The sequence below is a fragment of the Amycolatopsis sp. lyj-109 genome (assembly GCF_046548995.1).
Taxonomy (GTDB): domain Bacteria; phylum Actinomycetota; class Actinomycetes; order Mycobacteriales; family Pseudonocardiaceae; genus Amycolatopsis.
In genome coordinates this window covers 54,177-111,847 of record NZ_JAJPWR010000021.1, presented here as the reverse complement: position 1 = coordinate 111,847, position 57,671 = coordinate 54,177, and the positions used below count along the sequence as shown (strand labels likewise).

33 protein-coding genes and 1 tRNA gene (2 of these 34 cut by a window edge) are annotated in these 57,671 nt (G+C 69.2%); 12 read left to right on the top strand and 22 right to left on the bottom strand.

Annotation, left to right across the window (positions count from 1 at the left end; translation table 11 throughout):
* The 3 genes from ACLJQF_RS36675 to ACLJQF_RS36665 form a co-directional block, all read left to right on the top strand.
* Positions 1 to 1,672 carry the 3' portion of a hypothetical protein gene (locus tag ACLJQF_RS36675; RefSeq protein ID WP_410614864.1) on the top strand. The gene continues 2,435 nt to the left of window position 1, outside the view, so the window shows 1,672 of its 4,107 coding nt (coding positions 2,436-4,107); the start codon falls outside the window, past its left edge; its stop codon occupies positions 1,670 to 1,672.
* Complete coding sequence (locus ACLJQF_RS36670; protein WP_410614863.1) at positions 1,665 to 2,129, top strand: hypothetical protein; 465 nt, start codon at positions 1,665 to 1,667, stop codon at positions 2,127 to 2,129. The genes ACLJQF_RS36675 and ACLJQF_RS36670 overlap by 8 nt, the downstream gene beginning before the upstream one ends.
* 862 nt (positions 2,130 to 2,991) lie before the next feature.
* Positions 2,992 to 3,744 (top strand): hypothetical protein, encoded by a 753-nt coding sequence (locus tag ACLJQF_RS36665; protein WP_410614862.1) that lies wholly within the window; start codon positions 2,992 to 2,994, stop codon positions 3,742 to 3,744.
* A 241-nt stretch (positions 3,745 to 3,985) separates the two neighbouring features.
* Here ACLJQF_RS36665 and ACLJQF_RS36660 read toward each other — a convergent pair whose 3' ends face one another.
* The 3 genes from ACLJQF_RS36660 to ACLJQF_RS36650 all read right to left on the bottom strand — a co-directional run bounded on the left by ACLJQF_RS36660 (position 3,986) and on the right by ACLJQF_RS36650 (position 7,761).
* Positions 3,986 to 4,849, bottom strand: coding sequence for a WhiB family transcriptional regulator (locus tag ACLJQF_RS36660; protein WP_410614861.1), 864 nt, complete (start codon positions 4,847 to 4,849; stop codon positions 3,986 to 3,988).
* An 889-nt stretch (positions 4,850 to 5,738) separates the two neighbouring features.
* Positions 5,739 to 6,182 (bottom strand): hypothetical protein, encoded by a 444-nt coding sequence (locus tag ACLJQF_RS36655; RefSeq protein WP_410614860.1) that lies wholly within the window; start codon positions 6,180 to 6,182, stop codon positions 5,739 to 5,741.
* Between the two features lie 118 nt (positions 6,183 to 6,300).
* Positions 6,301 to 7,761 carry a multicopper oxidase family protein gene (locus ACLJQF_RS36650; RefSeq protein WP_410614859.1) on the bottom strand — a complete coding sequence of 487 codons (1,461 nt, stop codon included), beginning with the start codon at positions 7,759 to 7,761 and terminating at the stop codon, positions 6,301 to 6,303.
* A 535-nt stretch (positions 7,762 to 8,296) separates the two neighbouring features.
* Here ACLJQF_RS36650 and ACLJQF_RS36645 point away from each other — a divergent pair.
* On the top strand, positions 8,297 to 9,676 hold the full coding sequence (locus ACLJQF_RS36645; RefSeq protein WP_410614858.1) for a pentapeptide repeat-containing protein: 1,380 nt from the start codon (positions 8,297 to 8,299) through the stop codon (positions 9,674 to 9,676).
* Between the two features lie 313 nt (positions 9,677 to 9,989).
* Here the strand turns inward: ACLJQF_RS36645 and ACLJQF_RS36640 are convergent, their stop codons facing one another.
* From ACLJQF_RS36640 to ACLJQF_RS36630, 3 genes are all read right to left on the bottom strand, one after another.
* On the bottom strand, positions 9,990 to 11,756 hold the full coding sequence (locus ACLJQF_RS36640; RefSeq protein WP_410614857.1) for a DUF262 domain-containing protein: 1,767 nt from the start codon (positions 11,754 to 11,756) through the stop codon (positions 9,990 to 9,992).
* 192 nt (positions 11,757 to 11,948) lie between these two features.
* Positions 11,949 to 12,422, bottom strand: coding sequence for an NUDIX domain-containing protein (locus tag ACLJQF_RS36635; protein WP_410614856.1), 474 nt, complete (start codon positions 12,420 to 12,422; stop codon positions 11,949 to 11,951).
* Between the two features lie 5 nt (positions 12,423 to 12,427).
* On the bottom strand, positions 12,428 to 12,733 hold the full coding sequence (locus ACLJQF_RS36630) for a hypothetical protein (protein WP_410614855.1): 306 nt from the start codon (positions 12,731 to 12,733) through the stop codon (positions 12,428 to 12,430).
* Between the two features lie 42 nt (positions 12,734 to 12,775).
* Between ACLJQF_RS36630 and ACLJQF_RS36625 the strand changes: the two genes are divergently transcribed.
* Complete coding sequence (locus ACLJQF_RS36625; RefSeq protein WP_410614854.1) at positions 12,776 to 13,165, top strand: tyrosine-type recombinase/integrase; 390 nt, start codon at positions 12,776 to 12,778, stop codon at positions 13,163 to 13,165.
* A 387-nt stretch (positions 13,166 to 13,552) separates the two neighbouring features.
* Here ACLJQF_RS36625 and ACLJQF_RS36620 read toward each other — a convergent pair whose 3' ends face one another.
* The 6 genes from ACLJQF_RS36620 to ACLJQF_RS36595 form a co-directional block, all read right to left on the bottom strand.
* The gene (locus ACLJQF_RS36620; protein WP_410614853.1) at positions 13,553 to 15,106 is read right to left on the bottom strand and encodes a pentapeptide repeat-containing protein; all 1,554 of its coding nucleotides are present in this window, start codon (positions 15,104 to 15,106) and stop codon (positions 13,553 to 13,555) included.
* A 361-nt stretch (positions 15,107 to 15,467) separates the two neighbouring features.
* Positions 15,468 to 15,541: transfer RNA gene (locus ACLJQF_RS36615), tRNA-Pro, on the bottom strand.
* 118 nt (positions 15,542 to 15,659) lie between these two features.
* The gene (locus ACLJQF_RS36610; protein WP_410614852.1) at positions 15,660 to 16,823 is read right to left on the bottom strand and encodes an alginate lyase family protein; all 1,164 of its coding nucleotides are present in this window, start codon (positions 16,821 to 16,823) and stop codon (positions 15,660 to 15,662) included.
* A 143-nt stretch (positions 16,824 to 16,966) separates the two neighbouring features.
* Positions 16,967 to 19,180, bottom strand: coding sequence for a glycosyl hydrolase family 18 protein (locus ACLJQF_RS36605; protein ID WP_410614851.1), 2,214 nt, complete (start codon positions 19,178 to 19,180; stop codon positions 16,967 to 16,969).
* A gap of 160 nt (positions 19,181 to 19,340) precedes the next feature.
* The gene (locus ACLJQF_RS36600) at positions 19,341 to 20,120 is read right to left on the bottom strand and encodes an enoyl-CoA hydratase/isomerase family protein (RefSeq protein ID WP_410614850.1); all 780 of its coding nucleotides are present in this window, start codon (positions 20,118 to 20,120) and stop codon (positions 19,341 to 19,343) included.
* Between the two features lie 2 nt (positions 20,121 to 20,122).
* Entirely contained in the window at positions 20,123 to 21,034 is a 912-nt protein-coding gene (locus ACLJQF_RS36595) for a PaaX family transcriptional regulator C-terminal domain-containing protein (protein WP_410614919.1), read from the bottom strand.
* A gap of 178 nt (positions 21,035 to 21,212) precedes the next feature.
* Here ACLJQF_RS36595 and ACLJQF_RS36590 point away from each other — a divergent pair, with 178 nt between their 5' ends.
* On the top strand, positions 21,213 to 22,850 hold the full coding sequence (locus tag ACLJQF_RS36590) for an ABC-F family ATP-binding cassette domain-containing protein (protein ID WP_410614849.1): 1,638 nt from the start codon (positions 21,213 to 21,215) through the stop codon (positions 22,848 to 22,850).
* 769 nt (positions 22,851 to 23,619) lie between these two features.
* Here ACLJQF_RS36590 and ACLJQF_RS36585 read toward each other — a convergent pair.
* From ACLJQF_RS36585 to ACLJQF_RS36570, 4 genes are all read right to left on the bottom strand, one after another.
* Positions 23,620 to 24,453 carry a carbohydrate ABC transporter permease gene (locus ACLJQF_RS36585; protein WP_410614848.1) on the bottom strand — a complete coding sequence of 278 codons (834 nt, stop codon included), beginning with the start codon at positions 24,451 to 24,453 and terminating at the stop codon, positions 23,620 to 23,622.
* Entirely contained in the window at positions 24,450 to 25,409 is a 960-nt protein-coding gene (locus tag ACLJQF_RS36580; RefSeq protein WP_410614847.1) for a carbohydrate ABC transporter permease, read from the bottom strand. The genes ACLJQF_RS36585 and ACLJQF_RS36580 overlap by 4 nt, the downstream gene beginning before the upstream one ends.
* Positions 25,391 to 26,662 carry an extracellular solute-binding protein gene (locus ACLJQF_RS36575; RefSeq protein WP_410614846.1) on the bottom strand — a complete coding sequence of 424 codons (1,272 nt, stop codon included), beginning with the start codon at positions 26,660 to 26,662 and terminating at the stop codon, positions 25,391 to 25,393. The genes ACLJQF_RS36580 and ACLJQF_RS36575 overlap by 19 nt, the downstream gene beginning before the upstream one ends.
* Positions 26,663 to 26,773: 111 nt before the next feature.
* The gene (locus ACLJQF_RS36570; RefSeq protein ID WP_410614845.1) at positions 26,774 to 28,864 is read right to left on the bottom strand and encodes an alpha-galactosidase; all 2,091 of its coding nucleotides are present in this window, start codon (positions 28,862 to 28,864) and stop codon (positions 26,774 to 26,776) included.
* Positions 28,865 to 29,097: 233 nt separating this feature from the next.
* Between ACLJQF_RS36570 and ACLJQF_RS36565 the strand changes: the two genes are divergently transcribed.
* Complete coding sequence (locus ACLJQF_RS36565) at positions 29,098 to 30,051, top strand: hypothetical protein (protein ID WP_410614844.1); 954 nt, start codon at positions 29,098 to 29,100, stop codon at positions 30,049 to 30,051.
* Positions 30,052 to 30,055: 4 nt separating this feature from the next.
* Here ACLJQF_RS36565 and ACLJQF_RS36560 read toward each other — a convergent pair whose 3' ends face one another.
* On the bottom strand, positions 30,056 to 31,000 hold the full coding sequence (locus ACLJQF_RS36560) for a methionyl-tRNA formyltransferase (protein ID WP_410614843.1): 945 nt from the start codon (positions 30,998 to 31,000) through the stop codon (positions 30,056 to 30,058).
* A 114-nt stretch (positions 31,001 to 31,114) separates the two neighbouring features.
* Here ACLJQF_RS36560 and ACLJQF_RS36555 point away from each other — a divergent pair, with 114 nt between their 5' ends.
* Positions 31,115 to 32,416, top strand: a complete 1,302-nt coding sequence (locus ACLJQF_RS36555; protein ID WP_410614842.1) for a lysine N(6)-hydroxylase/L-ornithine N(5)-oxygenase family protein — start codon at positions 31,115 to 31,117, stop codon at positions 32,414 to 32,416.
* Here the strand turns inward: ACLJQF_RS36555 and ACLJQF_RS36550 are convergent.
* The 4 genes from ACLJQF_RS36550 to ACLJQF_RS36535 form a co-directional block, all read right to left on the bottom strand.
* Positions 32,403 to 32,888, bottom strand: coding sequence for a DinB family protein (locus tag ACLJQF_RS36550; protein ID WP_410614841.1), 486 nt, complete (start codon positions 32,886 to 32,888; stop codon positions 32,403 to 32,405). The genes ACLJQF_RS36555 and ACLJQF_RS36550 overlap by 14 nt on opposite strands.
* Positions 32,889 to 32,967: 79 nt before the next feature.
* Positions 32,968 to 33,771 carry an ABC transporter ATP-binding protein gene (locus ACLJQF_RS36545; RefSeq protein ID WP_410614840.1) on the bottom strand — a complete coding sequence of 268 codons (804 nt, stop codon included), beginning with the start codon at positions 33,769 to 33,771 and terminating at the stop codon, positions 32,968 to 32,970.
* Between the two features lie 4 nt (positions 33,772 to 33,775).
* Complete coding sequence (locus tag ACLJQF_RS36540) at positions 33,776 to 34,834, bottom strand: FecCD family ABC transporter permease (RefSeq protein WP_410614839.1); 1,059 nt, start codon at positions 34,832 to 34,834, stop codon at positions 33,776 to 33,778.
* A 1-nt stretch (position 34,835) separates the two neighbouring features.
* A complete protein-coding gene (locus ACLJQF_RS36535) occupies positions 34,836 to 35,873 on the bottom strand; it encodes a FecCD family ABC transporter permease (RefSeq protein WP_410614838.1) in 1,038 nt (345 codons plus the stop codon).
* A gap of 136 nt (positions 35,874 to 36,009) precedes the next feature.
* Here ACLJQF_RS36535 and ACLJQF_RS36530 point away from each other — a divergent pair, with 136 nt between their 5' ends.
* From ACLJQF_RS36530 to ACLJQF_RS36515, 4 genes are all read left to right on the top strand, one after another.
* Positions 36,010 to 54,165, top strand: a complete 18,156-nt coding sequence (locus tag ACLJQF_RS36530) for an amino acid adenylation domain-containing protein (protein WP_410614837.1) — start codon at positions 36,010 to 36,012, stop codon at positions 54,163 to 54,165.
* Positions 54,166 to 54,167: 2 nt separating this feature from the next.
* Positions 54,168 to 54,581: an aspartate 1-decarboxylase gene (panD, locus tag ACLJQF_RS36525; protein WP_410614836.1), complete on the top strand. Its 414-nt coding sequence runs from the start codon at positions 54,168 to 54,170 to the stop codon at positions 54,579 to 54,581.
* A gap of 140 nt (positions 54,582 to 54,721) precedes the next feature.
* A complete protein-coding gene (locus tag ACLJQF_RS36520; RefSeq protein WP_410614835.1) occupies positions 54,722 to 55,747 on the top strand; it encodes an ABC transporter substrate-binding protein in 1,026 nt (341 codons plus the stop codon).
* Between the two features lie 11 nt (positions 55,748 to 55,758).
* Positions 55,759 to 55,968 carry an MbtH family protein gene (locus ACLJQF_RS36515; RefSeq protein WP_410594715.1) on the top strand — a complete coding sequence of 70 codons (210 nt, stop codon included), beginning with the start codon at positions 55,759 to 55,761 and terminating at the stop codon, positions 55,966 to 55,968.
* 223 nt (positions 55,969 to 56,191) lie between these two features.
* Here ACLJQF_RS36515 and ACLJQF_RS36510 read toward each other — a convergent pair whose 3' ends face one another.
* Positions 56,192 to 57,671: the 3' portion of an ABC transporter ATP-binding protein gene (locus ACLJQF_RS36510; RefSeq protein ID WP_410614834.1), read on the bottom strand. Its footprint extends 272 nt past the window's final position; the window shows 1,480 of its 1,752 coding nt (coding positions 273-1,752); the start codon falls outside the window, past its right edge; its stop codon occupies positions 56,192 to 56,194.

Genomic DNA, 57,671 nt, shown 5'->3' with positions numbered 1-57,671 from the left:
CGCCATCCCGGACGCCGCGCTCGAAGGCGCGTTGCCGCACGAGGAGCCCGCCGCGCCGGTGGCCGACGAACGCACCACCGTGCCCGATGTGCCGGAGGAAGACCGGCCGACGATGCCGGGTGGCCCGGAGGAAGACCGGCCGACGATCCCCGGTGGCCCGGAGGAAGACCGGCCGACGATCCCCGGTGACGAGCACGCCGGCCTGCCGGTCGAGGACATGCCGGACGGCGTCGTCATGTACGACGAGCATCCGATGAGCGAAGCCGACGCGCGCGTGATGTACGAGAACGCCCGTCACGACGCACCGCACAACGAGGTCGCCGTCTACCGCAACAGCGAGACCGGCGAATGCATCGTCGTGCAGGGCAACAACGAGTTCGTCGATGCCTATGAAGGCCGCAACCCGGCGATGCGCGAGTTCCTGGAGAGCAGGCCCGGGGAGCCCGGCCGCTGGGACCTCGTGGAGCACTCGCATCCGGTCGACCCCGCAAGCGGCGTGACGCTGGAGCCGCATCGCTACCCGAGCGGCCGCGGCGGCGACTTCGATGTCGCGCGGCTGCAGGCCGAGGCCAGTGGGCGGCCGGTCGAGCAGACCATCGGGATCGTCACCGAGCGCGGCAACGAGACCGTCACCTACGGCTACGATCCGGCGAACCCGGAGCCGTACTCGCTGACGTATCCGGACGCCCAGGGAAACCCGGTGACCCAACGCTTCCGGTCCATGGAAGCCTACGGCGAGTGGTACGAGAACCAGCCGGGCACGGGTGGCGGCACGCCACACGTCGACGGCGAGACGACGCCCGCGGCCGCCGCACCAGGTGAACGCGACGGCGAGACACCGACGACCGCTCCGGAGGAGCCGACGATCGCTTCCGGGGAGCCGCCGGCGCGTGCGGCGGCCGATCCGGCCGAGATCGACGCGGGCATCCGCCGGGTCCGCGATCTCCTGGCCGAACCCGAGGTCACAGCCGGACGGCGGGGCAACCGTGCCTTCGAACGCGACGTGCAGAGTCAGCTGCGCAACCAGGAAGGGCACACGCTCGAGGAGCAGCTCCAAACCGCGCGGGCCGACGCGGAAGCCGCGCGCGAGCTGGGTGATCCGGCCATGCTGGCGGAATCCCGGCAGCGGCTCGACGCGCTGAGCGCCCAGGTCGAGTCGCTCGAAGGGCAGCTGCGGCGGATCACCGAAGGCGACCTGCCCGGCGAACAGATCGTCGAGGGCCCTGTCGCCGGGGAACCGCCCGAGCGAGCCGCCGAACGCGCCCGCGTCGAAGGATCTGCCGATACACGGGCGAACTTCCGCCGGCGGGTTGCGCCGGACGAGGTCGTCGGCGCCCCGGCCGCCGAGGGTGGCACCGGCCAGACCGGGCACGCGCGTTCGGGCCATGGCTGGTCGGAGCAGATGCAGGCGGACCTCCTCAACCGGCCGGACCGCGTGTTCACCGGCTTGAACAGCGACGGCAGGCCCGTCGACATCTACTATCGCGAGAACGGGGACGTGGCGATCACGGTCGCGGGCCGCAAGGAGGAGGTCATCACCGCTTACGGGCCTTCGGATCCGGACGGCACGGGCTCCTTCAACGACGTCTCGAAATGGGCGGACAAGCCCGGTTACGTGGAGATCAACCCGCGTAACGGCCGCACGATCCGTCCGGGGAGTACCGGTGAGTGACGACCTGATCTTCCGTACGCCGGTCCCGGCCCGGCGCTCGTCCGAGGACTGGACCGCGATCGTGGACCGGCTCATCGACACGTTGTCGGACGCGCTGGGGGTTCCGTTGCGGGTCGAGGACCGGGACGTCATCGACGACGTCGCACTGACCTGCCGGGTGGCGACGACGCGGCCGATCGCCGGTCCGCTGGGGATCGGGCTCACCGCGACGATCGGGTTCGAGGTGATCGAGCGGCGGCCGGTGATCAACGCATTCGTGTTCCTTTTCGCCGAAGAGACAAGGCTGGCGTTGCGCGGAGCCGGCGAAAGCTACGCGGAGCTGGTCTACGAACCGGGCCGCTGGCGACTCGCGCGCTGGGTCGAGGACGAATACGGCGAGTTCACCGGCCGCCCCGCACCCCGCCGCGACGGAGCGGCCCCTCAGACCGGATTGTCCACGGAGGACGGAGTGGTGTAGGCGATGTCCTGCCCCGCGTGACGAGTTGCCGGTCGAACGCCACGGCGACTCCGAGCAGCGCGGCCCGGCCGACCGCGCCGGGGCATCCCGGATCCGTGGGGCGTCTGAGCTCGGCAGCTACGCCTCGCGACCGGTCATCCACGGCGAGTTTACTTCAGTGCGCTCCGGGCGGTTCCGGGAGACTGAGCATCATGTGGAGGGGCAAGTCAGGCCGGACGTCGGTGGTCGCGGAGGCGATCGTCATCGTAGTTCACGAGTCGGTTCTGTTGATGAGGGCGATGTCGCATCGCCGGGAAAGCATGTGCGATGAGTTCTTCCCCGGTTGTGACTACCAGCAGCAGATCCGTGAGCCGGCGGACTTGTGTGACAACCTCGTCCCCGGATTGCGGCCGACCGGACCACGTCGCCCTCAAGACGCGTTGCAGTTCACCTGGTACGACCGAAGTCGGCACCAACAGGACTGGATCCGTCATTGCCTCGCCGCACGCGGCCTCCGTGTCGAAAATCTGCTCTCGACGGCACCTGGTCGGCGTCGGGTGATGCCCGGCTGAGGGAGCCGGTGCAGTCGCAACGGGCTGCACCGATTAACCGCATTGGCGTCCGCTCGTCGGCACGAGCGGACATCGGCGCCGCTGCTGGTGAACGTGTGCCCCGCGAACTGTGTTGCGGCGCCGCCGGAGCCGGAACAAGGCTACGTCCCGACGCCGCACACCGGCGGCCCGGACATCACCCAGCCCACCAGCCGGTAGCGAGCGGTGGCCGGCGACCAGTCTCCGATGGGGGCAACCTCGGCGATCGCCGTACGGAAGGCGAACGTACCGTCGCTTGGTACAGGATCGTGGCCACACTGCCACGCCAACGCATGCTCATGCCGCCGATCGCGCGGAATTTCGCGACCACTACGCAGCGGCGATCACCGTCGGGTGAGGCCGTGAGATGTAATGAACGGCCGCTCCGCAGCGACTTCGTGCTCGTGTCGTATGGCGCACTTCCCGGTGAGCCGGGCCCGGTCCTGGTCGACGCGACGCGGTGGGCTGCCGGACTCCCTCCGGGTACCTGGCCGACGGGCTTCGCCGTGAGTGGGAAGGTCTGCCGCAACGAGGTCTTCGCCCTCGCCGAGCGCTGGCGCGCGCGAGAGGTATCGAGCGTGCAGCTCGCGGCGGGCGTGCTGGCCTGGGGCCACGGGATCCGCGGGTACGGGCCGTTCCGCACCGGCCGCATCCTCGCCCGGGAACAGGCCGACGAGCGGCTGGAAGCCGCACTCGGCGGCCTACGTCCGCACGTCGTCACCCCGACCGTGCTCGAGGACTGTTACGGGCAGTTCACGGCCACGGCGAAGATCCCAGGTCTTGGAGCTGCCTTTTTCACGAAGCTGCTCTACTTCGCCGGCTATCGTCGTGGCGCCGGAGGGATCCAGCCGTTGATCCTGGACCGGGTCGTGGCGGGCCGGCTGCCCGCATCGGCGGGACCAGCGGGAAAGTACCGGACGGCGTGGTGGGCCGGCACCTGGCTGGCCTATTTGCGCTGGGCGGCGGATCAAGCCGTTCGTCCCGAGTTCGGCGGCGAACCGGACCGCGTAGAGATGGCGCTCTTCACCGGCTCCTGGACACCCTGACTTCTCCTCTGCTCCGTGGGCATTTCCCTGACCGGTCGTCCACCGCGAGACACTCACATGCCGACGACCGGGGGGAATCGGCGGGGCTGGTGACCGCCGCAACCCGCCCCATATCAGCAGCGGTCAAGTGCGCTGCACGCACTCAAACTCGACAGTGGTCCCCATATGGTCCCCAAGGAGGCATGGTCATGATTAACTGCAAGATCAAGAGCAGAGTAAAAAAGCCGCCTGACCTGGGCCTTCATCCAAGTCGGGCGGCTTTCTGTGTCCGTCGGGCTGACAGGATTTGAACCTGCGACCCCTTGACCCCCAGTATCTGGGGCTCGAACGGTGTGCTCACCGGTGTTTTTCCAGTTCGGGTTAAAGCATAGCATATCGGGTTTCGAAGTCCAGTCTGATGGCTGCGCTGATGCTGCTGGACCCCGTTTAGTAAAGCCGCCTTTGGCTGGTGGGCGCTACTTCTTCCTCCGGAGCCTCGACTGGCGTCGGCGGTTCCGCTCATAAGCAGAGTGGGCAATGCGACACGAGGTGCATCTGCAACGGTGCTTGCTATATCGAGGGTTTGTTCCGTGAGACGGCAGGATTCGGACAGCCTCAGGCCCGCTAACTTCTCGCGTTCGTCTGGGGACAGTCCGCCCCATAGTCCCCATGGATCGTGATTGGCCAGGGCTAAGGCCAGGCAAGGCTCTCGCACTTCGCAGCTGGTGCAGATCACGCGACACGATGCAAGTTGGTCTGGATCGGTGGAGTGCCAGTCGAGGTCGGGGCGGCTACGCAGGCCGCCTTGTGATGCCACTGAGCCTCGTTGTTGGCCATGGGGCGCGTCAGTTGTTGGTTCCCCTGCGGCGCGCGCGGGAGCTGAGCAGCGCCAAGCGTTGAAAGTGTGCTCTCTTTGCGCATCTGCGCGCTGCCTCCGGGTCACTTCATCCAGGACGCCGTCAGGGTCAACCAATCGTTCGAATCTGGCCGGCGCGGCTCGGCGTGCTGGCGCCGTTCGCTCTGTCCGGTCTTCGGTGCGTGACCAGGACGTGTGTGCGGCGATGCGTGCTCGAATAGATCGCTGGGCCGGGGTTAGCCCGTGATCTTTTGATGACTGATTTTCCATTACTCACTCCCTCTGTTGATTGAGCCCAGGGGGAGGGCGCTCGTCGAACCCTGAATGGAGTTGCCGTTGCTTATCTGCCGCTACGAGGGCGGCCTGGTTCGAAGGGGCTGACAGGTTTGGTATGTATGCGACTTTCGTGCGCGTAGTGGCTTGTGGTGCCAGCGTGGCCTGGAAGTAGTTGAATCTTTCGTATCTGGAAGGGGTATGGAGCTGACCTTTTTTGTCACCTACGCGACACTTGGATCCTTTGGTGGATTCTTGCGTGCCTGCACTTGGCCTCGTCGTGCGGCGATGCCATCGAAGTCGATCCTCCTGATGCTGGTTCTTGATAATCCCGAGCGTCAGAGCGACGTCTCGAGCCCGTCGGACGGGTCTTGGGGTCGAGGCGTGCGTGCTCCGACCATCGGCGTACGGAGATCGAGCCTTGGGTCGTGGCGATGGCGTGCGCAAGCGCATCGAGCGCGGCGCGCAGGGTGCTGACGCGCACCCCACCGATCGTGTCGGCTCGCACCCTGGCCCTTGACAAGCGTTGGTCGAGGGCTGTTTGCAGCTCAGCCTGAACCTGTCGAGCGAGGCGATATGGTGACTCTCGCCTGCCGTCGTCGTCGCAGCGAATCCCGAGCCGAAGCCGACGTGGCCTGCGTTCCTCTGCTTCCCGGAGCGCGGGCAACCAGCGATCACGGCGCCACGCATCACGTCCGATGTAAGCTGCCTGAGTTGGCGACGCTCTGTAGAAGTGGTCCCAAGCTTGCTGCTCAGTGAGATTGGATTCGGCTGCGGCGATCGTGGTGGCCAGAACCATCGTCGCCACGCCTTCTCGCCGATCTCGCGGGCTTTGGTGCCGGTGAGGTTGGCAAAGGCCCAAGCGTGCGCGGTGGTGTGGCCGGCGCTAGCAAGCGCGAGGGCGTGACCGTACTCGGCCGAGCTCCGGTTCCGGCACGTTGTTGGCCGAATCGGCGCGGATGGCGATCGGCTTACCGTCGGTGACCACCCGCCACGCGGCCGACTTGAAGAACAACTCCGGCCGCTTCGCGCGGTACACCCGCGCGTAGACGTCCTCATCGGCGCTCTCCTCGCGTCGCGCCTCCTCGGACCGCAGATAGGTCACCCCGGCGGCCCACACCTCCATCCGCCCGTCCAGCGGCGGTAGCAGCCGCGTTCCGGCCGTGGACACGGGCTCGCCGGCGGCCTCGGCCAGCTCGCGGATCTCGGCTACGGGGCGCCGCAGCAGGTCACTCATCGACGCCACCGCGAGCGGTCGCAGCTGCTCACCGGTGAGCAGGCCGACGCGGACGGCGCCGGTTCCGTCGGCGAACCGCACCAGATGGCTCATCCGGACCTCCTTCGTTCAGGGACGAACCTACGGAGTGCCGAGCGTGGCGGTCAACGAGTGCCGAACCGCCGGGAGCCGGGGCAGGCGGACGCGCCCGCCTGCCCCGCGTGCCCACCCGTCAGGGAACGATCTCCATCTGCGCCATCATGCCGAGGGTCGAGTGGTCGAGGAAGTGACAGTGGTACACGTACCGGCCGACGTAGTCGGTGAAGGTGGTCTGCAGCCGGACCCACTCACCCGGACCGAGGAAGACCGTGTCCTTACGGCCCACGTCGTCCGGTCCCGGCGGGCCGCCGTTGCGGTCGAGCACGCGGAATTGCTCGAGGTGCAGGTGGAACGAGTGGGGTGCACCGAAGACGGTGTCGGTGTTGCGGACGGTCCAGATCTCGGTCGCGCCGCGCTTGACCTTGATGTCCACCCGGTTGGGGTCGTAGACCTGCTCGTTGACCAGGCCGACAAAGGTCGCCTCGTCGAACCGCATGGTGATTTCCCGCTGGACGGTCGCCGTCCCCGGCGCGGGCAACGGCCGCAACGTGGCGGGCACGCGGCTGCTGTCGAGCGCGAGGCGCGTCACGTCGAACCGGAGCACCGGTCCCGAGATGTCCTTGAGCACCAGGTGCGAACCCAGGGGCACCTGCGAGAAGTCGACCACGATGTCGACCCGCTCCGCGGATCCGAGCAGGATTTCCGACCGCGGCACCGGCGCCGGCAGCAGCCCGCCGTCGGAGGCGATCTGCGTCATCTGGACGCCGCCCAGGGTGAGGCGGAACTGCCGCTCGTTGGAGGTGTTGAGCAGCCGGAACCGGTACTTGCGGGCCGCGACCTGGAAGTACGGGTTCACCACACCGTTGGCGAGGATGGTGGTGCGGTCCGGGGGGAAGTTCGGGTAGACCATGGCCCCGTTGGCGTCGAGCTGGATGTCGCGGAGCATGATCGGCACGTCGTACTGCCCCGAAGGCAGGTTCAGGCCGCGCTCCGCCTCGTCGTCGAGGATGTAGAAGCCGTGGAGTCCCCGGTAGACGTTCTCGGCCTCGAGGTGGTGGGCGTGGTCGTGGTACCAGAGGGTCGCGCCCTGCTGGCGGTTCGGGTAGTGGTAGGTCCGGCTCTGCCCCGGGTCGAGCAGGTCCATCGGGTAGCCGTCGTCGGCCTGGGCGTTGTGCCCGCCGTGCAGGTGCACGTTGGACGGGACGTCCAGCTGGTTGGTGAACGTCACCTCCACCGGCGTGCCGGTCCTGGCGCGGATCGTGGGCCCGACGAACTGGCCGCCGAACGAGCGCACCGGCGCCGGCTTGCCGGGCAGGAAGGCGTGCTGCGCCGCCTTGATCGGGATCTTGTACACGTCGACGCCGTCGCCGCGCCGCATCGGCGTCAGCTGCTGCGGTATCGGCAGCCGCTGGGAGAACCAAACCCCCAGCCCCGCCGCCGGACGGCCCCCGCCCGCCGCGGAGCCCGCGGCCGGGGCATGCCCGACGTGTTCTGCGGCGCTCGGTTCCCGGGTCAGGGCCGAGGGCAGTAGCGCCGCCCCACCGACCACGCCTCCGGCCGTCGCCCACCCCAGTAGTTTTCTTCGGTTCAACATCACCGCTCCTCGGAGCTCATTGTTTGTTTTCGGCACCGGATTCCGACGCTTCTCCCTGCAGCGATCCTCTGTCGTGAGGAGCGAGCAGGCATCTCCGTAAATGCGAAATCTTCACCGCAAGGGTGAGAGCCCAAAGAAGGAATAGATCGGCTCGCCGACCGGGCGTGATGTTTCGGTCACTGCGCCGAACGGCCGATCCACCTTTTGGTCGCGGGTAATTTTCCCACCGGCGCGACCCGCTTGCCAACTCGATCATTCAGTCAAAAGGGGACAACCACTGAATGTCGCGAAATGGGGAAGTGCTCGAGGAGGTGATTCGGGATCAAGAGGCGATGCGGAAAGTAGCCAGGGGATCGCCTTGTGCAAGCGGAACGGGACAAGGCAACACAAAGGGCCCGTGAGCGGCGGTGTGCCGCTCACGGGCCCTGCAAGTGTGTCCGTCGGGCTGACAGGATTTGAACCTGCGACCCCTTGACCCCCAGGCACCTCGCATCCTCAAAAAGCCTGGTCAGCGGCTTAGCTGGGTGACTCGCGAATGTCCGATGACGTCCGCGAACGTCCGCGTGTGTCCGGGACGGTTGTCGCTCAGTTCGTCACTCAGCTGCCCCTGCTGAAGCTCTACGTGCCGATCTGGATCTCGTGTGAGTTCGTCTGGACGCTACTTGGTAGCGCGCTGGTCCTTCTGGCCGACATAGCTAGGGTGACGTCTACGAGGTGGAAGCGCAGGCATGCTGTAGTTGGCTTGATCGCGGTCAGCGGCGCCTTGGTCGCGATCCAGTTGGTGCTCACCGCGGTTGAACAGCCATGGTGGCCAAGCTTGGGCGGCATCCTCGACTGGTTGGGCAACTGGTATCTGGTGCTGATCGCGGCGTGGCTCGCTTGTGGCGCATATATGCTTCACCGACGAGGGAAGCGGTCCGCGACCACGCCACCTGTACCGGTGCGATGGGTCGAGGGGCCTGACCAACTCAGCGTCGTCGCGCGCCCCGCCGCGACGCGGGCACCCAGTGAGCTCGCGCTGCAATCGCGATGGAACTGGACAGCAATCACGTCCGTAATCACAGCGTTCACCGCGATCGGTGCTCTGTTGTTCACGTCGCTCTCGCTAAAAGCGACCGAGCAGGGCCAGGTCACCGACCGCTACACCAAAGCCATCGACCAGATCGGCACTACGGGAAACGATCACCTGGAGACCCGACTCGGCGGCGTCTATGCCCTCGAACGGCTGGCCCACGACTCACCACGCGATCAACCGACGATCATCGAAGTCCTGTCGGCCTTCATTCGAAGCAACGCCCCTCACATCACGAGTCCGCCCCTCCGGGGAGGGACCTGTTCCTCGCCGGCAGCTATCACCCTGGACGTTCAGGCCGCTCTCACAGTCTTGGGTCGCCGCGACACCAGTCAGGACAGCGGGACCAGCATCGACCTCCACCAGGTCTGTATGGCTGGCGCGAACCTCACCGGAGCGAACCTTGTCGGCGCAGACCTTTCCGATGCGCGCCTAACCAAGGTGGGGCTCTTCCGCGCGAATCTCAGCGGCGCTGAGCTCTCTGGCACGTACCTCGACAACGCGTACCTCGCCGACGCGGAACTCACCAACGCACACCTCGCCGTCGCGGACCTCACGAGAGCGGACCTCTTCAAGGCGGACCTCACCAATGCGCAACTCGACAACGCTCTACTTACCGAAGCGCAACTCAGCAAGGCGAACCTCGCGGGAGCGGACCTCTTCAACGCGGACCTCACCTACGCACGCTTCGAAAATACAAACCTCACCGGTACAAATTTCCGCTCCGCGAAACTTGCTGGCGCGGACTTCGTCGGCGCGGACCTCACCAATGCGGAGCATGATGCCAGCACGATCACGAAAGATGCGTGGAAGAGCCCGGAGACCATCGGGGCATGGTGGTGAGTTGACGTCGTTCATTCGTATGGGGCAGGACGTCGGGAAACACCTGGTCGGAGCGCCATGGCTGCCTGACTGTAGTAGTTCACTGACGTCCGTCGGAGTCTGCGGTCATTGCCAGGCAGCTGGCCAGGCAGCGAGGCGTGCCCCGGCTCCGGTGCGAGCACGCTGCGGCGGCGCGAAAGTTGACCGTCGGCTTCGCGCTGGTCAAGGCAACCCCTTATCGAACCCTTAACGGAACGGGGCGTCCAGAGGGTAACTGCAGCTTCGCGAGAGGGGAGCTTGGGGGACACCGCCGAACTGTACGATGCGCGTTGATCTACTGAGGGGGTGGGGGTGATGAAACCCCGCCTGCGCGGCGATCCAACCTCAGCGGGTCGGTATTGCCGACATGTATTTGGTAGCGCGCAGCTACCGGTCTCTCGTCGGTTTGAGGGCGAGAATATTGTTCTCTGACCAGTTTATTGCTCGGCGGTTCGCCGGTGTCCATGAGGCAATTCGCGATGTAAGCCAAGACTCTCGCTCTATGTTGGATGAATGCGAAAAAGTCATTGTCGAGCAAATCGCTGATATCTATAGCGGATGAGTCGAGTACGTCGAGCAGGGCCGAAGTGTTCTCGGGCATCAACTTCAAGTAGGCGGAGGGGGGCCTGTCTCTGATCTTATTATTATCCACTCGGGATAAGAAACAGAAGTTTGCAAGTGAGTTAACGTACGAACTGTCGTCCGAATGCTCTCTTTCGACATAAGCGCGCGGGAAAATGTGGTGAAATTCCGCCTTGTTGTAATTCTGTAGAACTTCATCGACATTAATATAGGACCCTGAAATAAAGGTCCGTGGGCGGAGTTGCGCGAGCATACTTACAAATGTATTTGTCTTCGTCGCGCCAGTTCGAAAGTTGTTCTGCAGGAAGTAGGATGGCGGTACGCGTACGTATGGAAGCGATTGATCAATTGTGTTCGTGTTACCTGCTCTTCGGAGGCGCTTCATCAGTGCTATGTCTTCTTTGGCAGCCCTTACTGTCTGGCCGCTGTATCGCTCGGTGAAGCTCGCTTGCCAAAACCATTTCCGCAGAGTTCGAAGGGTGTCTTCTCGGTGGCTCAGCATCTTCCTGTCGGAAACTGCAAAATACACCGAAAGCGGCACAAATATCAGCTGGTTTGGAAGAGTCTTGAGGGTGCGAATATGAAGCTGATCACGTAGAAAATCTACGGCACCTTTGATTCCGTTTTTTACAACGTCGAACGCAGTTCGTATGTCTTCGCCCGTCAGGGTCAGTAGCGACTCTATTGCGGGCGAGTCGTTAAGAATTGCAGCCGCACATCGAAGAATTAGATCAGGTTGCTCTGCTAGGTCTCCAAAGTTGAAAGACGAGAGTTCTTCCTGAAGCTCCTCTAGTTGGCCGCCAAGGTCGAACTCTTCCGTCCATGTCCATGCGGCAAGAAGTTCCAGGGTGGTCAACTTAACGCCGAAGCGATTTATTCGCTCGAAGACGACGGCGACCGTGGCCCTGTCCTCTGTCTCCATGACTTGGAGGGGTATCTGCACCTCTTTGAATATGTTGTGAAGAGTGTCCGCTGCATGGATATGCCGTTCGCTGGAAAAGGTGAGGAGGGATTGCCTGAACCGGACGACGTCAAAAATACAAGACAGTGGAAAATGTCGCTCCGGATCGACCTCGTTCTCGTGTAAGGCTACAAATTGGGCCCGTTGAGGACTTTCGGATGCGACCATGTCAAAATATACGGGCATCCATTCTTCGTCTGAAGGCAGAGGAAAATCAGTTTGGAAGGTCACGAAGAGGGATGTCAGTCGCTGTTGACCGTCGAGCACGTATGAGATGGGGTGCCGTTTCTCCGGTTCGGGAAGCCGATAAGGCCCCAAGTTTCGCTCTTCCTTTAGTTTATCCTGAGTCTCCCATAATAAAATCGATCCGAATGGATAGCCTTTATATAGACTGTCCATGAAATGTGAAATACGTTGCGGGTCCCACACGAAGTTGCGCTGGAATGCGGGAATTCGAATTTGGCCGGAGTGCAACTTGTCTAACAGCTTGCGAATTGGCAACGATTTCAATTCGCTCATGGTGTCCTCCGGCTGTCGTATTGCTGAGCTCTCGATTGCGCGTGATCCATGCTTACCGGGAGAGGTCGTCTCATGCGAGCAGGGTGTTACACGCGGATGGTTGCGTCAGGCTGTGGTCTGAGGACGAACGAGCAGCCCCCTCGTGGCATGCTGGGTGCCTCGTCATGGCGGTGGGAGGGCGAAGCGGCTCAGCTACTCCTCCTTTAGAGCTGGCTCGCCGTGCTCAAGGTAGCGAGTCGTGCCAGTCACGTGGGCCTGGTATGCGTGATTGAGCCGGCGGGCGAGACGCGGAATCAGGTACTCGTCCAGCTTGTCGACCGGGACCCACTCCCAGTGGTCGAGTTCGACGCCGTCCAGGACGATGGCGTCCTCGTCACTGCCGAGATCCCCACATCCAAAGACGTAAAGGATCTTGTCGCCCTCCGAGTCGTTGGGCGCCCAGTCGTGCACCAGTAGCCGCCGCGCTGACCGAGTTAGACCGATCTCCTCTCGCAGCTCCCGCGCGCAGGCCGCCGCCGGCGACTCGCCCTGGTCGACGTAGCCGCCGGGGATGTCCCAGCGGTTCCCGTACGTCTTCCTGACCAGCAGAACGCGGCTTCCGTCTACGAACAACGCCCCGGCGGCAATCCGGGGCGTTGCGAACTTGTCCGTTGGTTCGTCCGTCACGTGGGTCAGCCTACGACGTGCATCCGCTTGGCGAGCTGATGGAGCTCGAAGCCCGGCTTACCGTGGGTGTTCCGCACCCATGTGATGACGAGCTGTCGGCTCAGGTAGTGGTGCCTGACCTGGTCGGGTGCCATCCGCTCAGCATTCAGCACCGTAGCGACCGCGGCATCGTGGCGTCCGGAGACGTGGAACGCGCGGGCGACGTCCAGCATGTGGCGCACTCGCCGCTCGACCGGCAGGGCCGCCGTGTCCAGTTCAGGGCCGATATCGAGCGCGACCTGCACGTCTCCCAGCTCCATGGCGGTGTTCACGCGGTGGATTGCCACGTTCGTCGGTCCGAATGCCGTCCAGAGGTGGTTGCCGTCGACACCAAGGCGCCGAGCCGCCTCGTCAGCCTCAGCCAGATAGCCGCGCGCGGTTGCCCTGTCCTCAGCGCGTGCGGCCGCCATCTCGGCACCGAGCTGGACGCGCACAACGTCCGGCGCGGCTTCCGGAAGGTGGTGAAGGCCGCCGGCCTGGTGCCGGAGGAGTGGACGCCGCGCGAGATGCGGCACAGCTTCGTGTCCCTGCTGTCGGACGCCCGGGTGCCGATCGAGGACATCGCCAGGCTGTGCGGGCACAGCGGCACGGTCGTCACGGAGCAGGTCTACCGGCATCAGATCAGGCCGGTGATCGTGGAGGGTGCGCTGGCGATGGAGAGCATCTTCCCGGCAAGGGGTGGTGAGGCGCAGTCACCCAGTTAGTCACTCGCGTCGCATTTCCGCCCTCGACGCGAGCCGGAGGAGGTGCGGGGGAGTAGATGCACAAAGGGCCCGTGAGCTGCGGTTTCGCGGCTCACGGGCACTGCAAATGTGTCCGTCGGGCTGACAGGATTCGAACCTGCGACACCTTGACCCCAGGACTGTGGTAAGGCACTGACCTGCAAGAACAGCAACCCGTGATTGCTCCCATGTCGCCCCTTTCCAGGGGTTTCGCTCCAAACGCTCGGGTCGCTGTCCCCGGGATGTCACCGGGTGTTTCTGCGGGGCTGCCGGTCGAGCCGGGGGCCTCACGGCCTGCTCGACCCCGCTGAGCAGTTGGGGAGATTTACCGAGTCGAAGGGGTCTTGCGTGACGACGGACTTGTCGCAGCTACGCTTGAATCAGCCTCCCCCATTTCTCGGTTTCTTGGTACGGTAAATCGTGTATTGGTACCACATGCCATCCAGGCCAAATTGCTGAATTTACTCTCTGATCGTTGCGCATTAGGCAAATCCTTGCAGAATGTAACTGAGGCTTCATTTCCGCAGGAAACGTGACGAGGTCGCTGAAGGTGGCGCCATTAAATACGGGAGCATTGTCGAATATGGCGACATCGAAAATAGCTTCCTTTGCAAAAATGGCTTTATCAAACCAGGCGGAACGGTAGAACGTTGCAGGGAACGTGACTGATTCATTGAATTTCGTAGATCCAAATCGTGTGTCACCATGGAAAGTGGCCCCCTTTAAGTTCAATGCTGAAAAGGTCGCGAAGTCAAACCAAGTGTCCTGATGAAACTGTGCCTCGTCGAACATTGATGCGCCATGGAAGTTGACCCCGTTGAATCGACTAAATTCGAAGAATTCCGCGCCATTGAACCACGTGACGTCCGAAAATGTGGCACCTTCGAACGATGCTCGTCCGTTGAACGTTGCTCCAGCGAACGATGTGTTCCTCGAAAATTTGGCTCCATCGAAGGTGGTCGAATCCTGGAAGCTTGCGCCCGCGAATACGGCTCCGGCTTCAAACTCTGCTTCCGCGAAATTCACACTTCTCGAAAACGTTGTTCCTTCGAATTGCGCTCGATTGACAAACCTGACTCGACCTAGGAGTACCTTTCCTGTGAGGTGGCATTCACTCCAGTCCAAGTCGATCAGTGTGGCGCCAGTCAAGTCGATTATCGCGTCTGACCAGTAAGAAGGCGATGGTCGGTTCCGGTCTGATCCTGGACGCAAATGGTCTGCGATCACGCGTTGAATTGCTAGGCGCACTTCGCGCTCTTCGCGGCGAAGTTGATATTGACTGTGGGTTTTCTCGTCTGCGTCGACTGGTGGGTGTTTATCGGGTTCAGTATATGGCATTCGCAGGTATGCGCAAAGAACATGGGCAATCGGTCGTTGTTGCTCGGGGGCGTGATCGGCCAGTCGTTCAAGTGCGTACAGGCCGCCGAATCTAACTGCGGCCTTTTCTGAACCCAACTTGTCAACTGCAGTGTCGAATAACTCGGTGATTCGCCTCGCGCGTGCATCTGCTTCCGTGGACTCCGCAACCATTTGTTGATGCGCTTGAGCTTCGGCGGCAACCTTCTCGGCGTGCCGCTGAACTTCTTCCGCGTGATCTTGCGCGCGTGCCTTCAGGCTGAGGTCTCGCCGTCGCTCGACTAGGTCCCGTTCAGCGGTTTGCTGTCTGCGGGCCGTTAAGAGCAAGGCGACCCCGCCGCCGGCTCCAAGAACAATGGTGCCAACGGTTCTGATGGCGTCTAAGCGAGTCTTGCTGGCATCGGTGCCGTCTCCAAGCTGAGCTAGCAAAAGCCAGGCGGCTCCGCCAGCTACCAGGAGGAGGACCACGGCACAAGTCAGTATCACTCGATTCGAAAGCACGCGGTACGCCGAGCTCGGCTCACCGTTGCCGTTGGTCGGCTCTACGGGGTCGTTGTCGTCGGCCATGCTGACTGTGTCGTCGAACGCCGTACGGATGTAACACTCTGTAGCGCGCGTGCAAGTAACGATTGCACTGGGGGCCTGAGCCTCGACTGTGCGGCACGGCTTCGTGTCCCTGCTGTCGGACGCCCGGGTGCCGATCGAGGACATCGCCAGGCTGTGCGGGCACAGCGGCACGGTCGTCACGGAGCAGGTCTGCCGGCATCAGATCAGGCCGGTGATCGTGGTGGTGAGGCGCAGTCACCCAGTTAGTCACTCGCGTCGCATTTCCGCCCTTGACGCGAGCCGGAGGAGATGCGGGGGAGTAGGTGCACAAAGGGCCCGTGAGCTGCGGTTATGCTGCTCACGGGCCCTGCAAGTGTGTCCGTCGGGCTGACAGGATTTGAACCTGCGACCCCTTGACCCCCAGTCAAGTGCGCTACCAAACTGCGCCACAGCCCGGACCCGCACTCGCTGAGTGCGTGAGAAGTACTCTAGCGTGCCCCTCAAGCGCCTCTGCAAGCAGGGTCCCCAGTCCTCCTGACCTGCGAAAACACGCCAGGAGGACCGAGGCTGAAGATCACGCCGGGTTGCCGGCGTGGGTCAGGGTCTGCCACGCCACGAAGAGGTTGTTCGAGCCCGCCGGGCGCTGGCGCTCGGTCAACGTCTGCGTGTTCGTCATCGCGATGCCCAATCGCGTGTTCAGCGCGTTGAAGCCCACCTCGGTCACCGGGCCGAGGCCGAGGTTCAGGTGGCCCGAGCACAACCACGACGGCACCGCCGCGCCCAGTTGGTACTTCGACTGGAAGCCCAGGGCCTGGCGCAGGCGTGTGCCGAGGTCCGTCGAGTACACGTCTTCGCCCTGGATGCGGAGCGTTTCCGCCACGTCCGCGATCGCTGCTATTCCGTAGCCCGTGTGGGTGAAGTCGCGGCAGGTTTCCTGGGTCAGGCCGTCCACGAAGGTCGACTGGCCCTGCCAGTAGTTCACGATCTGGTCCCGGGACGACAGGCCGCTGCCCGGGACCGTCCTGGGCAGGGAACCGTCCGTCGAAAGGTAGACGTAAGCCGCGACCCGGTTGCGGTAGCGGGCCACCGCCTTGTCGTAGCTTGCCTTGTCCTCCAGGAACACTGAGATGCCCACCGCGGCCTCCATCATGGACAGTTCCCAGTTTCCGTTGCTGTTGCTGCCGTTGATGACCTTGCTCAGGTACACAGTGCGCAGCATCGTGGCGAACCGTCCCGAGTTCGGCCAGCTCGAATACGTGTACTTGATGATCTCCGCCGCGCGCGGCCACGATGAGCCCGCCCAGCCCGTCTGCAGCGGGGCGTTGCTGTTCGTGTGGCTTGTGATCACCGCCGACCACGCGTCCATCAGCGCAATCGACTTCTGCGCGTAACGCGCGTCGCCCGTGATGTACCAGATCAGGGCGTCCGTGTACGCCGCTATCGCGTCTTCGCGCTCGTCCGTGCACCCGTAGTTGGGGTTCGAATACGAGCCGCATTCGACCACCGCGCGCGGTTTCGGCGTCCGTGAAAGGGAGGCGTAGGCACTGGCCCGTGCCTGGTCGTACGCCGCTTTCCACGGCTGGGTGCCGGCGTTCACCTTGGTCTTGACGAAGTCCAGCTGTGGACGGCTCACCAGCACGCCCGGGTGGGTGAACGCCGCCGGGGCTGCCGGGGCCGGGGTGGCCAGCACCCCCAGGAGCAGGGGGACCAGCGCGAGGACCTTGCGGAAGCGGGACATGGCTCTCCTCGAGACGACGGTGTCCGGGGGCGCGCGCCGGCTCAGTGTCGTGGTCCAGACCATCGCGGGTCAAGCTTTTCTTTGTGCGCCAAAGAAAGGGTTCAGCCCGCTGAACAGGAGCATTCAGCGGGCTGAACGGAACCTCAGCCGAGTCCGGCGCTCACCGCGTTCATCAACGCGCCGGTGTCGCCTGACATCTCCCATGCCATCACGCCGAGCAACCCGCGCGACTTGAGCCACGTCGTCTTCAGCCCGATCGACCAGGCATCGTCGAACGTCCACCACTGCCCGCCATTGCCCGTGTAACACGACGTCGCGACAGCGGCCGTGTCGTGGTGGACCGTGCAGCCCGGCACGCCCGCCACCAGGTTGGCGTACCCGCGGGTGCCCGCTTCCTCGGCGAACTGGCCCGGCGCCGCGCCGGTTGCCGACTGCCACTCGCCGATCTTCCCGCCGTCCGCGACGCCCTGCCAGCCGCGGCCGTAGAACGCCAGGCCGAGCGTCAGCCGACGCGGATCGACGCCCGCATTCGTGTACGCGTTGATCGCGCTTTCCGCACTGAAGTGGAAGTTGTACGGGTCGTCCGCGTCGGCGTACAGGTTGCCCTGGTGGCCGGTGCGGTTCGGCTCCCACGAGTTGTCGCTGCCCGAGCCGTGGAAGTCGTAACCCTGCACGTTCGCGACGTCCAGATAGGTGAAGATCTTCGAGACGTCCCAGCCCGAGGCGACCTTCGCCGGGTCCGCCGGGGTGAACGCGTGCAACTGGTACCGCTTGCCGGTGGTTGCGCCGTAGGTGTCCAGCTGCGTGCGGAACTCGGCCAGCAGCGCCGTCAGGTTGTTCTTGTCGTTCGGGCTCCAGTGGTTGCCGGGGTGGCCGTCGGCGCTGTCGGGCCACTCCCAGTCGAGGTCGATGCCGTCGAAGAGGCCGGCCGCGGTGCCCGGCCCGCCCGCGCCGCCGTAGGGCGCGATGTTGCCCTTGAGCCACGTGTCCACACAGGACGAGACGAACTTCTTGCGCGACGCGTCGGTGGCCGCGACGTCGGAGAAGTACTTCGAATACGTCCAGCCGCCGAGAGAAACCAGGACCTTCAGGCCGGGGTGCTTCGCCTTGAGCTTCTTGAGCTGGTTGAAGTTGCCGCGCAGCGACTCCCAGCCCGTGTCGGCCACGCCGTCGACGGACTGCGCTGCCGAGAACGGCCGCGAGTAGTCGGCCTCGGCGTCACCGGCGCCGTCGCCCTGGTTGGGGTCCTGGGGGTTGGCCGTCGTGCCCTTCGTGACCCCGGACAGACAGGTCAAGTTCACCGGGTCGATGTTCTCGAACGCGTACAGCAGGTGCGTCAGCTTCGCCGCCGCGCCCGAGGTCTCCAGGTTCTTCACGAAGTACTGGCGCCCGTAGATGCCCCACTGCACGAAGTATCCGACCTTCGCGTAACCCGACACGATGTCGCCGGTCCGGGCGGTCACCGCGGCGCTCGGCGCCGACACGTTGTCGTAGCCATCGCGAGCGCGGACCGTGAACGTGTACGAAGTGGACGGTGCCAGCCCGGTCACCACCGCCGACGTCGTGGTCACCGTCGTGGCCAACGCCGACCCGCGGTAGACGTCGTAGCTGACGACGCCGGTGTTGTCGGTCGACGCCGTCCAGGCCAGCGAGACGCTTCCCGAATCGGCGGCTGTCGAACGCAACCCGCTCGGCGCGGACGGCGGCTGTGTGTCGTCCGCGGGGTTGTTGGTGGTCACCGCAAGGGCCGCGCTTGCCGGGGACGTGTTCCCCTTGGCATCCCTGGCTTTCACCGTGAACGAGTAGGCCGTCCCCGGCGTGAGCCCGGAAATCGTGGCACTCGTCCCGGTCACCGACGCGGCCACTGACGTTCCTTGATAGACGTCGTACCCGGTCACCGGGAGGGACCCGGCTGCCGAGGCGTTCCACGTCAGCGCGACCGTCTTGGTCGTCCTCGCGACCAGCCGCAGGTTCGCCGGCGCGCCCGGTGGGGTGTCGGGGGAACCGTCGCAGTTGGCGTTGTCGACGCGGCACTGCGTCGGCGTCACCGCTGCACTGAGCCGGAAGGCCGGGCTGTACGGGTAGGTGGTGCGGCCCGGCGCCAGCGTTGCGATGTAGTACGCGGGCGTCAGCGTGACCTGGGTGCCGTTCTGGGTCACCGTGCCGTGTTCCCCGGTCGAAGCGGTGACCCCGGCGGGCAGCGTGAAGGTGATCGCCCAGTTGCTCACCGACGCTGTCCCGGTGTTGGCGACGGTGTACGTGCCGGTGGTGCCGCTCATCGCCAGGGTGGCGGTCAGCGAACCGGCTGCGGCGGCCGGGGGCGCGAGCGCCGCGGTGCCGCCGAATGCGATGAGCAAGGCGGCGAGTGCGGAGCGTAGTCGTGCGGGAGTGCGTCTCATGGCGGTTCTCCAAGCGGCACGAGGCAGGGACGATGTGGTCTAGACCACATCGAATGTAACCCGGTGCGAGGAGAACCGCGCACGCCCGAACGGCGGCAACCGGTGTCCGAACGGCCTGTTAACGCCCCGAGAAGGTCGCCTTCCCCGGTCCGTCGGCGAGGAATGACTTCACGGCGTTGCGGAGGTCCTCGGTCTCGAACAGCTCGGCCGCGATCGTCGTGATGTGTGCGTTCGCCTCGGGGACGCCGCCGGCGGAGAAGTGGTCGAGGACGCGCTTGGTCGCCAGGTGGGCGCGGGTCGGTCCCTCGGCGAGCCGGCGGGCGAAGGCGCGCGCGGCGTCGTCGAAGCCTTCGTCCGGCAGGACGCGGTTGACGACGTTCCAGCGTTCCAGCGTCGCTGCGTCGTAGGTGTCACCGGTCATCACGAACTCTTTGGCGCGCCCGACGCCGGCGCGTGCGGCGAGCCGCTGGGTGCCGCCCATGGTCGGCGTCAGGCCGACGACCTTTTCGACCAGCCCGAATTTCGCGCGGTCGGCGGCGAGGATGATGTCGCAGGCCACCGCGACCTCGAACGCCCAGGTCAGGCACAGGCCGTGCGCGGCGAACACCGTCGGGAACGGCAGTGCGGCGATCCGATCCGGCACCGCGAGCATCTCGTCGAAGAGGACCTTCGCCTCGGCGGGCGAACCCTGGGCGTCGAACAGCGAGACGTCGACGCCGCCGCTGACGATCTTGCCTTCGGCGCGGATCAGCAGGGCCCGCGCGGGTTCGGCCTCCAGCTCGCCGATCGCCGAGGAGAGCCGGGACTGCAGCGAAGCCGTGTAGAGGTTCAACGGCGGGGCGTCGACGGTCAGGACGGCGAGCCCGCCGTCACGATCGAGGCGGACCTGCTGAGTCATGTTCACCCTGCTTCTTCGGCTTCGACGATGTCGTTCCAATACTGCTGGGCCTCGGGGCGCCAGTCGACGTGTTTGTGATGGAACAGTTCCGCCGCCTTCGTCCCGCTCCACTTCGCCGGGAGCAGCTCGGCCGGCAGCTGCGGGTCGAGGAAGGGGAACCGCCGCCATTCGTGGACCAGCTCGGTCTGTGCGCGCAGCACCGCGCGGCCGCCGGTCGGGTGCAGGCCGGTGAACCGGTCGATGAAGTCCTCGTAGCGGTCTTTGAGCTCGGTCAGGTCCCAGGACCGGGCGACCATGGACTCCTGCTCGCCGACCTCGCCGTACGCGGCGGTGAAGGACATCGCCTGCGCGTCGAGGCCGAGCTCGCTGACGATCTGCTGGGCCTCCCGCTGCCGGGTGAGGTCCGGGCTGACCCACACGCCGGCGACCGGCGAGCCGAAGCCCGCCCAGGTCAGCCGCGTGCGCAGCCGGTGGCGCAGGTCGCGCTTGGCCTCCGGGACGGAGACGATCAGCATCAGCCATTGCCCGTTCCACGGGCGTTCCTCGCGGCCGAACGCGTAGATCCGGTCGGCGCCCTCGGTCAGCAGGCGGCGCCCCGGCGGGGTCAGCGACCAGCGCACGCGGCGCCCGACGCGCTCGGAGACCACCCAGCCTTCGGCGGCGGAGCGGGCCAGCGCCTGCCGCGCCGACTTCTCCTCGATGTCGAGGATGCCCAGCACCTCGACGAGCATCGACGTCCAGACCGGCTTGTCCCGCGGCAGCGCGTACTCGCCGAGGACGGTCATCAGCAGCGACCGCGCGCTGGCGTGACTGACCTCGCGGCGGCGGCTCACCGTGGGCCGTGGCGCGGACGGGCGGCTTTCCCTCGGCTTCGGCCTGCGGCCGAGGGTGACCGGGGGAGCGGGCTCGCCCATGCTGTTCACCGACCTCACTGTGTTGTGGCACTACTGTGTTGCGGCACTGACGAGCTGCGGGACTGACAACCGAACAGGGTACCCACAGTGAGTGATCAAAGCGCCACGGGACACACACGGCCGGTGGTTTTGACCTTGATCTGACAGTTCACGACGAGGTCGTAGACTCGGTTACCTCATGAGCGCAACTCTCGTCGCGAAGGACCTGGCCGCGGGCCACGGTGACCGCATCCTCTTCTCCGGCCTCGACCTCGTCGTCGCACCCGGGGACGTCGTCGGCCTGGTCGGGGTCAACGGCGCCGGCAAGTCCACGCTCCTGCGGACCCTCGCCGGGCTCGCGAAGCCGGACAGTGGGGAGGTCCGGCTGAACCCGCCGGCCGCGACGGTCGGGCACCTGCCCCAGGAGCCGGAACGGCGCGAAGGCGAGTCGGTGCGCGCCTTCCTGGCACGGCGCACCGGCGTCTCGGCGGCCCAGGCCGACCTCGACTCGGCGACCGAAGCACTCACCGCGGGCTCCGCGGGCGCGGACGACCGGTACGCCGCGGCCCTGGACCGCTGGCTCGCCCTCGGCGGCGCCGACCTCGACGACCGGGCCGCCGAAGTGGCCGCCGACCTCGGCCTCGCGGTGGACCTCGACCAGCTGATGACGTCCCTCTCGGGCGGCCAGGCGGCGCGGGCGGGGCTCGCGTCGCTGCTGCTGAGCCGCTACGACGTCTTCCTGCTCGACGAGCCGACGAACGACCTCGACCTGGACGGCCTGGCCCGCCTGGAGCGGTTCGTGTCCGGTCTCCGTGCGGCGACCGTCCTGGTCAGCCACGACCGAGAGTTCCTGGCCCGCACGGTCGACCGGGTGGTCGAGCTGGACCTGGCCCAGCAGCAGGTGAACGTCTACGGCGGCGGGTACGAGGCGTACCTCGAGGAGCGCGAAGTCTCCCGGCGGCACGCGCGCGAGGAGTACGAGGAATACGCGGACACGAAGTCTTCCCTGGAAGCGCGCGGGCGGATGCAGCGGGCGTGGATGGACAAGGGCGTGAAGAACGCCCGCCGGAAGCAGCCCGACAACGACAAGGCGGCTCGCAAGTTCCGCGCCGACGCGACGGAGAAGCAGGCCTCGAAGGCGCGGCAGACCGACCGGATGATCGAGCGGCTGGAGGTCGTCGAGGAGCCGCGCAAAGAATGGGAGCTGCGGATGGAGATCGCCGCGGCCCCGCGCGCGGGGGCGGTGGTCGCGACCCTGCGTGGTGCCGTGGTCCGGCGGGGCGGGTTCACGCTCGGGCCGGTCGACCTGCAGATCGACTGGGCCGACAAGGTCGCCATCACCGGGGCGAACGGGTCCGGCAAGTCGACTCTGCTGGCCGCGCTGCTGGGCCGGGTTGAGCTGTCCGAAGGGGGCGCGGCGCTCGGTCCGGGCGTCGTGGTCGGCGAGGTCGACCAGGCGCGGCGGTTGTTCCTGGGTGATGTGCCGCTGGCCGACGCGTTCGCGCGGGAGGTCCCGGAGCTCGCCGACGCCGAGGTGCGGACGTTGCTGGCGAAGTACGGGTTGAAGACGGCCCACGTGCTGCGGTCCGCGGCGACGCTTTCGCCGGGGGAGCGGACGCGGGCGGCGCTGGCTTTGCTGCAGGCGCGTGGGGTGAATCTGCTGGTGCTGGACGAGCCGACCAACCACCTCGACCTGCCGGCGATCGAGCAGCTCGAGGCGGCGCTGGACACGTACCCGGGGACGCTGCTGCTGGTGACGCATGACCGCCGGATGCTCGATGCCGTGCAGGTGACGCGCCGGTTGGCGGTCGACGGTGGGAAGGTCAGTGAGCAGTGATCCGTGGCGCGTCCGGCGGTGACGTTGGTGAGCGGTGCTCTCGTTTTGGAGCGTTCCCTCGTAGGTGGTTGTGAGCAGTGCTCTTGATGGTGATCGCCGCTCTGTGGTTGCGGTGAGCGGTGCTCTCGAATCGGAGCGCTGCATGTTGGGCGGAGCAGTGCTCTCAGATGGGAGCGGCTGTCGGCTGCGGGAGTGAGCACTGCTCTCCAATCTGAGCACTGCCCCTTCTCTGGGGGAGCAATGCTCTCGTTTTGGAGCGCCGTGTCGGGGGTTGTCGAGAGCAGTGCTCTCGACGCTGGGCTCGGGGTGGCTGTGGCGTGTGAGCAGTGCTCTCGACGGTGAGCGGGGCGGGGTGGGGCGGCGTGGGAGGTGCTCTCGACGCTGGGCCGGGCGGGCTGTGGCGCGTGAGCGGTGCTCTCGACGATGAGTGGGGCGGGTGCGGCGGGTGAGCGGTGCTCTCGACGGTGAGCGGGGCGGGTGCGGCGTGTGGGCGGTGCTCTCGATGTCGGGCGGGCATCTGCAGTGGGCGAGCGGTGCCCCCGATGGCGGCGCTGCCTGCGGCGGGGCCGTGAGCAGTGCTCACGAACGTGAGCATTGCTCGCCGGGTGACCGTGAGCAGTGCTCTTGGTTGTGATCACTGCTCACGCATCGGGGTGAGCAGTGATCACGAACTTGAGTACCTCCGGCGGCTGCAGGGAGAGCGGTGCTCTCGGATGTGAGCATCAGTCATGCTCGACGAGTGAGCAGTGCTCTCGTGGGAGAGCGCTGCTCAGCCCTTCGTCGCCCCGCCCGTCAGGCCCTTCACGAACTGCTTCTGCAGCGCCAGGTAGAAGATCAGCACCGGCAGCGTTGCCAGGAACATCAGCGCGAACACACTCCCGAGATCCGCCTGGTATTGGCCGATCGACCGGTAAATGCCCGTCGTGATCGTCGTTCCCTGGCTGGGGCCGAGGATGATCAGCGGGTCGATGAAGTCGTTCCAGATCCAGACACCCAGGAAGATCAGCACCGATGCCGTCGCCGGGCGCAGCAAGGGGAACACCACTCGCCAGAACGCCTGCATGCGGCTCGCGCCGTCCAGCAGGGCCGCTTCCTCCAGTTCCACCGGCACCCCGCGGATGAACCCCGTGAACACGAACACCCCGAACGGCACGTAATACCCGACGTTGAACAGGATCAGCCCCTGAAGTGTCGCCATCAGTTGCGTCACCCGGAGGACGTCGGTGATCGGGATGAGGATCACCTGCGGCGGGATCATCAGCCCGGCCAGCAACACCAGCGTCAGCACCTTCGTCCACCGCTTGCCCGAGCGGGCCAGGTAGTGGCCGAGCATCGCCGAGAGCACCGTCAGCACCAGGATCGACAGCACCGTCACCACGATGCTGTTCGTCAGGCTGACCCAGAACAGCCCGTCCGGGCGGGTCAGGACCGCGTGGATGTTCGCCAAGGTCGGGGGGAGCGGCAGCGAAGCCGGCTCCATGGCGATCAGCTCACCCCGCTTGAACACGTTGGCCAGGACCAAGTACAACGGCACGAAGAACACCGCGCTCACGAGCAGGGCAACCGCAGGCCGAGCCAGGGAGCGGGGGGAAGGGTGGGTCACAGGTCCACCTCGCGGCGGCGGAGGAAGTTCAGCACCACCGTCGTCACCAGCGCGACGATCACCAGCATCAGCACCGCCATCGCGGACGCGTAACCGACGTGGTTCGAATCGAAGCCCGTCTGCAGGACGTCGAACGCGATCGTTGCCGTCGCTCCCGAACCCGGGCCGCCGTTGGTGATCACCTTGACGTAGTCGTACGTCTTGAACGCCGAGATCAGCAGCACCACCGTGTTGATCGTCAGCGACGGCGCCAGCAGGGGCCACGTCACCGCGCGGAACCGGCGCAGCGGGCCCGCGCCGTCGATCTCCGCCGCCTCCAGCAGCTCCTGCGGCACCCCCTGCAGGCCGGCCAGGTAGACGACCACGCAGAACCCGAGCATCTGCCAGCACACGATGGACGCGACCGAATACAGCGCGACGTCCGGGTCGGACAGCCAGCCCGGCGGGTGTGCGACGCCGAGAGCCCGGAGGAGGTCGTTGAGCGGCCCGCGGTCGTCGAGCAGCCGGGACCAGACGATGGACACCACCACCGAGCTGAGGATCACCGGTGTGAAGAACACACTCCGCAAAGCGTTGTACAGCCAGCCCTTCCGGTCCAGCAGCAGCGCCACGCCGAGGCCCAGGACGTTGGGGACGATCACCACGATCACCGTCAGGATCGTGGTCACCTGCAGCGCGGTGAGAAACTGCGCGTCGGTGAACAGCAGGCGGTAGTTGTCGAAGCCGACGAACTTCACCGGGGGCTTGAACGGGTTGTAGTTCGTCAGGCTGTACCCGAAGCTGATCAGGATCGGCGCCATCACGAAACACAGGTAGACGAGCACGCCCGGGGCGCCGAACGACGCGAAGTGCGCCAGTCGCGGCAGGACCGGCCTGCGGCGGCGCGGGGCACGAGTGCGGGGCGGGGCAGGGGGAGACATGACGGCGGTCAAGGACGTCAGCCCGCCTTCGCCCACTCGGTGTCCAGGAACGCGCACGCGTCGGCCACGGACTTGCGGCCGGTGATGACGTCCTGGGCGGCCTGGTCGACCTTGTCCTTCATGCCGGGCAGCAGCCCGTCGTCGGCGGTCTCCCACCGGAACGCGTGCACCACGGCGTTCTGCTGCACAGCCTGCGAATACAGGTCGTAGCCGGCCTTGAACGTCGCCCCGGTGTCGGCCGGCGGCGTGTAGCCCTTGATCGCCGGGAACAGCCCGTCGGCCTTCACCGAGGCGTCCAGCTGGTCCTTGTCGAGCTGGAAGCCGAGAGCGAATTTCCGTGCGGCGTCGAGGTTTGCGGCCTTGGCGTTCACGATCATGCCGCCGCCGGTGTAGGCGGGGACGACCAGCTTGCCGTCCTCGGTCGGGAAGTTGAAGACGCCCACCTCGAAGTCGTGCTTCTTCGAGTCGGCGTTGGCGGAGAACCAGTTGCCCATCGGGTACATCGCGCCCTGGCCGTCGAGGAAGGCCTGCTCGGTCGCCGCGTAGTCGCGGGACACGCTGGTCTTGTCCACGTACCCCTTCGCCGCGAGGTCGGCGAGCTTGGCGAACGCGTGCTGGAACGCGGGGTCGGCGAACTTCACCTTGTCCTGGCGGCGCTGGGTCAGCCAGTCCGGCATCGTGTTGTAGACCTCGGTGCTGACCAGCCCGGACAGGATCATCGACGACGGGAAGCCGTCCTTGCCGCCGCCGATGGTGAACGGTGCGTAGCCCTTGTCCTTGAGCCGGCCGGCGTCGGTGACGAGCTCGTCCCACGTCTTCGGCGGCGCCGCGATGCCCGCGTCGGCGAACATCTTCTTGTTGTAGTAGATCGGCGGGATGGTCTGGGTGTTGGCCGGGAGCTGGTAGTACTTGCCGTTGACCGGGTTGGCCTGCGGGAACTGGAAGTCCTTCAGCTCCTCGGGCGTCCACGCGTAGAGGTTGCCCGCCTCGGCGAAGCCGGCCGAGTCCACCGCGATCATCACGTCCGGGAACTGGCCGGACTGCAGCAGCTGCTTCGCGTACGACGTCCGCCCGTCGGCGGTCGGGGCGACGAGCTTCTTGACCTTGATGCCCGGGTTCTTGTCGGTGACGCGCTTGATGGCGGCGTCCCAGTAGGCCGGGGTGAGGTTCGGGGTTTCGAACGTCAGGAAGGTGATCTCCGCGTCGCCGCCGCCGCCGGTGTTCGAGCCGACCGAGCACGCGCTCGCCGCCAGGAGCGCCGCTGCCCCCAGCGCCAGGAACCTTCTCATGACCGCCGCCTTCCGTCACCCACCATATGTGATGTATGAGGCATTTGATCGGACCTATTCGACGATGTCAAGCGGCAGGCGGCCAGAAGACCGCATGAATGTCCGGATAGATCAGATCTTTATCCGATCGAGTCGGACGACAGTGCTGGCGAAGTCCCCGGCGGGCAATTCGAGCGGCAGCCCGTGCGCGAGCAGCACGGCCCCGCTGTGTGTGCGCCCCGAAGCGGGGTCGAGGTAACGCGCCGCCGGGTCGAGGCCGTCGAGCCGCAGCGGCCGCGCCGGCGCGTTGAAGTGCGCGGACTGCCGGTAGGCGAAGACGGCCACCCGGTCGGCGCGGACGTACTGGAAGGCGGTGACGTCGTCGTCGACGGGCGGCCGCAGCCGGTGGAGCGCGCCGTGCTGCACCACCGGCCGGATGTCCTTGTACAGCGCGACCATGTCCCGGGCGAGGTCGAGGTCGTCCTCGGGCCAGCGCACGATGTCGCCGCCAACGCCGAGCACGCCGGCCATAGCGACGTGGAACCGGAACCGCAGCGGGATCGCCCGCGCCGTCACGAAGTTCGGGTTGTCCGTGACCCACGCCGACATCGCGCGGGCCGGGTAGAGCTGGCCGTAGCCGTGCTGGATCCGCAGCCGGTCGAGGGCGTCGGTGTTGTCGGAGGTCCAGACCTGGTCGGTGCGGGTGAGGACGCCGAGGTCGATCCGCCCGCCACCGCCGGCGCACGACTCGATTCGCAGGCCGGGGTGGTCCGCGCGCAGCCGGTCGAGCAGTGCGTACACCGCGCGAGTGTGGTCGACCCACAGGCGGTCCTGGTCTTCTTCGCCGGGCCAGCCCGCTTCGCTGAACGGCCGGTTCATGTCCCACTTGAGGAAGTCGACGCCGTGGTCGCCGACGAGCCGGTCGAGCCAGTCGTGCGCCCACGCGGCGACGTCGGGACGCGCGAAGTTGAGCACCAGCTGCCGCCGCAGCTCCGAGCGGCGCCGGTGCGGGTGGTGCAGGACCCAGTCCGGGTGGGCGCGGTAGAGGTCGCTGTCGGGGTTGACCATCTCGGGTTCGACCCAGATGCCGAACTGCATGCCGAGCCCGTGCACCGCGTCGACCAGGGGCTTGAGCCCGTCGGGGAAGCGCTCGCGGTTGACGTGCCAGTCACCGAGCCCGGCGTGGTCGCCGGTGCGGGCGCCGAACCAGCCGTCGTCCATGACGAACAGCTCGACGCCGAGCGCGGCCGCCCGCTCGGCGAGCGCGCGCTGCCCGGCCTCGGTGACGTCGAACCCGATGGCTTCCCACGAGTTGTAGAGCACCGGACGCAGTTCGCCCGGGTGTGGCAGGAGGTGTGCGAGGACGTAGGCGTGCCACGCGCGGCTCGCCGCGCCGAACCCGCCGTCGGTGTAGAGCCCGGCGGAAACCGGGGTGGTCAATGGACGTCCGGGCCCGACGCGGTGGACGACGCCGTCCTGCCCGAAGCCGCCACTCACCGTCAGGCGACCGGTCGAGGCGCGCGTGGTGGTCAGCCGCCACGATCCGCTCCAGGCCAGCGCGACGCCGTAGACCTCGCCGTGCCGCTCGGTCGCCGTGCCGTCGTCCACCATCACCCACGGGTTGGCGTGGTGGCTGGTGATCCCGCGACGGCTGGCGAAAACGGTCTCGCCGTGCGGCGCCGGTGTCCGGTGCAGCTGGGTTTCCGCCGCCCACCGGCCGGTCACGTGGCTGAGCCGGTAGTCCTCGAAAACCGGGATGGCCCAGCTGGCCGAGTCGGCCCGGACGACCTCGACGTCGGTGTCGGCGGCCAGCTCGGTCCAGCGTTCGAGGACGTCACCACGCAGCCGGTAGTGCAGCGTGATGCGCAGCGGGTAGTGCCGGTCCGTGAAGCGGAGGACCAGGTGCCCGGCGGTGATTTCGTGGTCTTCGAACCGCCATTCGAGTGCTCGTGTCCCGTCGGCGAACCGCACCTGCAGCGCGGGGGTCCAGTACCGGGTGCCGCCGTCGGCGGCGAGCTCGTCGACGCCCTGGCCGGGGTCGTTGAAGCCGTCCCACCAGGGCAGCGGTTTCCCGGTCAGCTCGACGACGTCGGCGGCGGCGAGCGTGGGCCCCCAGTAGACATGGGTCGGGACGTCGTCCTCGTCGAGCCGCAGGGCGTACGTGGTCGACTCCCCGGTGAGCACCCAGGTGCGGTCTTCGTCGAGGAAGCTGATCCCGGCCATGCGGCACATCCTGCTCACCCGCGCGGCCGCCGCCAAGGGATGTCCCGCTCACCGGGCACCGTGCAAATGTGACGCTTTCACCGGGTGATATTGGTGCTATCGGGTGGTCGTAGTAACAATGAGTGAGATCGAAAAGATTCGGGGGTGTGGCGACGTGGCGGCGGCGCCGTCGTCAACGAGGGGAGCTCGCCGTGGTGGTCGACAGCAAGTTGAGGAATGTCCCAGCGGAACCGGTGGTCGAGGTCGACTGCCCGTGCCTGTCCGATCTCATCGAGGCCAAGCAACAGGGGCGGCCGGAGTTCGCGGCGATGCGAGCGGCGTACGAGGACAGCCAGGGAAAGATCTTGGAGGAGTACTACGCGCTCAATTTCCCGGCGGCGATCCTGCTCGTCCTCGCGAAAGAGCAGACCGAGGCCGACGGCGGCGCGGAGCGGAACGTCCTCAAGATGAGGCTGTATTACGACGCGCTGCAGAGCACGACGGACGTCGACGATGTCTTCCGGTCGGCTCGCCGGGTCGAGCGGAAGTACTCGGTCCTGCTGGAGGGGAAGGCGCAGGAGATCCTGGCGCGGGGCATCTCCACCACGGCCGTCGTCCTCCTGGGTGTGCTCGACGCGATGGTGGGTTCGCCGGACAAGCCCAAGCGGGTGCAGGCCGCGGCCGTGTCGGCGCAGAAGGAGATTCGCCAGATCGAGCAGAACGCGCGTGATGCCGCCCTGGACCGCGCGCTCATCCGGTATCTCGGCGGTCTCGCCGCGGGTGCCTTGCTGGCTGTCGCCGTCGTGGTCGCCCTGGCTTTCTTGCCCATGAAGGCGGAAATCGGCACCACGCTGATCACCTGCCTGGTTTCGGGTGCCGTCGGCGCGATTCTGAGCGTCATGATCCGCACGGCCAACCGGCAAAAACTACAGGTCAGCCTGGCCCAGGGACGGTTCGTGGTCTTTCTGTCCGGGGGCTTCCGGCTGATCATCGGCGCCGTGTTCGGCGCGGCGATGTTCGTGCTCGTCAGTGCCGGATTGGTCCCGATCGCGGTTCCCGATTCGGCGGAAAAGCTCACATTCTTCTTCGCCGGGCTCGCGTTCCTCGCCGGGTTCAGCGAACGCTGGGCGCAGGACACGATCGTCCGCACCCTGCCCGGCGCCGCGGACCAGAACACGGTCGTGCCGGCGCGAGGCAAGGACGGCTGATCGCTCACGGGCGGTCGGTGAGGTACCCGCCCATCGTCTTGAAGTACTCGTGCGCGCCCACGTCGGTCCCGTCGGCGGTGCGGACACGTTCGACCAGCACGCCGGGGGACCGGCCGCGGTGCGCGTCCGGCCCGGCGACGATCACCACGCCGTCGCCTTCCCGGATGAAGATCCGGCCCGGCGTGCCGCCGTAGTGGCCCTGCGACACCGACGCCTTGAGGATCCGCAGCTCCTCGCCGCGGTGGTAGGCGAACGCGTTCGGGTACGGATCCGGCAGCGCGCGCACGAACCGCTCGATCTCGGCCGGCGGCAGCGTCCAGTCGATCACGCTGTCCCGCTTGGCTCGCTTGTGGAAGAAGCTGGCCTTCGTCCGGTCCTGCGGCACCGGCGTGTAACCGGTCTCGATCATCGAGATGGCTTCGGCGGTGATCGGCGCGATGAGGTCGACCGTGCGGTGGAAGAGGTCCGTTGTGGTGTCGGCCGGCCCGACCGGGATCGCGCGCTGCAGCACGATGTCGCCGGCGTCGAGTTCGCCGTCCATCATGTGGGCGGTGACGCCGACCTCGGGTTCGCCGTTGATCATGGCCCAGATGAGCGGCGAGAAGCCCGCGTATGCGGGCAGCAGCGAGTCGTGGATGTTCAGCGTGCCGTGGCGCGGCAGCTCGAAGATCTCCGGCGGCAGCCAGGTGCGCCAGTTGTTCGCGACGATCAGGTCGAGGTCGGCGGCCTTGAGCTCCGCCAGCAGCTCGGCGTCGTCCGGGCGGTTGCGCAGCAGCACCCGGATACCGTTCTCCTCCGCGAGGTCGGCGACCGAGTCGGCCCAGATCCGCTCGTAGGCGTGATCGCTCTTCGGGTGGGTGACCACGAGAGCCACCTCGTGGCCGGCGTCGATGAGCGCCTGGAGGGTCCGGTGCCCCCAGGTCTGGTAGCCGAACATCGCCACGCGCATTCGAAAGTGCCTTTCATGATCGGGGGACGAACATCACCACGAACGTACTAGGCGAGGCTCGCCTAAGTTAGGTTAGGGTTCCCTGAACCGTACCGGAGCGCGCGAGGGAGCAACATGACTGCAGAGGTCCCGATCTACGACATCGTCGGCGTGGGCTTCGGGCCGTCGAACCTCGCACTGGCGATCGCCCTCGCCGAGCACAACAACGCGGGCCCCGCAGAGCCGGTGACGGCGCACTTCCTCGAGCGGCAGCCGCGGTTCGGCTGGCACCGCGGGATGCTGATCGACACGGCGACCATGCAGGTGTCGTTCCTCAAGGACCTGGTCACCCTGCGGAACCCGACCAGCGAGTTCAGCTTCCTCAACTACCTGCACGCCGCCGGCCGGCTGGTCGACTTCATCAACCACAAGAACCTCTTCCCGCTGCGGGTGGAGTTCCACGACTACTTCGAGTGGGCGGCCGCGAAGGTCGACGACGTCGTCTCGTACGGCACCGAGGTCGTCGCGATCAAGCCGGTCCACGACGGCTCGGAAGTCGCCTACTTCGACGTCGAAGCCTCGGATGGCACGGCGCTGCGGGCCCGGAACCTGGTGATGGGCACCGGACTGCGGGCCCAGCTCCCCGAGGGGGTCACCACCGGGCCGCGGATCTGGCACAACAGTGAACTGCTGTTCCGGGTGGACGCCCTGCGCGACGCCGACCCGAAGCGGTTCGTCGTGGTCGGGGCCGGCCAGAGTGCGGCCGAGGTCGCCGCGCTGCTGCACGACGAGTTCCCCCGCGCCGAGGTGTGCGCGGTGTTCGCCCGCTACGGCTACAGCCCGGCCGACGACAGTTCGTTCGCGAACCGCATCTTCGACCCGGACGCCGTCGACCAGTTCTACCGCGCGGGTGAGCCGGTCAAGGACCGCCTGATGCGCTACCACGGCGCCACGAACTACTCGGCCGTCGACATCGACCTGATCGACGAGCTCTACCGGCGCGTCTACCGCGAGAAGGTGCTGGGCGTGGAACGGCTGCGGCTGTTCAACGTCTCGCGGCCGGTCGAGGTGACCGACACCGGAACGGTGACGGTCGAGTCCCTGACGACCGGGGAGCGCACGGTCCTGGACGCCGACGCGGTCGTCTACGCCACGGGCTACCGGCCCGCGGACCCGACGCCGCTGCTCGGCGAACTCGGCTCGCGCTGCCTGCGCGACGGCGAAGGCCGGCTCCGCGTCGAGCGCGACTACCGCCTTACTACGGACTCGCCCCTGCGCGGCGGGATCTACCTGCAGGGCGGCACCGAGCACACGCACGGCATCACGTCGTCGCTGCTGTCGAACACCGCGGTGCGGGTGGGGGAGATCCTGCAGTCCGTCGTGGACCGCCGGGTGGTCGCGGAGCCGGCCGGCGAGCTGGCGGTCAGCGCGCGCTGATCTGTTCCCGGAGGATGTCGCCGTGGCCGGTGTGCCGGGCGAGTTCTTCGATCAGGAACAGGTAGACGAAGCGGAGGGTGACCTCGCCGACGACCGGGTGCGTCCACCGGTCGTCGAGCGAGCAGTTCGCCGCGATCTCGCGCGAGCGTGCGCTGGTCCGCTCGTACTCGGCGATCACGTCGTCGACCGTTTCGTCCTCGGTGACCGCGAAACTGGCGTCCCCGGGCGTCGACGGGCCGTCGATTTCGGACTCGTCGAGCCCGGCGATCAGCCACTGGAACCACCGGCGCTCGGCGACGGCGGCGTGCTTGACCAGGGCGATCGGCGTGGTCAGGGAGGGGACCAGCCGGCGCCGGGCGTCCGCCTCCGACAGGCCGCGTGCGTTTTCGACGAGCGCGAGGCGGCCGCGGTCGAGCATCGCCTCCAGCAGTTCGCGCTCGGGGCCGGTGGTCTTTTCGGGCAGCACGTACACGGCAGTCAGCTTCCTCGGTGGGGGATTCGGCCGGATCGGTCCTCGGAGACGGTGAGGACGGCCGGGCCCCAGGATAGCGCTAGCGCACCGGCGCCGGGTGGTGGCGGCTGATCGGGATGACCATCGGCGTCCCGCTGACCGGGTCCGAGCTCACCTGGCAGCGGACGTCGAAGACCTCCTCGACGAGTTCCTCCGTGATCACCGACGCCGGCTCGCCGGAGGCGACCACGCGGCCCGCCTTCATCGCGATCACGTGGTCGGCGTAGCGGCACGCCTGCGGCAGGTCGTGCAGCACCATCACCACCGTGCGGCCGTCCGCCCGGTTGAGGTCGACGACCAGGTCGAGCACGTCGATCTGGTGGGCCAGGTCCAGGTACGTGGTCGGCTCGTCGAGCAGCAGCACCGGCGTGCCCTGGGCGACCGCCATCGCGATCCACGCGCGCTGGCGCTGGCCGCCGGACAGCTCGTCCACCGGGCGGTCGGCCAGGTCGGTCATCGACGTCGCCGCCAGCGCGGCGTGCACCGCGCTTTCGTCCGATGTGGACCATTGGCGCCACCAGCTCTGGTGCGGGGCCCGGCCGCGGCCGACGAGGTCGGCCACCGTCATGCCCTCGGGCGCCACCGGGGACTGCGGCAGGATGCCGAGCCGCTGGGCGACCTGGCGGGTCGGGAGGTCCTGGATCGAGCGGCCGTCGAGGTACACCGTGCCCGACTTCGGCGTCAGCAGCCGGGCCAGCGTGCGCAGCAGCGTCGACTTCCCGCACGCGTTCGGCCCGACGATCGCGGTGATCTTCCCGGGCGGGATGTCGAGGTCGAGGCCGTCGATGACGAGCCGGTCGTCGTAGGCGACGCGCAGGTCCCGCACGCGCAGGGACGGTGTCATCTTCTCAGCCTCCGGAGCCGGATCGGTTGGCCCTGGCCAGCAGCCAGAGCAGCAGCGGGGCGCCGAGCGCGCCGGTCACGATGCCGACCGGCAGCGGGGACGCGGTGACGGTGCGGGCCAGGATGTCGCTGCCCAGCACCACGACCGCGCCGGTGAGCGCGGACGCGGTCAGCGGCGGGGATGCCTGGCGCGCCAGGCGTTGCGCGATCTGCGGTGCGGTCAGCGCGACGAACGAGACCGGGCCCGCGGACGCCGTCGCGAAGGCCACCAGCCCGGCGCCGGCCAGCAGCAGCCCCAGCCGGACCGGTTGTACCGGCGTGCCGAGCCCGGCCGCGACGTCGTCGCCGAGCTGCAGCGTGCGCATCCACCGGGACAGGGCCAGCACGAGCGGCAGCAGCACCGCCAGCGCGCCGGCCAGCGGGACGACGTGTTCCCAGCCGCGGTTGGCGAGGTTGCCGACCAGCCAGCCGATCGACGCCTGGGCCTCGGTGATCTGCGCGCGGCTGAGCAGGTAGTCGGTCAGGCTGGTGCACATCGCGAAGATGCCGATGCCGACCAGGATGATCCGGTAGCCGGTGGTGCCGCGCCGCCACGCGAGGACGTACACGAGCAGCCCGGTCAGGAGGCCGCCCAGCAGGCCGAGCGTGGTGGTGCCGAGGCCGCCGCCGAACCCGAACGAGATCCCGGCGACGACGGCGGTGGCCGCGCCCGCGTTGATGCCGATCATGTCCGGGCTGGCCAGTGGGTTGCGGGTGATGGTCTGGAACACCGCGCCGGACGCGCCGAACGCGAGTCCGGCCAGCAGGCCGGTCAGCGCCCGCGGCAGCCGCAGCTCCTGCACGATGTAGCCGGTGCCGCTGTCGCCCCCGCCGAACACCGCGGACAGGACGTCGGACACGCTCAGCGGGACGTCGCCGATCGTCATGCCCACGCAGAACAACGCGAACGCCAGCATCGCGAGGACGAGCGAGACGACGACCAGCCGCAGCCGGATCTGCCCCGACACCGCGGGCTTCGCGAGGCGGAAGGTGACGCGGGCGCGCCGCACCTGCAGCAGGCTCATGTCAGGACTCCACCAGCTTGCGGCGGCGGACCAGGTAGATGAAGAACGGCGCGCCGAGGAAGGCGACGATCACCCCGGCGCGGACTTCGCCGGGCCGCGCCATGACCCGGCCGAGGATGTCCGCGGCCAGCAGCAGGCACGGGGCGAGGATCGCGGTGTAGGGCAGCAGCCACCGGTGGTCGGGCCCGACGACGAACCGCACGGCGTGCGGGACGATCAGGCCGAGGAACACGATCGGGCCGGCGACCGCGACCGAAGCGCCGGTCAGGAGCGTGATGGCCAGGGCACCGCGCAGCCGCAGCGGGCCCAGCCGCCTGCCGAGTGCGACCGCGACGTCGTCGCCGAGCGCGAGGCTGTTCAGGGCCGGGCCACTGGCGATCGCCAGCACCACGCCGACCACGAGGAACGGCAGGACCTGCACGAGCGAACCGCTGTCCACGCCGGCGAGCGACCCGGCCGACCAGAACCGGAACCGGTTGAGCGCGACCGGGTCCGACAGCACCATCGCGCTGGTGAACGAGCCGAGCAACGCGGTGACGGCGGCCCCGGCGAGGGCGAGCTTGACCGGGCTCGAGCCGCTGCGGCCGCGGGTGCCGAGGACGTAGACGACCGTGGTGGCGGCGAGCGCGCCGGCGAAGGCGAACCAGATGTAGCCGTAGAGGGAGCTCACGCCGAGCACGGTGATGGAGAAGACGATGGCGAACGCGGCGCCGGCGCTGATGCCGAGCAGTCCCGGGTCCGCCAGGGGGTTGCGGGTCAGCGCCTGCATGAGGGTGCCGGCCAGGCCCAGCGCGGCGCCGACCAGCACCGCGAGGAGGGTTCGCGGCATCCGGACACTGTGGATGATCACGGCGTCGGCCGAGCCGTCGTCATGCCACAGGACCTGCCAGACGGCGCCGAACGAAATCTCTTTCGACCCCAGCCAGACACTCAGCAGGCACAGGAAAACCAGGACACCGAGAGCGGCCAGCAGACCGAGCGCGCGGCTCGTGTGTGGCGGGCGTCGCTTGAGAGCGATCCCTCCGGGGTCTGTTCGCACCGCACCTCCGACTGGTACTCATTTTAGGTAAGGCTAACCGATGGTACAGGAGTGCATCCTCACCATCTGTTTGTTAGGGTCACCTAAGTTTGCGCCTCGATCGGGGCGCTGTGAGCAGCGGGAGGCTGGTCTACCGGTGAGCAACGGTGACGCTGTGCAGCAGCAGGTGTCGAGGCTCGGGTTCTGGCGCGACCGCCTCGCTTCGGTGCCGAAGGAGCTGCCGCTGCCGGTCGACCGGCCGTACCCGGCGGAGCCCGCCGCCCCGGTGGTGCTCGGCCGGCCGGTGCCCGAGGCCGACGAGCTGACCCTGCTGGCGGCGTTCACGGTGCTGTTGTCCCGCTATGCGGGAACCGTCGACGTCCAACTGGGGATCGGCTCGCTGGTGCCGCTGCGGGTGCACCTGGGCGGCTCGCCCGGGTTCGCCGACGTCGTGGCCAGGGTGCGCGAGGCGCGCGAGGAAGCACTGGCGCACGAGGTGCCGTTCGGCGACCTGGTCGCCGACCTGGACCCCGAGCCCGGTCGCGGGGGAGCACTGCTCGTCAACGTCGGCTTCGGTGCCGAAACCGACCTTCCGCTGGACCTGAACCTGACCGCCGACGGGCTGCACTACCGCGCCGACGTGCTCGACGAGTCCACTGTGGATCGGATGCTCGACCACCTCGGAAGCCTCCTCGCCGAGGCGGCCGAGCGTCCACAGTGGCCGGTCGACCGGCTCGCCCTGATGACCCCGCCGGAGCTGCACGAGATCCTGGACGGCTGGAACGACACGGAGCTCGCCACCCCGCCGGCCACGTTCCCGGAGCTGTTCGCGGCCCGCGTCCGCGAGAACCCGGACGCCGTCGCGCTCGTCTTCGAAGACGAGGAGCTGACCTACGCCGAGCTGGACGCGCGCGCCAACCGGCTCGCCCACGTGCTGATCGGCCGCGGTGCCGGGCCGGAACGCGTGGTCGCGCTCGCCGTGCCCCGCTCGATCGAGATGATCGTCGCCGAGCTGGCCGTCCTGAAGGCCGGTGCCGCATACCTGCCGCTGGACCAGGACTACCCGGCCGAGCGCATCGCATTCATGGTCGCCGACGCGCGCCCGGTCTGCGTGGTGACCACGAGCGAGCTGGCCGACCGCTTCGACGGCGACGTTCTGCTGCTGGACGAAATCTCGTGGGACCCGGCGCCGGACCCGGGCGTGGAGATCGTCCCGGCCAACGCCGCCTACGTCATCTACACCTCCGGGTCCACCGGGCGGCCCAAAGGGGTCGTGGTTTCGCACGCGGGTGTCGCGAAGCTCGTCGCGACGCAGTCCGAGCGGTTCGGCGTCGGCCCGCACAGCCGGGTGCTGCAGTTCGCGTCGCCGAGTTTCGACGTCGCGTTCTGGGACCTGTGCCTGGGCCTGCTCTCGGGCGGCCGTCTGGTGATCGTCCCGGCCGAGCGCCGGGTGCCCGGCCCCGAACTGGCCGAGTACGCGCACGCCCACGGCGTCGACTTCATGATCCTGCCGCCCGCCCTGCTCGCCGAGTTCCCCGAGGACTGCGACCTGCCCCGGGACAGCGTGCTGCTCGCGGGGACCGAGCGGGTGTCGCCGGAACTGGTGCGCCGCTGGGCGTCCGGCCGGCGGATGTTCAACGCCTACGGCCCCACCGAGGCCACGACCAACTCGACACTCGGGCTTTGCGACCCGGAGATCGCACCGGGCTCGGCCGTGCCGATCGGCGTGCCGGACCCCGGAACCCGCGCGTACGTGCTGGACGCCGGGCTGCGGCCGGTCCCGCCCGGGGTGGTGGGGGAGCTGTACCTCGCGGGCTCCGGCCTGGCGCGCGGCTATCTCGGGCGGCCGGGGCTGACGGCGGAGCGGTTCGTGGCGGACCCGTTCGGTTCCGGCGGCCGGCTGTACCGGACCGGTGACCTGGTGAAGTGGCTGCCGGACGGGCGGCTGGTGTTCCTGGGAAGGGCCGACGACCAGGTCAAGATCCGCGGTTACCGGATCGAGCTGGGCGAGATCGAGTCCGTGCTGGCCGAACACCCGCGCGTCGGGCAGTCGGTCGTCGTCGCCCACGACGGGCAGCTGATCGCCTACGCCGTGCCGGTACCCGACCGCGACCAGGCGGCCGAACAGGGCCACGTCGACGAATGGCACGACGTCCACGAGGAGATGCTCGCCGGTTCCCACGGCATCGAGGAGAACTTCGCGGGCTGGAACTCCAGCTACGACGGCTCGGAGATCCCGCTCGACGAGATGCGCGAGTGGCACACGGCCACAATCGACCGCCTCCGTTCCCTGAGGGAACCGTCGCTTTCACGTGAAAGCGGCGGTCTGGGGCGGGTGCTGGAGATTGGGGTGGGTAGTGGGCTGATTCTGTCGCGGGTCGCGCCGGACGCGGAGGAGTACTGGGGCGTCGACCTTTCCGAGAGCGCCATCGAGAACGTCCGGCGCGAGGTCGCGGCGACGCCGTTCGCGAGCAAGGTCCACCTGGCCGCGCGGCCCGCCCACGACCTGGGCGAACTGCCGGAGTTCGACACGGTGATCATCAACTCGGTCGCCCAGTACTTCCCGAGCGCGGACTACCTCGCCGAGGTCGTCAAGACCGCCGCGGACCTGCTGAAACCGGGCGGGACGATCTTCCTCGGCGACATCCGCAACCTCCGTTCCCTGCGGGCGTTCCGGACCGCCGTCGAACTGCACCGCGGCCGCACCGACGTCGCCGCGGTGGACCAGGCGATCGCTCGCGAGGGCGAGCTGGTCCTCGACCCGGACTTCTTCCCGGCGCTGGCCCGTGGCCTCGACGGCTTCGGCGACGTCGACCTGTGGATCAAGCGCGGCACCACGCACAACGAGCTGACCCGGCACCGCTACGACGTCGTGCTGCGGAAGGCGCCGCGGCCGGCGTCGGCCGAAGAGCAGGTCGTCGCGTTCGGCGACCTCGGTGCGGTGGAACGGTTCCTGTCCGCCGAGACGCCGGAACGGCTGCGCGTCACTGCGATCCCGGACGCGCGGCTGGCCGGCGAGCTGGCCGCGGTCCGCGCGCTGGACACCGGCGACGCCTCGGCCGCACTGACCGCCCTCCGCCGTCGCGACGGCGTCGACCCGGAGGCCCTGTACGCGCTCGGTGAGCGCGCCGGCTACCGCGTGGCGGTCACCTTGGCGGCCGACGGCGGCGAGCTGGAGGCGGTCTTCATGCGCCCCAATGTGGCCTTGGTTGCGTCTGACGCACCGAAGGCCGCCTTGGGTGCGTCAGACGCACCGAAGGCCACATTGGGGCGCTTGGGTCCTGCCTATCGGCCGGTGCGGCAGACCGGGGCGCCGGGGTCCTACGCCAACAACCCCGCGGCCCGGCGGGAAACCGGGGCTCTCCTGGCGTCGCTGCGCGCGCACGTGCGGGACCGGCTGCCGCTGTACATGGTGCCTTCGGCGTTCGTCGTGCTCGACAAGCTGCCGGTGCTCGCCTCCGGCAAGCTCGACCGCAAGGCTCTGCCGAGCCCGGAGCGGTTCACCGCGGGACCCGGCCGTGCGCCGCGCAACCCGGTCGAGCAGCTGCTGTGCGAGATGTTCGCCGACGTCCTCGGCGTGCCGCAGGCCGGGCCGGACGACGACTTCTTCGCGCTCGGCGGCCACTCGCTGCTCGCCACCCGGCTGGTCCAGCGGCTCCGCGCGGCCGTCGGCGCCGAAGTGCCGGTGCGGGCGGTCTTCGACACCCCGACGCCGGCCGCGCTCGCGCAGCTCCTCGCCGGTGCCGTCGCCGAGACCGAGCGGCGCCCGCTCGTGCGCGTCACCGACCGGCCGGAGCGGCTGCCGCTGTCGTTCGCGCAGCAGCGGCTGTGGTTCCTGTACGGGCTGGAAGGCGGCTCGGCGACCTACAACGTCCCGCTCGTCATGCGCCTGGCCGGCGAGCTGGACGTCGACGCGCTGCGCTCGGCGCTCAACGACGTCGTGGCCCGGCACGAGGCGCTGCGGACGGTCTTCCCGGTCGCCGACGGCGTCCCGTACCAGCAGATCCGGCCCGACGGGACGGTGGCGCTCGCCGTCCGCGAAGTGTCCGATGTGGACGCCGAGGTGGACACGCTCGTGCGGGGTGTGTTCGACCTCGGGGCCGGGGTGCCGGTGCGCGCGGAACTGCTCACCGCCGGCCCGCGGCGCCACGTGCTGGTCCTGGTCCTGCACCACATCGCCGCCGACGGCTGGTCGCTGTCGCCGTTGTGGCAGGACATCGCCACGGCCTACCGCGCCCGCCTGCGCGGCGAGGATCCACTGTGGACACCGCTGCCGGTGCAGTACGCGGACTACACGCTGTGGCAACGCGATCTCCTGGCCACCGAAGAGGCGGCCCAGCTCGGCTACTGGCGGGAAGCCCTGGCCGGCCTGCCCGATCGCATCGCGCTCCCGCTCGACCGGCCGCACCCGCCGGTCTCGGCCTACCGCGGCGGGTTCTTCACCTTCACCTGGGACGCCGGGCTCCAGGACGCGCTCGCCGGCCTCGCCCGCGCCTGCGGGGCCAGCCCGTTCATGGTCATGCACGCGGGCCTGACCGCGCTGCTGTCCCGCCTCGGCGCGGGCGCCGACATCCCGATCGGCACCCCGATCGCCGGCCGCACCGACCCGGCCCTCGACGACCTCGTCGGGTTCTTCGTCAACACCCTGGTGCTGCGCGTGGACACCGGTGGTGACCCGTCGTTCCGCGACCTCGTGGCCCGGGTGCGCGAGCGCAGCCTCGACGCCTACGCCCACCAGGACGTGCCGTTCGAGCGCCTGGTCGAGGCGCTCAACCCGGCCCGGTCGCCGGCGCACCACCCGCTGTTCCAGACCATGCTGGCCTGGCAGAACACCCCCGGCACCGGCGTCGGGCTGCCCGGCCTGACGGTCACCGAGCAGCCGGTCGGCACCGGCACGGCCAAGTTCGACCTCTGGTTCTCCTTCACCGAGCGCGCCGACGGCCTGCACGGCCAGGCCGAGTTCAACGCCGAGGTGTTCGACCGGGCCACCGTGACCGGTCTCCTCGACCGCCTGGAAACCCTGCTCCGGCAGGTCGCCGCCGCCCCGGACCGCCGCCTCGGCTCCCTGGACGTGCTCACCCCGGCCGAGCGCGAAGGCCTCGGACAGGCCTGGTCGGGTGCCGTCGAGGACGTCCCCGCGGTCACCGTGCCCGAGTTGTTCGCCGCCCAGGTCGCGCGGACCCCCGGCCACCCCGCGCTCGTCTTCGAGGACGAAGAACTCACTTACGCCGAGCTCGACGCCGTCTCGAACCGTCTTGCCCGCGTGCTCGCCGCGCGCGGCGCCGGGCCCGAGCGCGTCGTCGCATTGGCGCTGCCCCGCTCGACGCACCTGGTCACGGCGATCCTCGCCGTGCTCAAGACGGGCGCGGCCTACCTGCCGCTCGACCCCGGCTACCCGGCCGGCCGCATCGCGTTCATGCTCGACGACGCCGCTCCGGCGCTGGTGCTGGCCGTCGCGGAGACCGCCGTCCCGGGCGCGTTGCTCCTGGACGACCCGGACACCCTGGCCGGAGTTCCGGACGAGCCCCTGGACGTGGTGCTCCGGCCGGAGAATCCGGCGTACGTCATCTACACGTCCGGGTCGACGGGCCGTCCCAAGGGTGTCGTCGTCCCGCACGCCGGGATCGTCAACCGGCTGCTCTGGATGCAGGACGAGTACGGCCTCACCGCCGATGACCGCGTGCTGCAGAAGACGCCGTCGAGCTTCGACGTATCGGTGTGGGAGTTCCTCTGGCCGCTGCTCACCGGCGCCACCGAGGTGCTCGCCCGGCCGGACGGCCACAAGGACCCGGCCTACCTGGCCCGGCTGATCCGCGACCGCGGCGTCACGACCGTCCACTTCGTCCCGTCGATGCTCCAGGTCTTCCTCCAGGAGCCGGCGGCGGGGGAGTGCGTGAGCCTGCGCCGGGTGCTGTGCAGTGGCGAGGCCCTGCCGAAGGACGCCGTCGCGCAGTTCGGCCAGGTGCTGGACGCCGAGCTGCACAACCTCTACGGCCCGACCGAAGCCTCGGTCGACGTCACCTCCTGGCGCACGTCCACTCAGGACACTTCTGTCCCGATCGGACGTCCGGTGTGGAACACCCGCACCTACGTCCTCGACGCCGCCCTGCGCCCGGTGCCGCCGGGCACGCCCGGGGAGCTGTACCTGGCCGGCGTCCAGCTCGCCCGCGGCTACCTCGGCCGGGCCGGGCTCACCGCGGAGCGGTTCGTCGCCGACCCGTTCGGCGCCCCCGGCGCCCGGATGTACCGCACCGGCGACCTCGCCCGCTTCCGCCCCGACGGCGTCCTCGAGTTCCTCGGCCGCGGCGACGAGCAGGTCAAGATCCGCGGGTTCCGCGTCGAGCCCGGCGAGATCGCCGCGACCCTGTCCGCGCACGACGACGTCGCCCACGCCGTCGTCGTCGCCCGCGAAGACCGGCCCGGCGACGTCCGCCTGGTCGGCTACGTCGTCCCGGCCGACACCTCCGGTTCCGCCGAGGAGGAGACCGAGCAGGTCGGCGAGTGGCGGGAACTGTACGACTCCATGTACTCGGGCGACCGCGACGAGTTCGCGGGCTGGAACTCCAGCTACACCGGCGAGCCGCTCCCGCGCGAGGAAATGCGCGAGTGGCGCGACGCCATCGTCACCCGGATCCGCGACCTGGCACCGCGACGCGTGCTGGAGATCGGCGTCGGCAGCGGCCTGCTGCTGACCGAGCTGGCCCCGCACTGCGAGGCGTACTGGGGCACGGACTTCTCCGCCGAGGTGATCGCTTCGCTGGGCGAGCGGGTCGCGGCCGATCCCGCGCTCGCCGGGCGCGTCGAACTGCGCACCGGCGACGCCGCCGACCTCACCGGCCTGCCGGTCGGGTTCTTCGACACCATCGTGCTCAACTCCGTCGTCCAGTACTTCCCGAGCGGGACCTACCTCCTCGACGTCGTGCGGAAGGCCCTGGCGCTGCTGGCGCCGGGCGGGTCGCTCTTCGTCGGGGACGTCCGGGACCTGCGCCAGGTCCGGGCGTTCCACACCGCCGTGGCCCAGGCGCGGGGCGGCGACGTCGAACAGCGCCTGCTGCGGGAGAAGGAACTGCTCGTCGCGCCGGAGTTCTTCGCGGGACTCGACGGCGTTGCCGCGGACATCCGGGTGAAGCGCGGCCGGGCGGTCAACGAACTCACCCAGTACCGCTACGACGTCGTCCTGCGCCCGGGTACCGCCGAGCCGGTCCCGGCCGAAACGCTGACTTGGGGCACCGATGTGTCCTCTGTGGACGAGGTGGTCGCGCGGCTCCGCGACGGCCTGCGCGTCGAGGGCGTCCCGAACGGGCGGATCACCGAAGGCGTCGACCCCGAGGACTGGTACGCACTGGGTGCGGTCGTCACCTGGTCCGCGGCCGCCGACGGCTCGGTCGACGTCCTGTTCACCAGTGCCGACCCGGCCGGCGCGTTCCGGCCCGGCCCGGAGGAGATCCTGGCCTACACCGGCAATCCGCGGCGCTCACGGCGGAGCACCGCCTTGCCCGCGGACCTGCGCACCTTCGCCGCCGAACGGCTGCCGGAGCACATGGTGCCGTCGGCGATCGTCGTGCTCGACGCGCTCCCGGTGACGGCGAACGGCAAGCTCGACCGCCGCGCGCTCCCGGCCCCGGATCCGGTCTCGCCGGTCTCGGACCGCGAGCCGCGCACGCCGGTCGAACGGCAGCTGTGCGAGCTGTTCGCCGACGTCCTCGGCCTGCAGCGGGTCGGCCCGGACGACAGCTTCTTCGCCCTCGGCGGCCACTCGCTGCTGGCCACCCGGCTGATCGCCCGCGTCCGCACCGCCCTGCACGCCGAGCTCGAGGTGCGGGCGGTCTTCGAGACGCCGACCCCGGCGGGCCTGGCCGGGGCGCTCGCCACCGCCCGCGGCACCGCGCGGCCGCCGTTGGTCGCCACGCGCCGGCCGGACCTCGTCCCGCTGTCCGGCGCCCAGCAGCGGCTGTGGTTCCTGCACCACCTCGAAGGGCCCTCGGCGACCTACAACGTCCCGCTGATCATGCGGCTCGAAGGCGACCTCGACGTCGACGCGCTGCGCGGGGCGCTGAACGACGTGGTCGCCCGGCACGAGGCCCTGCGCACCCGGTTCCCGCAGCACGACGGCGTGCCCTACCAGGACGTTCTCCCGCCCGGAGAAGCCGAGCTTCCCGTGCGCGAGGTCGCCGATCTCGACGAGGCACTGACCGGGCTGGTCCGGGGTTCGTTCGACCTGGAGCGGCACGTGCCGATGCGCGCGGAGCTGCTGCGGCTGGGTGCCCGCGAGCACGTCTTCGCGCTGGTGTTCCACCACATCGCCTCCGATGGCTGGTCGATGGCTCCGCTGTGGCGCGACATCGCCACGGCCTACGCCGCCCGCCGGACCGGTGAAGCTCCACAGTGGACTCCACTGCCGGTGCAGTACGCGGACTACACGCTGTGGCACCAGGATCTGCTCGGCCGGGAAGACGACCCGGACAGCGTGCTGAGCGCGCAGCTGGACTACTGGCGGGCGGCACTGGACGGCCTGCCGGACCGGATCGAGCTGCCCCTGGATCGGCCGCACCCGGCGACCGCGACCTTCCGCGGCGAGCTGCACACCTTCACCTGGGACGCCGGGCTCCACTCCGGCCTGGCCGAGCTGGCCCGCGAGAGCGGTGCCAGCGTGTTCATGGTCGTGCACGCGGCCCTCGCCGCCCTGCTCACGCGCCTCGGTGCGGGCACCGACGTGCCGATCGGCTCGCCCATCGCCGGCCGCACCGACCCCGGCCTGGACGACCTCGTCGGCTTCTTCGTCAACACCCTGGTGCTGCGCGTGGACACCGGTGGTGAGCCGACGTTCCGCGAGCTCCTCGCCCGGGTCCGCGAGCGCAACCTCGACGCGTACGCCCACCAGGACGTGCCGTTCGAGCGCCTGGTCGAGGTGCTCAACCCGGCGCGGTCGCTGTCGTACCACCCGCTGTTCCAGGTGATGATCGCCGGGCAGAACAACGCCCGCGCCGAGGTGACCCTGCCCGGCCTGGCCGTCACGGAGATCCCGGTGACCACCGGGACGTCCAAGTTCGACCTGGCGATCTCGCTGACCGAGCGCGACACCGGGATCGCCGGGGTGCTGGAATTCAACGCCGACGTCTTCGACCACGCCGGCGCGCACGCGATCCTGCGTCGCCTCGAAGTCCTGCTGCGAGCGGCCTCGGCCGAGCCCGACCGCCCGGTCGGGGCGCTGGACCTCCTCGACGGGGACGAGCGCGCCCGTGTGCTCACCGCGTGGGCCGGGTCGCTCGACCCGGCGGGCACGGAGACGTTCCCCGGGATGTTCGCCCGGCGCGTCGCCGAGGCGCCCGACGCGGTGGCACTCGTGTTCGAGGACGTCGAGCTCACCTACGCCGAGGTGAACGCCCGCGCCAATCGCCTCGCGCACCTGCTGCTCTCCCGCGGCGCCGGGCCGGAGCGGGTGGTCGCGCTGGCCGTGCCGCGGTCCCTCGACATGATCATCACCGAGCTGGCGGTGCTCAAGGCCGGTGCCGCGTACCTGCCGATCGACGTCGACTACCCGGGCGACCGGATCGCCTACATGGCCGAGGACGCGGCCCCGGTCTGCGTGGTGACGACCCGGGACGTCGAGGCGAAGCTGCCCGCGGCCCTGCCCCGTGTCCTCCTGGACGACCCGGCGCTCGACACGACGTCCATAGTGGACCCGCAGGTCACGATCAAACCGGAGAACGCCGCGTACGTGATCTACACGTCCGGCTCGTCCGGGCGGCCGAAGGGCGTCGTCCTCCAGCACTCGGGTGTCGCGAAACTGGTCGCCACCCAGGTCGAGCGCTTCGGTGTCGGCCCGCACAGCCGGGTGCTGCAGTTCGCGTCGCCGAGCTTCGACGTCGCCTTCTGGGACCTCTGCCTCGGCCTCCTCTCGGGCGGGCGCCTGGTCGTCGTCCCGGCCGAACGGCGGGTCGCGGGCCCGGCGCTCACGGAGTACGCGCACGCCCACGACGTCGACTTCATGATCCTGCCGCCGGCCCTGCTCGACGCCCTGCCGGAGGACTGCGACCTCCCGCGGGACAGCGTGCTGCTGGCGGGCACCGAGCGGGTGTCGCCGGAGCTGATCCGCCGCTGGGCGCCGGGGCGGCGGATGTTCAACGCCTACGGCCCGACCGAGGCCACCACCAACTCGACGCTCGGCGAGAGCGACCCGGCCGAGCTGGCGGACGCCACGGTCGTCCCGATCGGCATCCCCGACCCCGGAACCCGCGCGTACGTGCTGGACGCCGGGCTGCGGCCGGTCCCGCCCGGGGTGGTGGGGGAGCTGTACCTCGCGGGCTCCGGCCTGGCCCGCGGTTACCTCGGGCGGCCGGCGTTGACGGCGGAGCGGTTCGTGGCGGACCCGTTCGGTTCCGGTGGACGCCTCTACCGCACGGGTGACCTCGTCAAGTGGCTGGCGGACGGCCGGCTGGTCTTCCTGGGCCGGGCCGACGACCAGGTCAAGATCCGCGGCTACCGCATCGAACTGGGCGAGATCGAGTCCGTGCTGGCCGAACACCCGGCCGTCGGGCAGTCCGTCGTCGTCGCCCGGGACGGGCGGCTCATCGCCTACGCCGTGCCGTCGGCCGGGCGGGACGAAGAAGCGGAACTCGACCACGTCGGCGAGTGGCGGGAGCTGCACGAGAACGTCTTCACCGAAGCGGCGTCCGGCGGTCTCGAAGAGAACTTCACCGGCTGGAACTCCAGCTACGACGGCTCCGAGATCCCGCTCGACGAGATGCGCGAGTGGCACACAGCAACAATCGACCGCCTCCGTTCCCTGAGGGAACCGTCGCTTTCACGTGAAAGCGGCGGTCTGGGGCGGGTGCTGGAGATCGGGGTCGGGAGTGGGCTGATTCTGTCGAGGATCGCGCCGGATGCTGAGGAGTACTGGGGCGTCGATCTGTCCGAGAAGGCCATCGCCAACCTGCGGCGGGAACTCGCGGCGACGCCGTTCGCGAGCAAGGTCCACCTGGCCGCGCGGCCCGCGCACGACCTCGGCGACCTGCCGGACTTCGACACGGTGATCATCAACTCGGTCGCCCAGTACTTCCCGAGCGTCGGCTACCTCGTCGAAGTCCTCCGCACGGCCGCGGCGCACGTCCGGCCCGGCGGCGTGCTCTTCCTCGGCGACAGCCGGAACCTCCGCTCGCTGAGGGCGTTCCGGACGGCGACCGAGCTGCGCCACGGCCGCCGGGACGTCGCCGCGGTCGACCAGGCGATCGCGCGCGAGGGCGAACTGGTGCTCGATCCGGACTTCTTCACAGCACTGGGTCTTGAGGGCTTCGACGACGTCGACCTGTGGGTCAAGCGCGGCACGGCGCACAACGAGCTGACCCGGCATCGCTACGACGTCGTGCTGCGGAAGGCCCCACGACCCGGCACTCCGGAAGAGCTGGTCGTCGGACTGGACGAGCTGGAACAGGCCTTGGCAGCCCGCCCGGCCCGGCTGCGCGTGACCGGCGTGCCGAACGCCCGGCTGTCCGGTGAACTCGCCGCCGTCGCCGCGCTGGCCGCGGGCGACGCCGAAACGGCACTGTCCTCTTTGGAGCAACGGGACGGGGTCGATCCCGAAACTCTGCACGACCTCGGCGAGCGGCACGGTTACCGCGTCTACGCGACCCTCACCGCGGACGAGGGCGCGCTGGAAGTCGTCTTCACCACCGGTGAGCCGCAGCGGATCCACCGCGCCCGTCCGGTGCGCGCCGCCCTCGAGACGCTGGGCAACCACCCGGCCGGGCAGCGGGACACAAACGCGCTGGTGACGGCGCTGCGGGCGCACGTCCGCGACCGGCTGCCGCAGTACATGGTGCCGTCGGCGTTCGTGCTGCTGGACCGGCTCCCGCTGCTGGCGTCCGGCAAGCTGGACCGGCGCGCCCTGCCGAGCCCGGACAAGCAGGCGGCCACCGCCGGCCGGGCCCCGCGGACGCCGGTCGAAGAGGTCCTCTGCGGGCTCTTCGCCGAGGTCCTCGACTCCTCGTCGATCGGCGTCGACGACGACTTCTTCGCCCTCGGCGGGCATTCGCTGATGGCGACCCGCCTGGTCGCGCGGCTGCGCGCGGTGTTCGGCGTCGAGCTGCAGGTGCGGTCGGTGTTCGAGGCGCCGACGGTCGCCGGGCTGGCCGCCCTGCTGGCCACGTCGGGCACCGCGCCCGCCCGGCCCGCGCTGGTCCGTGCCGACCCGCGGCCGGACGTGCTGCCGCTGTCGTTCGCCCAGCAGCGGCTGTGGTTCCTGCACCGCCTGGAGGGCGCGTCGGCGACGTACAACATGCCGACGGCGGTCCGGCTGACCGGGGGCCTCGACGTCGACGCGCTGCGCACGGCGCTGTCCGATGTGGTCGAACGCCACGAAGCCCTGCGCACGATCTTCCCGGAGATCGACGGCGAGGCCCGGCAGCTCGTCCTCGGCGACGTCGCGATCCCGCTGCCGCTCCGCGAGGTCACCGAGGCCACACTCGCCGACGCGGTCTCCGAGGCAGCCGGAACGGTGTTCGAGCTGGAGGCGGAGATCCCGCTGCGGGCGCAGCTGCTGCGCCTGGGTGCCCGCGAGCACGTCCTGGTGCTGGTGTTCCACCACATCGCCTCCGACGGCTGGTCGACCGCGCCGCTGTGGCGGGACCTCGCGACGGCCTACACCGCCCGCCAGGCCGATGAAACTCCACAGTGGACACCGTTGCCGGTGCAGTACGCGGACTACACGCTGTGGCAGCGGGACGTCCTCGACGAGCCGGTGATCGCACCGCAGCTGGCCTACTGGCGCGAAACCCTGGCCGCCCTGCCCGAACGGATCGAACTGCCCACCGACCGGCCGCACCCGGCGGAAGCGTCCTACCGCGGCGAGCAGTTCGCCTTCGGCTGGGACGCCGGACTCCACAGTGGACTCGTCGAGCTGGCCCGGGCCTGCGGCGCCAGCGTGTTCATGGTCGTGCACGCCGGGCTCACCGCGGTGCTCACCCGGCTCGGCGCGGGCACCGACATCCCGCTCGGCACGTCCATCGCCGGCCGCACCGACGCCGCCCTCGACGACCTCGTCGGGTTCTTCGTCAACACCCTGGTGCTACGCGTGGACACCGGTGGCGACCCGTCGTTCCGTGACCTGGTGGCCCGGGTCCGCGAGCGCAGCCTCGACGCCTACGCCCACCAGGACGTCCCGTTCGAGCGCCTGGTCGAAGCCCTGAACCCGGTCCGGTCGCTCGCCTACCACCCCCTGTTCCAGACGATGCTGGCCTGGCAGAACAACGCCGTCGCCGACCTCGCGCTGCCGGGCCTCACCGCCGCGGAGGAGCCCGTCCGCACCGGCACCGCGCGGGCCGACCTGACCTTCTTCGTCGGCGAGCGGCCCGGCCACCAGGCCGGGATCCGCGGCACGGCGGAATACAACAGCGACGTCTTCGACCGCGCGAGCGTCGAGGCGATCCTGGAGCGGCTCCGGACGTTCCTGGCCGCGGTCGTCGCCGGCCCGGACACCAGGATCGGCGCCGTCGACCTGCTCACCGCCGCCGAGCGCGACCAGCTCGCCGCCGACCCCGCGACATCACTGCCCGCGGAGACGGCCGCCGAGCTGTTCGCCGCCCAGGTGGCGCGGACGCCGGACGCTCCGGCCTTGGTGTTCGGCTCCGAGACGCTCACCTGCACCGAGCTGGACGCGCGAGCGACCACGCTCGCCCGGGCGTTGCTCGCCCGGGGTGCGGGGCCCGAGCGGGTGGTGGCGGTCGCGCTGCCGCGGTCGGTGGACCTGGTCGTCGCCCTCCTGGCGGTGCTCAAGACCGGCGCCGCCTACCTGCCCCTCGACCTGAACCACCCGGCCGAACGCATCGAGCTGATGCTGACCGATGCGGCTCCGCACCTGGTCATCGCCGAAGACGGCTTCGCGGACCGGCTCGTCCGGCCCGGCGACACCGGGCCGGAACCGGTCTGGCCCTCGATCAGCCTGGACCACCCGGCGTACGTGATCTTCACGTCCGGCTCCACGGGCCGCCCGAAGGCCGTCGCGGGAACCCAGCGCGCCCTGGCGAACCGGCTGCACTGGGGCCGGGACGTCGCTCGAGGCGTGCGCGTCGCGAAGAGCGCGCTGACGTTCATCGACGGCTCGACCGAACTGCTCGGCGGCCTCGTCGCGGGCGACCCGGTGGTCCTTGCCGACGACGCGACGGCCACCGACCCGATCGCGCTCGCCGCATTCGTGCGCGAGACCGGCGCGCAGGTGCTCACCGTGGTCCCGAGCCTCCTGGACACCTTCGCCGAGGACGCCCCGGCCGGCGCGTTCGCCTCGGTGACCACCTGGATCACCAGCGGCGAACCGCTTTCCGCCGCGCTCGCCGAGAAGGTCGCGGCCCGGTGGCCGTCGGCGAAGCTGGTCAACCTCTACGGCTGCTCGGAGGTCGCGGGCGACAGCCTCGCCCAGGTCTGCGGCCCGGTGGCCATCGGACGGCCGGTCGCGAACACCCGCGCGTACGTCCTCGACGCCGGTCTCCGTCCGGTGCCGCCGGGCGTGCGCGGCGAGCTGTACCTGGCCGGCGCCGGGCTCGCGCGGGGTTACCTCGGCCGGCCGGCGCTCACCGCCGAGCGGTTCGTCGCGTCGCCGTTCGAGCCGGGGGAGCGGATGTACCGCACCGGCGACCTCGTCCGCCGCCGCGCCGACGGGGCCCTGGAATTCCTCGGCCGCGCCGACCAGCAGATCAAGATCCGCGGTTTCCGCGTGGAGCCCGGTGAAGTCGAAGCCGTGCTGACCGCGGACGCCTCCGTCGCGCGCGCGGTCGTGATCGCCCGGGAGAACCGGCTGATCGCGTACGTGGCGCCGTCGGGTGATCCGGTGGCGCTCCGGGCCTCGCTCGCCGCACGGCTGCCGGAGTACCTGGTGCCGTCGGCCATCGTCGTCCTACCCGAGCTACCGGTGAACGCCAACGGCAAGCTCGACCGCGCCGCCCTGCCCGACCCGGAGGTGCGCGCGTCCGGGCGTCTTGCGCGGACCCCGGCCGAGCAGGCGCTGTGCGAACTGTTCGCCGACGTCCTCGGCGTTCCGGCGGTGGGTCCGGAGGACGGGTTCTTCGCCCTCGGCGGGCATTCCTTGCTGGCGACGCGGCTGGTCAGCCGGATCCGCGCGCTGCTCGGCGTCGAGGTGCCGATCCGGGCGGTGTTCGACGCCCCGACCCCGGCCCGGCTCGCCGAAGCCCTCGACCCCGGGCGGGGCCGCCGTCCGGCGCTGGTCCCGGCCGCGCGGCCGGACGTCCTGCCGCTGTCGTTCGCGCAGCAGCGGCTGTGGTTCCTCGACCGCCTCGACGGGCGGTCCGCGACCTACAACATCCCGTGGGCGTGGGAGCTGATCGGCCCGGTCGACCCCGATGCGCTGCGGGCCGCGTTGGGCGATGTCGTGGCGCGCCACGAGGTCCTCCGGACGCTCCTGGTCGAAGAGCAGGGCATCCCGCGGCAGGTCGTCCTCGACTCGGTTCACCCGGTGCTGGTCACCGACACCGTTGCCGAAGCCGATCTCGACGAGCGCGTCACCGCGGCGGCGTCGTACTGCTTCACCCTCGACGCCGAACTTCCGATCCGGGCGACGCTCGTCTCGGCCGGCCCGGACCGGCACGTGTTCGTGCTGCTGGTGCACCACATCGCCGGCGACGGCTGGTCGCTGCCGCCGCTGAAGCGGGACCTCGACACCGCGTACGCGGCCCGGCTGCGCGGCGAGCGTCCACAGTGGACGCCGTTGCCGGTGCAGTACGCGGACTACACGCTGTGGCAGCGGGAGATGTTCGGCCGCGCCGACGACCCGGACAGCCTCCTCGGCCGTCAGGCGGCGTTCTGGCGGGATGCCCTGGCCGGGATCCCCGACGAGCTGGCGCTCCCGGCCGACCGGCCACGGCCCGCGCGGTCGACCAACCGCGGCGCCGCGGTGCCGTTCACCGTGCCCGCCGCCGTCCACCGAGGGCTGCGGGAGCTGGCCCACCGCAGTGACACCAGCACGTTCATGGTCCTGCAGGCGGTACTGGCCGCCCTGCTGACCCGGCTCGGCGCGGGCACCGACATCCCGCTCGGCACGCCGGTGGCCGGGCGTTCGGATCACGCGCTGGAAGACCTCGCCGGGGTCTTCGTCAACACGCTCGTCCTGCGGACCGACACCGGCGGCGACCCGACGTTCCGCGAGTTGCTGGACCGCGTCCGCGAGGCCGACCTGGCCGCGTACGCTCACCAGGACCTGCCGTTCGAGCATCTCGTCGAGCTGCTCAATCCGCCCCGGTCCCTGGCCCGGCATCCGCTGTTCCAGGTCATGCTCGCGGTCTACCACTCGGGTTCGGAACCGGAACGGCTGCTCGGGCTCGACGCGGCCTACCGGGACACCGGCTTGCGGCAGGCGAAGTTCGACCTGTCGTTCGATCTGGTCGAGACCACCGACGGCATCGACGGCGACCTCGAATACAGCCTCGACCTCTTCGACGAGCCGACCGCCCGGACGCTCACCGAGCGCCTGGTCCGGGTGATGGCGGCGGTCGTCGCGGACCCGGACCGGCCGCTGAGCCGGATCGACGTCCTCGATTCCGTCGAGCGGGACCGGATCCTGCGCGACTGGGGTGCCGGGGCGCCGCTGACGCTCTCCGCCCCGACGGTCGTCGACCGGCTGGCCGCCCAGGTGGCGGCGACCCCGGACGCGACGGCCCTGAGCGACGCGTCCTCGAGCGTCACGTTCGCGGAGTTCGGCGCGCGGACCGACCGCCTCGCCCGGTGGCTCGCGTCGCGGGGCGCGGGTCCCGAGAAGGTCGTGGCGCTGGTGCTGCCGCGGTCGGCGGCGGTCGTCGAGGCGATCTTCGGCGTGTTCAAGACGGGGGCGGCGTACCTGCCGGTCGACCCGGATCAGCCCCTGGAACGGATCTCGGCGATCCTCGGCGACTCCGGCGCTTCGCTGGTGCTGAGCAGCCGCTCGCTGGCGTCGGTCGTCCCGGGCGCGCTGTTCGTCGAGGACATTGTGGACACTGGTTCGGCGCTCATCCCGCCGTCGCCCGCGAACCCGGCGTACGTGCTCTACACGTCCGGGTCCACCGGCAAGCCCAAGGGCGTCGTGATCCCGCATTCCGGGCTGGTCAACCTCTTCCACAGCCACCGCGAGACGCTCTACCGCCCGGCCGTCGCCGCGGCGGGCGGGCGGCGGCTGCGGGTCGGGCACGCGTGGGCGTTCTTCTTCGACGCGTCCTGGCAGCCGCAGCTGTGGCTGCTCGACGGGCACGAGGTGCACGTCGTCGACGACGACACCCGCCGCGACCCGGACCGGCTGGCCGCGGTGGTGCGCGAACGCGGGCTCGACTTCCTCGAACTCACGCCGTCGCACTTCGCGCAGCTGGCCGCGGCCGGGGTGATCGCGGACGGCCGGTGCGCCCTCGGCGTGGTCGGTGTCGGCGGTGAAGCCGTTTCGCAGCCGCTGTGGGAGACCCTGGCGTCGATGCCGGGCACCGAGGCGTACAACCTCTACGGCCCCACCGAGGCCACAGTGGACGCTCTGGTCGGCCGCTTCGGCGACGCCGACCGGCCGGTGGTCGGGCGCCCGGTGCACAACACGCAGGCCTACGTCCTCGACGGCGGTCTCGCGCCGGTCCCGGCCGGGGTGCCGGGTGAGCTGTACCTGGCCGGCGCCGGGCTGGCCCGCGGCTACCACGGGCGTTCGGCGCTCACCGCGGACCGGTTCGTCGCCTCGCCGTTCGAGCCGGGGGAGCGGATGTACCGCACCGGCGACCTGGTGCGCTGGCGGCCGGACGGGCAGCTGGAGTACCTCGGCCGCACCGACGACCAGGTCAAGATTCGCGGCTTCCGGATCGAACCGGGCGAGATCGAGACGGCGCTGACCCGGCACGACGACGTCGATCACGCGCTGGTCGTCGTCCGCGAGGACCGGGACAAGCGGCTGGTCGCCTACACGACCCCGGCGACCGCGGATCCCGCGCGGTTGCGGGAGTTCGTCGCCCGGTCGCTGCCCGAGTACATGGTGCCCGCGGCGATCGTCCCGCTGGCCGCGTTCCCCGTGACGCCCAACGGGAAGCTGGACCGGGCGGCGTTGCCGGTCCCCGAGTTCGAAACCCGCGGCCGGGCGCCCGAAACGGCCACGGAGAAGGCTCTCTGCGAGATCTTCGCGGAGGTTCTGGAGGTCGCTGTCGTCGGCGCCGACGACGACCTGTTCACCCTCGGCGGCCATTCGATGCTGCTGGTGGTCCTGCGCAACCGGATCACCGAGCGGTTCGGGACCGAGCTGGCCATCGCCGAGTTCTTCCGTACCCCCACCGCGGCCGGACTGGCCGCGGTGTTGACCCGAGACCCGGAGTAGACGTGCACCGCACCCTGATGAACGCCAAGATCCACCGCGCCACCGTCACCCAGGCCGACCTGCACTACGTCGGTTCGCTGACCATCGACGCGGAGCTGATGGCCGCCGCGGACATCGTCGAGGGGGAGCAGGTCCAGGTCGTCGACATCACCAACGGCGCCCGGCTGGAGACCTACGCCATCACCGGCGAGCCGGGGTCCGGCGTGATCGGCGTCAACGGGGCGGCGGCGCACCTCGTGCACCCCGGCGACCTCGTCATCATCATCACCTACGCGCAGGTGGAGGAGGCCGAGCGCGCCGGGCACCGGCCGCGGGTGGTGCACGTGGACGCGGACAACCGGCAGGTCCACCTGGGCCACGACCCGGCCGAGCCGGTCCCGGGCGCCATGGCGCAGCTGTCCGGCCGTGGTCGCTGACACAGCACAGTCCAGGCAGTTGCTTTTGACAGGCTAACCTAAATAAGGTGTGCCTAAGTTACTGGTCTGCTGTGACATTCGGGCCTTCGGCCCGGCCGGGGGCTCCGCCACCCGGACCCCCAAAGCCTTGAAAGGTGCTCATGTCCGTGTTCCAAGGCGCTGCCGGGCTCAGCCGGCGTGGATTCCTGATCGGGGCGGGTGGCCTGGCCGCCACCGCGGTCCTCACCGCGTGCGGCAGCGGCGACAAGCCCGCGGCGGGCGCCGCCACCGGCCCGTGGGAGTTCACCGACGACCGCGGCCAGAAGGCGTCGCGCGACCAGCGTCCGGCGCGGGTGGTGGCCTACGCCAGCTCGGCCGCCGCGCTCTGGGACTACGGCGTCCGCCCGGCCGGCGTGTTCGGCCCGCAGAAGACGGCCGACGGCGGCAAGGAGATCCAGGCCGGCAACATCGACCTGAACGCCGTCACCTCGATCGGCAACGCCTGGGACGACTTCAGCATGGAGAAGTTCGCCGCGCTCAAGCCGGACCTGGTCGTCACCGGCCTGACCGGCACCAAGCCGACGGACATGTGGGTGCTCACCGACGACCTCGGCCCCAAGGTGCAGCAGGTCGCGCCGATCGTCGCGCTCTCGGAGTACAAGGTCACGCTGCCCAAGGTGATCGAGCGCTACGCGCAGCTGGCCGTCGCCCTCGGCGGCGACGCGGACTCGGCGATCATGAAGCAGGCCAAGGCGGACTTCGACAAGGCGTCCGAGGACCTGCGGGCCGCGGCGAAGGAGAAGGCCGGACTCAAGGTCCTGGTGCTCTACGGCGACAAGGACGGCCTGTACATCGCCAAGCCGGACTTCTTCGCCGACCTCGCGTACTACCGCGAACTCGGCCTGGACATCGTCTCCGGCGGCGGCAGCGAGGACTACTGGGAGCAGCTGTCCTGGGAGCAGGCGGGCAAGTACCCGGCCGACCTGATCCTGACCGACTCGCGCTCGTACGCACTGCCGCGCGCCCAGATGACGCAGTTCCCGACCTGGAACCAGCTGCCCGCGGTCAAGGCGAACCAGCTGGGCGACTGGTCGGCCGAGCCGCGCTTCAACCACCTGCTCGCCACGCCGGTCATCCAGAAGCTCACCGCGCTGGTGAAGGGTGCCCGCACGGACATCACCGCCTGAGGAGGCCTGCCGTGACCAACCCGTTCGAAGACCCTGCCGGGACGTACCTGGTGCTGGTGAACGCCGAGAACCAGCACAGCCTGTGGCCGGAGTTCGCGGACGTCCCGGCCGGCTGGACGGTCGCCTTCGGCCCGTCCTCCCGCCAGGAGTGCCTGGACCACGTCGAAGCGAACTGGACGGACATGCGCCCGAAGTCCCTGGCCGACGCCATGGACGCCTGACCACCCTCCCGCGCGAGACGCCGGAAGCCTGCGGCTTCCGGCGTGTCGTCCACCCAGTCACGCGTGTCGTCCCTTCAATCACGCGAGTCGACTCCCCAATCACGTGAGTCGTCCCTTCAAACACGTGAGTTCCGCGTACCTGCACGGACGACACGCGTGCCCCGGCGGACGACACGTGTGTCTGGAGGGTCGACACGCGTGATTGGAGGGACGACACGGTGGGTCAGGTGCGCTGACCGGACCAGGCCTCCCACAGCTTCGCGTACCGACCACCGGCGGCGACCAGGTCGTCGTGGGTTCCGGACTCCACGACCGCTCCCTCGTCGAGGACCACGATCCGGTCCGACGCCGCCGCCTGCGTCAGGCGGTGGGCCACCACCAGCGCGGTCCGTCCCTCCAGGGCTGCCGCAGCCGCCGACTCCAACACGCGTGAACCCGCGCTGCCCGCCTCCGCCGTGGCCTCGTCGAGGATCGCGATCGGCGGGTCCGCCAGCACCAGCCGGACCAGGGCCAGCTGCTGCGCCTGCGTCACCGTCAGCTGATGACCGCCTTCGCCGACGACCGTCGCGAGCCCGTCCGGCAGGGACGACGCCCAGGTCAACGCCCCCACCTTGGCCAGCGCGGCCCGCAGTTCGGCGTCCGTTGCCGACGGGCGGGCGAGCCGCAGGTCGTCGGCCAGCGTGCCGGCGAAGACGTGGACCTCCTGGCTGATCAGCCCCACCGTCCGCCGGGTGGCTTCCGGTCCCAGCTCGTCCAGCGACACGCCGCCGAGCGTCACCGAGCCGGTGTCCGGACGGTGGATGCCGGCGATCAGCTTGGCCAGCGTCGTCTTCCCGGCCCCGCTCGCGCCGACCAGCGCCACCCGCTCGCCGGGTGCGACCCCCAGGTCGACGTCGCGCAGCACCGAGTGACCGTCCACATAGGAGTAACCGATCCCGGCCGTCTTCACCGACGCGTCCACCGGCCGTGACGGCTGCGAAGGCGACGCTTCGGCAGGCAGGTCGGCGACGCCGATCAGCCGCGCGAGGCTGGCCGCGGCCGCCTGCGCGTCGTCGACCAGCGCCAGCGCCGTCGTGATCGGGCCGAACAGGCTGTGGAAGTACAGGGCCGCCGCCGTCGCGACGCCGACCGTCACCGCGTCCGCGCCGACCAGCACGAACCCCAGCGCCAGCACCGCCGACAAGCCGACGAACTCCGCCAGGTTGAGCCGCGCGTAGAACCGCGTCACCAGCCGGATTCCCTGCAGCGCCAGCGAGACAGCGGCATCGGACCGTTCGCGCACGCGCGAAAGGTGGGTGTCCGCCAGCCGGAACGCCCGGACCGTCTTCGCGCCGCCGATGGTGTCGAGCAGCTGCTGCTGTTGCGTCCCGACCGCCTCGCGCTGGGCGGCGTACAACGGCTTCGCGCGCGGCACGTACCAGCGCACGGTCCACAGCTGGATCGGCACGGCCAGCAGCGCGGCCAGCAGGAACCGCCAGTCCAGCACGGCCAGCGCGCCGAACGTCAGCACCACCGTCAGCACCGACCGCCCCAGCTCGGGCAGCGCCTGCCGGACGCCTTCGGCGACCACCGAGACGTCGTTCGTCACGCGGGCGGTGAGATCGCCGGACCCGGCGCGCTCGAGCTGTTCGAGCGGCAGGCCGAGAGCGCGTTCGACGAAGCGTTCGCGCAGCTCGGCCAGGATCGTCTCGCCCAGCCGCGCC

Excerpts from the sequence above, each read along its gene's own strand:
- ACLJQF_RS36665 (WP_410614862.1), top strand. The coding sequence starts at position 2,992 with ATGCTCATGCCGCCGATCGCGCGGAATTTCGCGACCACTACGCAGCGG.
- ACLJQF_RS36660 (WP_410614861.1), bottom strand. The coding sequence starts at position 4,849 with ATGGAAAATCAGTCATCAAAAGATCACGGGCTAACCCCGGCCCAGCGA.
- ACLJQF_RS36655 (WP_410614860.1), bottom strand. The coding sequence starts at position 6,182 with ATGAGCCATCTGGTGCGGTTCGCCGACGGAACCGGCGCCGTCCGCGTC.
- ACLJQF_RS36650 (WP_410614859.1), bottom strand. The coding sequence starts at position 7,761 with ATGTTGAACCGAAGAAAACTACTGGGGTGGGCGACGGCCGGAGGCGTG.
- ACLJQF_RS36645 (WP_410614858.1), top strand. The coding sequence starts at position 8,297 with ATGTCCGATGACGTCCGCGAACGTCCGCGTGTGTCCGGGACGGTTGTC.
- ACLJQF_RS36640 (WP_410614857.1), bottom strand. The coding sequence starts at position 11,756 with ATGAGCGAATTGAAATCGTTGCCAATTCGCAAGCTGTTAGACAAGTTG.
- ACLJQF_RS36620 (WP_410614853.1), bottom strand. The coding sequence starts at position 15,106 with ATGGCCGACGACAACGACCCCGTAGAGCCGACCAACGGCAACGGTGAG.
- ACLJQF_RS36610 (WP_410614852.1), bottom strand. The coding sequence starts at position 16,823 with ATGTCCCGCTTCCGCAAGGTCCTCGCGCTGGTCCCCCTGCTCCTGGGG.
- ACLJQF_RS36600 (WP_410614850.1), bottom strand. The coding sequence starts at position 20,120 with ATGACTCAGCAGGTCCGCCTCGATCGTGACGGCGGGCTCGCCGTCCTG.
- ACLJQF_RS36595 (WP_410614919.1), bottom strand. The coding sequence starts at position 21,034 with ATGGGCGAGCCCGCTCCCCCGGTCACCCTCGGCCGCAGGCCGAAGCCG.
- ACLJQF_RS36590 (WP_410614849.1), top strand. The coding sequence starts at position 21,213 with ATGAGCGCAACTCTCGTCGCGAAGGACCTGGCCGCGGGCCACGGTGAC.
- ACLJQF_RS36575 (WP_410614846.1), bottom strand. The coding sequence starts at position 26,662 with ATGAGAAGGTTCCTGGCGCTGGGGGCAGCGGCGCTCCTGGCGGCGAGC.
- ACLJQF_RS36570 (WP_410614845.1), bottom strand. The coding sequence starts at position 28,864 with ATGGCCGGGATCAGCTTCCTCGACGAAGACCGCACCTGGGTGCTCACC.
- ACLJQF_RS36560 (WP_410614843.1), bottom strand. The coding sequence starts at position 31,000 with ATGCGCGTGGCGATGTTCGGCTACCAGACCTGGGGGCACCGGACCCTC.
- ACLJQF_RS36555 (WP_410614842.1), top strand. The coding sequence starts at position 31,115 with ATGACTGCAGAGGTCCCGATCTACGACATCGTCGGCGTGGGCTTCGGG.
- ACLJQF_RS36545 (WP_410614840.1), bottom strand. The coding sequence starts at position 33,771 with ATGACACCGTCCCTGCGCGTGCGGGACCTGCGCGTCGCCTACGACGAC.
- ACLJQF_RS36540 (WP_410614839.1), bottom strand. The coding sequence starts at position 34,834 with ATGAGCCTGCTGCAGGTGCGGCGCGCCCGCGTCACCTTCCGCCTCGCG.
- ACLJQF_RS36520 (WP_410614835.1), top strand. The coding sequence starts at position 54,722 with ATGTCCGTGTTCCAAGGCGCTGCCGGGCTCAGCCGGCGTGGATTCCTG.